This is a genomic window from Leucobacter sp. UCD-THU, assembly GCF_000349545.1.
GTDB classification, from domain to species: Bacteria; Actinomycetota; Actinomycetes; order Actinomycetales; family Microbacteriaceae; genus Leucobacter; species Leucobacter muris.
The window spans coordinates 159068-216014 of record NZ_KB714603.1; the positions used below are offsets into that span (position 1 = coordinate 159068).

A 56947-nucleotide genomic window follows, 5' to 3' on the forward strand; every position below is an offset into this window, starting at 1 on the left:
CTGGACCGTCACGGTCGGCGATCTGCAGCAGACGCTGCCCTCGAGCTGCGACGACGGCAGCGTCGACCGCGTGGTGCTCGACATGCTCGCGCCGTGGGAGTGCGTCGACGTCTCGGCTCGGGCGCTCGCGCCCGGCGGCGTGCTCATCTGCTACGTCGCCACCGTGACCCAGCTCTCGCGCACGGCCGAGGAGATCCGCCGCAGCGGCCTCTTCACGCACCCCCAGTCGTCCGAGACGATGGTGCGCGGCTGGCACGTCGAGGGGCTCGCGGTGCGCCCCGACCACCGTATGGTCGCGCACACCGGCTTCCTCATCGCAGCGCGCAGGCTCGCGCCAGGCGCGCAGCTGCCCGAACTCAAGCGCCGCGCGTCGAAGAGCGAGTTCACCGACGAGGACCTCGCCAGCTGGCTGCCCGACATGGGCGAGCAGGGCGATCCCGGCGCCTGGACTCCCGAGGTGGTGGGCGAGCGCGGCAAGAGCGACAGAGTGCTGCGCAAGAAGGTGCGCGAGGCCCAGCGCTTCGCCCGCGAGCGCGGCGCCGACGACTGAGCGGGGCGCCCCCGGGCCGGCGGGTCTCCGGCCCAGCCGAGTTTCGATAGGATAGCCGGGTTCAGTTCGGCCCGCTCTGCGGCCGAATCGGCTTCTCCGAGAGGTGCACATGCTTCGTCGACTCGTTCCCGCCACCGCAGCCGCCGCGCTGCTCCTCGCCGGCGTCACAGGCTGCAGCGCGCAGCAGGCGGCCGCGGCAGACTGCGAGCCGACGCTGCACCCCGGCGCCATGAGCGACGGCGTACAGGTGAGCGGCGGTTTCGGCGAGGCCCCAAACGTGTCGATCCCCGACGATCTGCAGGTGCTCTCCACGCAGCGCACGGTGGTCGATGAGGCCGAGGATCGCAGCCGGGTCGCCGACGAGCAGTCGCTCGTGGGCGTCAACATGGCGTTCTTCGACTCGACGAGCGGCAAGCCGCTCTACGAGAGCCCGGGCTTCGCCGCGGCGGATCAGTCGGCCGAGTTCCTGATGGTGTCCGAGGACGCCCCGAACCCGCTCAGCGAATCGCTGCGCTGCGCCGCGCCCGGCGACCGGGTCGTCATCGCGATCGCACCCGAGGAGGGCTCGCAGCTCGCGATGCAGCTGGGCGGCAGCGCCGACGCCCCGCTCGTCGGCGTGATCGACGTCGTCTCGACCGGTCCGCTCGCCGCGCAGGGCTCCGCGCGCGGTCTGCCGAACGGCTACCCGGCCGTCGTCACCGATCACGAGGGCCGTCCCGGCATCGTGCTGCCGCCCCGCGACGCGCCCGCCGGCACCTCGTCCGCCGTGCGCGTCGAGGGCGACGGCGCCGAGGTCGAGGCCGACGACAACGTCGTCGCGCAGCTGCTCGTGGTGGGCTGGGACGGCGCCGTGCAGACCAACAGCTGGGACACGGGCCTGATGGGGCTCGGCAACGAGCAGCAGGTCTCCGAGTCGGGCTACACCTTCCGCGACCAGCTGACGGGCAAGAAGGTCGGCTCGCAGGTCGTCATCATCGAGAACGAGTCGGACGCCGACGCGAAGGTCGTGGTGGTCGACATCATCGGGGTCGGCTGAGGTTCGGGTGCCCGGTCGCGTTCCGGGCGAGCAGCGCGTCTTCAGCCTGGTGCTCGCCCTGGTCGTGAGCCCCGAGGGGCTCACGAAGCAGGAGTTGCTGTCGACCGTGCACGGCTACGCCGGTCGCGCGCGATCCGCGTCGGAGCGCGCGGCCCTCGACCGGCAGTTCGAGCGCGACAAGGAGCAGCTGCGCGAGCTCGGCATCCAGATCGACACGCTCGACTCGCCGCTGCAACCGGGCAACAACCAGCTCACCCGCTACCGCATCTCGAAGGAGCAGCTCGAGTTCCCGAGCGAGCTCCGCTTCGACGAGCGCGAGCTCATGCTGCTGCGCCTCGCGGCGCTCGCCTGGAGCGAGGGGAGCCTGAGCGCCGAGTCGCGGCGGGCCACGATGAAGCTCGAGGCCCTCGGGGCTGGGCTCGACGTGCAGCACCTCGGCGTCGCCCCGAGCCTCGGCACGGCCGAGCCGGCCGCGGCCCCGCTGCAGCGCGCCATCGACGAGGGTCGGATCGCGCGTTTCGACTACACGCTGCCTGGGCGCGCCGCCCCGCTCGAGCGCCGCGTGGCGCCGCTGCGGCTGCACCGGGTCGACGGGCGCTGGCACCTCATCTCGTGGGATCTCGACCGCGAGGCGGATCGGGTGTTCCTGCTCTCCCGCATCTCCGGCGAGGTGCGCGTCGCGGCTGAGCGCTTCGATCCCGCTCTGCGGGAGCGCGGCGAGCCCGCGATCGCCGCGCTGCTCGCCCTGCGCGAGCAGCGCCGAGCCGAGGTGCTGGTGCGCTGCGGCAGCGTCGCGGAAGCGCGGCTCGCGCCGCGCGCCGCGGCCTCGACGAGCACGACGGGGGCGACGAGCACGCAGGCGAGCGCCGAGGACGCGCCGCCGCGCGAACCCGGCTCCGGTGACGGAGCGGTGCGCGGGGGTCGGGCCGCCGAGGCGTGCGGCGGCCGCTCCGAGGACCGTGTGCGTCTCACCATCGGCGTGCTCGACCCGCATCTCTTCGCCGAGGAGATCATCGGTTACGGGGCGGACGCCGTGGTGACGTCTCCCGAGAGCCTTCGGGGTCTCGTCGCCGACGGCCTGCGCCGCATCGCGGCGGCCCACGGCGCGCCGCCGATCGGCGCCGCTCCCGCGAGCCCGAGCGCCTCCGCGGTTCCGGTCGCGGCCGACGACGAGGGAGGCCCCGATGCGTAAGCGCGTGCTCGCACCCGACCGGGTGCTGCTGCTGCTCTCGCTGATCCCATACCTGCGCGAGCACGGCCCGACCCCCGTCCCGCAGCTGGCGGCGGCCTTCGACGTCGCACCCGAACTGCTGCGCGCGCTCGTGCGCTTCCTCGGCACGGCGGGCGTACCGGGGGAGACGCTGAGCTACCAGCACGAGGATCTCTTCGACATCGACTGGGACGCCCTCGAGCGCGACGACGTCGTGAGCCTCACCCACACGGTCGCGGTCGACGACGCGCCCAGGTTCGCCCCGTCGGAGACCGCCGCCATCATCGCCGGGCTGCAGGCGCTCACCCCCATGCTGGGGGAGGCCGACGCCCGGCTCGCGCAGCGGACCGCCGCGAGGCTCGGCGCCGCGCTCGGCGCCGGCGCCCCCGCGCTGTCGGTCACCGCCGATCCGCAGGACCCGCGGATCCCGCTCATCGTCTCGGCGATCGAGGCCCGCCGAGCGCTGGCGTTCGAGTACCGCGACGCGGCGGGGCGCACGAGCTCGCGCACCGCCGACCCCATCGCGCTGACGCAGCACGCCGGATCCTGGTACCTGCGCGCTCACTGCCGCGACCGTCGCGCCGAGCGCAGCTTCCGCGTCGAGCAGATGAGCGAGGCGCGCGTGCTGCAGCTGCCGGCCGAGCGGCACGAGGCCTCGGGCGAGGAGGCGCGCACGGCGTTCGACCTCGTGGCGACCCTGCCCGCGCATCTGCTGCCGAGGATCCGGGGCTTCGACCCCGAGGTGATCGAGGAGGACGCGGAGGGCCGCGTGCGCGTGCGCGTCGAGGCCTGGCACGAGGGGGCCGCGATCCGGCTCGTTCAGGCCGCTCCGGGCGACGTCGTCATCGAGTCGCCGCGGCACGCCCGCGAGGCGGTGCGGGCGTGGGCGGAGCGCGCGCTCGGCGCCGCCGGCGCCGCCACCCCTCCAGGCGCGCTGGGATAAACTGAGCGAATGGCAGATCAGGCGCGCAAGAAGCGCAATCCCGAGGGGCGGATGAGCCTCGGGGACCACCTCGTCGAACTGCGCAAGCGCCTGATGATCTCGGTGATCGCGATCGTGCTCGGCCTGGTCGTCGGCTTCCTGCTCTCCGACTTCGTCTGGGACGTGCTGCGCCAGCCGGTCTACGACATCGCCGAGGAGCAGGGTCGCACCGCGCAGATCAACTACGACGACATCACTGGCGCGTTCGACACGCGCGTGCAGATCGCCCTGTTCATCGCGGTGATCGTCTCGTGCCCGATCTGGCTCTACCAGATCTGGGCCTTCCTCGCCCCCGGCCTGACCAAGCGCGAGAAGCTCTACGGGGTGGGATTCCTCTTCACCGCGGTGCCGCTGTTCCTGCTCGGCGCCTATGCCGGGTGGCTCGTGATCCCGAACATCGTGCGCCTGCTCACGAGCTTCGCGCCGCCCGAGGACGCCGCCTTCATGAGCGCGCGCAAGTACCTCGACTTCTCCACGAAGCTGCTGCTCGCGATCGGGATCGGCTTCGTGATGCCGGCCCTGCTCGTCATGCTCAACTTCCTGGGGGTGATCCGCGGCAAGACCATTCTCAAGAGCTGGCGCGTCGCGATCCTCATCATCATCCTCTTCGCCGGCATCGCGACCCCGGCGGTCGACCTCATGAGCATGTTCATGCTCGCGATACCGCTCGTCGTGCTCTACTTCGCGGCCGCGGGCGTCGCGCTGCTGCACGACAGGCGGGTCGACAAGAAGCGCGCGGCCGAGCTCGCCGAGTACGGCATCGACGGCACCGACATCGGCGACGACGCGGGCGAGACGCCCAGACGGGCGGGGAAGCAGCAGTGAACGACCAGTTCGACGCCGCCGAGCGGGTCGGGTCGGCGCAGACCGCGCTCGACGCCTTCTCCGCGCGCATCGGCTACCCGCTCGACGCGTTCCAGCGCACGGCGTGCGAGCGCCTCGAAGAGGGGCGCAGCGTGCTCGTGGCCGCGCCCACCGGCTCGGGCAAGACCACCGTCGCCGAGTTCGCGGTGTACCTGGCCCGTCGTGAGCGCGACGCCAGGATCTTCTACACCGCCCCCATCAAGGCTCTCTCCAACCAGAAGTTCCACGAGCTCTGCGAGGAGTACGGCGAAGACGAGGTCGGCCTGCTGACCGGCGACGTGAACCTGCGCGGCGACGCCCCGATCGTGGTGATGACCACCGAGGTGCTGCGCAACATGATCTACGCGGGCTCCGACGCGCTCGACGACCTGGCCTTCGTGGTGCTCGACGAGGTGCATTACCTCGGCGACCGGTGGCGCGGCGCGGTCTGGGAGGAGATCATCCTGCACCTGCCGCCCCAGGTGCGGCTCGTGTCGCTCTCGGCGACCGTCTCGAACGCCGAGGAGTTCGGCGACTGGATGCACGCCGTGCGCGGCGACACCGACGTGATCCTCTCGGAGCACCGCCCGGTGCCGCTCTACCAGCACGTGCTCACCCCGAAGGCCCTCCTGCCGCTCTTCGTCGGTCGCGACGGCGAGACCGCCGCGACGGGCGGGGGAGGGCGCCTCAACCCCGAGGTGCGCATGCTCGAGGGCGGGCGGCGCGGCGGCGACGACGGCCGCGACGGCGAGCGAGGCGGAGGATACGGCCGCGGCGATCGGGGCCGCGGCGTGCGCGGGGATCGCGGCGGGCGCAGCCACGGCTACGCCGACCGCGGTCGCACGCGGGGGCGCCCGCCCGTGCGCCGTGCGCGGCGCGTCTCCCGCGCCGACATCGCGCGGGCGCTCGACGAGACGCGCCTGCTGCCGGCGATCGTGTTCGTGTTCAGCCGCAACGGCTGCGACCAGGCGGTGCGGCAGTGCCTCTTCGAGGGCATCGCCCTCACCTCGCGCGAGGAGCGCGAGGAGATCCGGCGCCTCGCCCTCGACGCCACCCGGGGCATGACCGATGAGGAGCGCCGGGTGCTCGGCGTGCGCGAGTGGATCGCGGGCCTCGAGCGCGGCGTCGCCGCCCACCACGCGGGCCTGCTGCCCGCGTTCAAAACGGTGGTGGAGCACCTGTTCCAGCGCCGTCTCGTGAAGATCGTGTTCGCGACTGAGACGCTCGCCCTCGGCATCAACATGCCGGCCCGGGCGGTGGTCATCGAGCGCCTCGACAAGTTCAACGGCGAGCAGCGCGTGCCGCTCACCTCCGGCGAGTACACCCAGCTCACGGGCCGAGCCGGGCGGCGGGGCATCGACACCGAGGGCCACGCGGTGGTGGTCTGGAACGACGGGGTCGACCTCGAGGCGCTCGCCCACCTCGCGGGGGCGCGGTCGTTCCCGGTGCGCTCGAGCTTCCGGCCGACGCCGAACATGGCCGTCAACCTGCTGCAGCGCATGGACATGGAGCACGTGCGCGAGACGCTCGAGCTGTCGTTCGCGCAGTTCCAGGCGGATCGCGCGGTCGTCGACCAGGCCCGCGAGCTGCGGGCCGAGCAGGAGTCGCTCGCCGGGTACGACGCCGCCGCGGCGCGGTCCCAGGGCGCGGACCGCAAGCGGTGGGAGGATCGCGCGCGCAAGCTGCGGCGCCGCCTCGAGCGCGGGCGCCGCCAGATCGCGTCGCGCACGGGCACGATCGCCCGCGTCTTCGACCGAGTGGTCGAGCTGCTGTTCGACCTCGACTACCTGAACGGGCCGTCGAACGAGCCCGAGGTCGCCCCGTGGGGCGAATTGCTGCGCCGCATCTACGGCGAGCGCGACCTGCTGGTGGCCGAGTGCCTGCGCCGAGACGCGCTGCGCGGACTCGACGCGGCCGGTCTCGCGGCGATGTGCTGCGTGCTGAGCTACGAACCGCGGCGCGACGACGAGGGTGAGCCGAGCCTGCCGGGCGGGCGCCTCTTCGCGGCCGCGCACGACCGGGTACTCGACCTGTGGGTCGAGCTCGACGACCTGGCCGAGCGACACCGGCTGCCGCGCAGCGAGATGCCGCACGCCGGCCTCGCCGCCGCGATGCACGCCTGGGCTGCGGGCACCCCCATCGAGCTCGTGCTCGAGCGCTCCGGCATCGGCGCCGGCGACTTCGTGCGCTGGGCGAAGCAGACGATCGACCTGCTCGACCAGATCGCCCAGGCGTGCGAGACGGCCGTGCTGAGCGGTCTCGATGAGGATCGCCTCGGCGAGCTGGCCCGGCTCGCTCGCGAGGCGAAGCGCGGCGTGCGCCGCGGCATCGTCGAGGCATCGAGCACCTCATGACCCCGACGCTCATCGCGCGTCTGCCGTGGTGGGTGTCGCTGATCGCGGCGGCCGCCGGCGGGTACCTGCTCGACGTGGCGAGCCCGGCGCTCGCCTGGTGGCCGGCAGCGATCGCGGGGGCCGCTCTCGTCTTCGCCTCGGTCTGGCAGCAGCCCTGGCAGATCGGGCTGCAGGCGGGTCTCGTCGCTGGTGCGGCGTTCTGGGCGCCCCACATCTCGTGGCTCACGCTCTACCTCGGGCCGGTGCCGTGGCTCGGCCTCTGCGCGGTGATGGTGCTCTGGTTCGCGCTGTTCGGCATCGCGGCCGCGGCGGCGACGCGTGGCATCGCGCGCCTGCCCTGGTTCTCGGAGCGCGTCGGAGCACTCGTGGTCGCGCAGTCGCTCGCGGCCGCCGGGCTGTGGGTGCTGCGCGAGCAGGTGCAGGGGTCGTGGCCGTACGGCGGCTTCGCGTGGGGGCGCCTCGCGCACACGCAGGCCGACGGGCCGCTCGCGCAGGCGGTGTCGTGGGTCGGCTTCGCGGGCCTCTCGGGGCTGCTCGCGCTCGCCTGCGCGCTGCCGGTCGCCGCGCTCCTCTCGCGCCGCTCGGCGGCGGTCGGCGCCTCAGGGATCGGGGTTTCCGGGATCGGCGCCTCCGGGATCGGCGGTGCCCGGCTCCGTGGTCCCGTGCTGCCGGCCGCCGCCGCCGCGCTGGTGCTCCTGCTCGTGATGGCACTCGTGCCGGCGCCGCCGTTGCCGCAGACGGGCGCCCTTCGCGTCGCCGCGGTGCAGGGCGATTCGAAGTCGGGCATCTTCGACGACCGCGAGTCGGGCGACGTGCTCCGTGATCACGTGGCCGCGACCGAGGAACTGCTCGACCGCCTCGAAGCCGATGACGAGACCGTCGACGTGATCGTCTGGCCGGAGAACAGCGCCGAGTTCGCGCTGCCCGACAACCCGCTCGCGGCGCAGCGGGTGGCACGCCTCGCGAAACGGGCCGGAGCGCCGATCGTGGTCGGCACGATCCTCGCGAACCCCGACGGCAGTTACACCAACAGCTCGCTGATCTGGGGGCCGGAGGGTGCCGAGCCCGGGCGATACGACAAGCGGTATCCGGTGCCGTTCGCGGAGTACATGCCCAACCGGGAGTTCTTCCGCGCCCTCGCGCCCGACCTCGTCGATCTCGTGCAGCTCGAGTACACGGCGGGTGTGCTGCCGGCCGTCTTCGAGGTGCCCTCGGCCGCAGGGCCCGTGCGGGCGGGGCTCGCGATCTGCTTCGACATCATCTTCGATGCGCAGGCGGTCGCAATGGTGGGCGACGGCGCCGAGGTGATCTTCGCGCAGACGAACAACGCCGACTTCGGGCGCACCGATGAGAGCGCTCAGCAGCTCGCGATCGCGCGGCTGCGCGCCGTCGAGACCGGCCGCGCGCTCGTCAACATCTCCACGGTGGGCACGAGCGCGGTGGTCGCGCCCGACGGCCGGGATCTCGCGACGCTGACGCCCTTCACCGCCGACGCGATGGTCGCAGAGGTGCCCCTGGTGGAGGGGAAGACCCCGGCCTTGATCGCCGGATCCGCGATCGCCGCCCTCTGGATGGCGATGGGCGCGCTCGGATACGCGGTGGCCGCGGCCGCTACTTGGCGCCGCGGCGTGCGCGCAGCAGCTGCAGACGCTCCTCGAGCAGTTCCTCGAGCTCCTCGCGGGTCCGGCGCTCGATGAGCATGTCCCACGGGGTGCGCTGCGAGGACTCCTTCTCCTCGAACTCGGCGCGCGCCGCACGCCCGGCCTCGTCGTCGAGGAACCCGATCTCGCCGCTCTTCTGATCCACCCACTCGGCCGGGGGCTCGGCGTCGGCGTCGAAGAGCACGCTGAAGCGCACCCCGCGATCGGTCAGGTACTCGACGGTGCGTCTGGGCGAGAGCTCGACGCCCTCTTCACCCTGCAGACTCGTCGAGCCGATACGCGTTCCTCGGAGCGTTCGATCAGCCATGCTGGACCTCCTCGCCGGTGATGTGCGGGTGGGAGCGCCCACGGACCCGCGGGCGCCCCTGCCGTTCATTGCAGCGTACTCGTTCGCGACGGGTTCGCGATACCCCTGTACATGGGCTGCTCAGGATGCAAGGTCCACTACTCTGGGAGGCACGTATTTCGAAACGACGAGGAGCACTTGTGACTCAGATTCTTGAACCGGGCACTCTCGCCGGTCGCCGCGCGCTCGTGACGGGATCCTCCCGCGGGATCGGCGCCGACACCGTCCGGTACTTCGCCGAGGCGGGCGCCGACGTGGTCGTCAACTTCCGCAACAAGGCTCCGCGCGCCGAGAAGCTCGCCGCGCAGCTGCGCGAGCTGGGCGTGCGCGCGCTCGTGCAGGGCGCCGACCTCACCGATCCCGAGTCGGTCCGGGCGATGATGGAGGTCGTGCGCGAGGAGTTCGGCGGCCTCGACATCCTCGTGCTCAACGCCTCTGGCGGCATGGAGAGCGGCATGGAAGAGGACTACGCGCTGAAGCTCAACCGAGACGCGCAGCTGTCGGTGCTCGACGCCGCGCTGCCGCTCCTCGGCGAGGGCTCGCGCGTGGTGTTCGTCACGAGCCACCAGGCCCACTTCATCCGCACCACGCCCACGATGCCCGAGTACGAGGGCGTGGCGCTCTCGAAGCGAGCCGGAGAGGACGCGCTGCGCGAGCGCATCCCGCAGCTCGAGGAGCGCGGGATCGGCTTCACCGTGGTCTCGGGCGACATGATCGAGGGCACCGTCACGGCGACTCTGCTGAACCGCCTCAACCCGGGCGCGATCGAGCAGCGCCGCGAGCAGGCCGGCAAGCTCTACAACGTCTCGGAGTTCGCGGCCGAGGTGGCGCGCGCCGCGGTCGATCCGGTGCCCGCCGACCATACGCGACTGGTGGGCGACACGAGCAGCTTCGACGGCGACGCCTGACCGGATCCGCGGTCGCGCTCTGGTGCGACCGCGGTCGCTCCGTGCTCCTCGGGAATGCCGGAGCACGAGCGGCTCGGCGCCGATCCAGCCGGTGTGCGATAGTCGAACGCTCCGATGAGCGGGGCGGCGACTATCGCACACCGGCTTTTTCGCGCCCGGTTTCGGAAGGGCGACGGCAGTGTTTCGGTTGTGTTTCGTGAAACGCGACCGTTCGGAGATTGTCAAGATGTTCCGCAGAATATTTCGAGGAGGTGTATCTGTTCGTGAATGCTGTGCATAAAGTGCGTTAGTCGATTCGTTTCGCCGAAGAAACGACTGGTAAACTGGCCCCTCCACGGCCACCATGGCGCGCTGCGACGGCGCTGTCGCAGATGATTCCCCATCGGTGGCTCCGCCCGGGCCGCCGACGTCCCGCCGAGAGAGAGGACGTCGATGAGCGACCGAGCAGCGACCCCCACCGCCAGCCCCGCCGGCTTCCCCGAGCGCGTCGGGCTCTACGACCCCGCCGATGAGCGCGACGCCTGCGGCCTCGCGTCGGTCGTGTCGCTCACGGGCGAGCCGAGCCACGAGATCGTCTCCCTCGCGCTCGAGGCGCTCGAGCACCTCGAGCATCGCGGCGCGGTCGGCTCCGACGCGGGAACGGGCGACGGCGCGGGCATCCTGAGCGATCTGCCCGACCGCTTCATCCGAGAGGCCCTCGCCGAGCACGACGCCCGTCTGCGCCTGCCTGCGGCCGGCGGCTACGCTGCGGGGCTCGCGTTCCTGCCCCAGGCGTCGACCGAACGCAAGGCGGTGCGGTATCGCATCGGCGCCATCGCGGCCGAGGAAGGCCTCTCGGTGCTCGCCTGGAGACCCGTCGCCGTGCGCCCCGAAGTGCTCGGCGAGAGCGCCCGCGCCGTCAGCCCGGTCATCGAGCAGCTCGTGCTCGTGCCCGCGAGCGGCGAGGCGGTCGACACGGATCAGCTCGAACGGCGCGCGTTCCGCACCCGCAAGCGCATCCAGCACGAGACGGGCTGCTACCTGCCGTCGCTCGGCGCCCGCACGATCGTCTACAAGGGAATGGTCACCACGCTGCAGCTGCCCGGCTTCTACCCCGAGCTGTCCGACGAGCGTTTCGAGAGCCGCTTCGCCATCGTGCACTCGCGGTACTCGACCAACACCTTCCCCTCCTGGCATCTCGCCCAACCGCTGCGCCTCGTCGCCCACAACGGCGAGATCAACACCGTGCGCGGCAATCGCAACTGGATGCGGGCCCGCGAGGCGCAGCTCGAGAGCCCGCTGCTCGGCGACGTGCGGCAGCTCTCCCCGATCTGCTCGGAGGGCGGCAGCGACTCGGCCAGCTTCGACGAGGTGCTCGAGCTGCTGGTGCGAGCGGGTCGCTCGCTGCCGCACGCACTCGCCATGATGGTGCCCGAGGCCTGGGAATCCGAGACCGGCCTGCACCCCGACCTCGTCAGCTTCCTCGAGTACCACTCGCTCGTGATGGAGCCGTGGGACGGGCCCGCCGCGATGATCGCCACCGACGGCACCGAGCTGGTCGCAACCCTCGACCGCAACGGCCTGCGCCCCGGCCGCTTCCTCGTGACGAGCGACGGCGTCATGGTGATCGCCAGCGAGACCGGTGTGCTCGACATCGCCCCCGCCCGGGTGATCCGACGCGGGCGCCTGCAGCCCGGCCGCATGCTCGCGGTCGATCTCGCGAGCGGCACCATCCGCGAGGACGAGGCCGTGAAGCGGGAGCTCGCGAACCTCGCCCCCTGGGGCGAGTGGCTCGAGGAGGGGCGGATCCGGCTCTCCGAACAGCCCGAGCGCGAGCACCTCGTGCACCCCCCGGCCTCGATCAGCCGGCGCCAGCGCACCTTCGGCTACACCGAGGAGGAGCTGCGGCTGCTGCTCACTCCCATGGCTCGCGACGGCATCGAGCCGATCGCGGCGATGGGCACCGATACGCCGATCGCGGCGCTCTCGGAGCGACCGCGCCACATCTACGACTACTTCGTGCAGCAGTTCGCGCAGGTCACCAACCCGCCGCTCGACGCGCTGCGGGAAGAGCTGGTCACGAGCCTCGTCACGAGCATCGGGCCGCAGCAGAACCTGCTCACGCAGTCGGTCGACCATGCCCGTCAGGTGATCCTCGACTTCCCGGTCATCGACAACGACGCACTCGCGCGCATCCAGCACTTCGGCGACGACCCCGAGCGCGAGCGCGCGGTCACGATCCGCGGTCTGTACCCCGTCGACTACGACGCGAAGGGCCTCGCCGACCGGCTCGAGGCGATGTGCTGGGAGGCGAGCGCCGCGATCGAGGCGGGGGCCGAGTTCATCATCCTGTCCGATCGCGACTCCAACAAGGACCTCGCCCCCGTGCCGTCGCTGCTCGCCGTCTCGGCGGTGCACCACCACCTCATCCGCGAGGGGCAGCGCATGAGCGTCGCGCTCATCGCCGAGGCGGGCGACGTGCGCGAGGTGCACCACGTCGCGGCCCTCATCGGCTACGGCGCCGCCGCCGTCAACCCCTACCTCGCCATGGAGACCGTCGGGCTGCTCGTGCGCGACGGGTCGATCGCGGGCGTCACCGAGGAGCAGGCGATCGCGAAGCTCATCAAGTCGCTCGGCAAGGGCATGCTCAAGGTGATGAGCAAGATGGGCATCTCGACCGTCGCCTCGTACTGCGGCGCGCAGACCTTCGAGGCGATCGGCCTCTCGCAGCAGCTCGTCGACCGCTACTTCACCGGTACCGCCTCGCGGCTCGGCGGCGTCGGCCTCGACGTGATCGCCGCCGAGGTCGCCGCCCGCCACCGCGCGGCCTACCCCGACGACCCCGCCCCGCTCGCGCACAAGAAGCTCGAGACCGGCGGCGAGTACCGGTGGCGGCGCGGCGAGGAGCCCCATCTCTTCGACCCCGAGACCATCTACAAGCTGCAGCACGCCACCCGCACGGGCCGCCGCGAGATCTTCGCCGAGTACACCCGCCGCGTCAACGACCAGCAGCGGCGGCTCATGACCCTGCGCGGCCTCTTCAGGCTCTCGCCCCAGCGGCCGCCCGTGCCGCTCGGCGACGTCGAGCCGGTGAGCGAGATCGTCAAGCGCTTCGCGACCGGCGCCATGAGCTACGGGTCGATCTCGCCCGAGGCGCACCAGACCCTCGCGATCGCCATGAACATGCTCGGCGGCAGATCGAACACGGGCGAGGGCGGAGAGGCCGAGGATCGGCTGCTCGATCCCGAGCGGCGCAGTGCGATCAAGCAGGTCGCATCGGGCCGCTTCGGCGTCACCTCGATGTACCTGACGCACGCCGACGAGATCCAGATCAAGCTCGCCCAGGGGGCGAAGCCTGGCGAGGGCGGTCAGCTGCCGCCGCAGAAGATGTACCCGTGGATCGCCCGCACCCGCCACGCCACCCCGGGCGTCGGGCTCATCTCGCCGCCCCCGCACCACGACATCTACTCGATCGAAGACCTCAAGCAGCTCATCTTCGACCTCAAACGGGCCAACCCCGCCGCGCGCATCTCGACCAAGCTCGTCGCCCAGAGCGGCATCGGCCCGGTCGCCGCGGGCGTCGCGAAAGCCCTCTCCGACGTGATCCTCGTCTCCGGCCATGACGGAGGCACGGGCGCGAGCCCCATGAACTCGCTCAAGCACGCCGGCTCCCCGTGGGAGCTGGGCCTCGCCGAGGCCCAGCAGACCCTCATGCTCAACGGCCTGCGCGAACGCGTCGTGCTGCAGGCCGACGGCCAGCTGAAGACCGGCCGCGACGTGGTCGTCGCCGCCCTGCTCGGCGCCGAGGAGTTCGGCTTCGCGACCGCCCCCCTCGTCGTCTCGGGCTGCATCATGATGCGCGTCTGCCACCTCGACACCTGCCCGGTGGGCGTCGCCACGCAGAACCCCGAGCTGCGCGAGCGCTTCACCGGCCGCGCCGAGCACGTGGTCAACTTCTTCCGCTTCATCGCCGAGGAGGTGCGCGAGCTGCTCGCCTCCCTCGGCTACCGCACCCTCGGCGAAGCCGTCGGCGACAGCTCGGCGCTCGACGTCGACGACGCGATCCGGCACTGGAAGGCCGAGGGGCTCGACCTCACGCCGATCCTGCGCGGCCCGTCGTTCCCCGAGAGCGAGCCCCGGCGGCACGGCCGCGAGCAGGATCACGAGCTCGACGAGCACTTCGACCGGGGCCTCATCGAGATGGCGGCCGACGCGCTCGACCGCCGCGAGCCGGTGGTGATCGACCTGCCGATCCGCAACATCGACCGCGCCGTCGGCACGATGCTCGGCCACGAGGTCACGAAGCGACACGGCGCCGCGGGCCTTGCCCCCGAGACCGTCGACGTCACCCTCACCGGCTCGGCCGGGCAGTCGCTCGGCGCCTTCATCCCGGCCGGCATCACGCTGCGCCTCATCGGAGACGCCAACGACTACGTCGGCAAAGGGCTCTCGGGCGGCGAGATCGCGATCCGCCCGCACCCCGATGCCGGGCACGCGGCGTCGGGCAACGTGATCGCGGGCAACACCATCGGGTACGGCGCGACGAGCGGCAGCCTGTGGATCGCGGGCACGGTGGGTGAGCGCTTCCTCGTGCGCGGATCCGGCGCCACCGCGGTCGTCGAGGGCACGGGCGACCACGCCCTCGAGTACTTCACGGGCGGCTTCGCCCTGATCCTCGGCCCCACCGGGCGTAACATCGGCGCCGGCATGTCGGGCGGCGAGGCGGCGATCCTCGATCTCGACCCCGCGAACGTGAACTCGGCCGAGCTCGGATCGGGGGCGCTCACCCTCACCCCGCTCGACGATGCACTGCGCGAGCGAATCGCAGCGCTGCTGAAGCGGCACGTCGAGCAGACCGGTTCCGAGCTCGGCACCGCGCTGCTCGACGAGATCGACAGCGACCCCGAGCGCGTCTTCTCGCGCTTCACCCGACTGATCCCGCGCGGCTACTCGCGCGTGCTCGAGATCCGCGAGCGCGCCAACGAACAGGGCATCGACCCCGACGGAGAGCGGGTCTGGTCCGAGATCCTGGAGGCGACCCATGGCTGATCCCCGCGGATTCCTGAAGGTGCGCGAGCGCGAACTCGCCCCCAAGCGACCCGTCGCGCTGCGACTGAAAGACTGGCGCGAGGTCGTCGACCCCGCCGACCCCACCGTCGTCGCGCGGCAGGCGTCGCGCTGCATGGACTGCGGCGTCGCCTTCTGCCACCAGGGCTGCCCGCTCGGCAACCTCATCCCCGAGTGGAACGACCTCGTCACCCGCGACCGCTGGCAGGACGCCATCGAGCGGCTGCACGAGACGAACAACTTCCCCGAGTTCACCGGCCGCGCCTGCCCGGCCCCCTGCGAGTCGGCGTGCGTGCTCGGCATCAACCAGCCGGCCGTCACGATCAAGCAGACCGAGAACGGCATCATCGACCAGGCCTTCGCGAACGGCTGGGTGACCCCGCAGCCGCCCGCGCGCCTCACCGGCAAGACCGTCGCCGTCGTCGGATCCGGGCCCGCGGGCCTCGCCGCCGCGCAGCAGCTCACGCGCGCCGGCCACACCGTCGCCGTGTACGAGCGCGACGAGCAGCCCGGCGGCCTGCTGCGATTCGGCATCCCCGAGTTCAAACTCGAGAAACAGCTCGTGACCCGCCGCGTGGAACAGCTCAAGGCCGAGGGCACGCGCTTCCGCTGCGGCATCGAGATCGGCCGCGACATGTCGTGGAGCGAGCTGCGCCGTCGCTTCGACGCGGTGGTCATCGCGACGGGCGCCACCGTGCCGCGCGAACTGCCGCTGCCCGGACGCGAGTTCGCGGGCGTGCACTACGCGATGGACTACCTCACCGCGCAGAACCGCGCGCTCGCGGAAGCGGGGGAGCCGCGGGGCGACGCGCCCGCCGCAGGCTTGCCCGCCGAGTTCGATGCCGCGGGCAAGCACGTGATCGTCATCGGAGGTGGCGACACCGGCGCCGACTGCGTCGGCACCGCCCACCGCCAGGGCGCGAGATCGGTCACCAACCTCGCCATCGGCCGCAAGCCCTCGCCGACGCGCACCGACACCCAGCCCTGGCCCGTGCACCCGACGCTGTTCGAGGTGTCGAGCTCGCACGAGGAAGGCGGGGAGCGCCGCTACCTCGCCTCGACCGTGGAGTTCGTGGGCGACGCCGAGGGCCGGGTGCGCGCCCTGCGCGTCGCCGAGACGGGCTTCACCGACCGCGGCCGCGAGCCGATCCCGGGCACCGAGCGGCTCATCGACGCCGACCTCGTGCTCATCGCGATGGGCTTCACCGGCCCCGAGGCGATCGAGGATCAGGGTCTGCGGCTGGGCCGCGGATCGCGCGGCGCGTTCGAGCGCGCCGACGACTACGCGACCGACGTGCCCGGCGTCTTCGTGGCGGGCGACGCGGGCCGGGGCCAGTCGCTCATCGTGTGGGCGATCGCCGAGGGGCGGGCCGCCGCGGCCTCGGTCGACGCGTACCTCACGGGCGAGACGGTGCTGCCGAGCCCGGTCCGGGCCTTCGACCGCGCGTTCGCCTGAGCGGTGCGGCGGGCGCCGCAGCGCTTCGCCGACGGGATCGCGCGGCGTCGGGCGGAATAGCGGCGGGTCGCGGTCGGTTGCACCGAGGGGTCCGTCGTGTCGGCGGGCCGGGACTTCGAGGAGGCAGAGATGACCAAGGTGACGGTAATCGGCGGCAGCGGCTACGCGGGATCGCACATCGTCGAGGCTGCGGAGGTGCGCGGGCTCGAGGCGACGAGCGTGAGCCGCGGCGAGAGCGCGCAGCAGATCGCGGGAGCGCGGTACGTGCGGGGTTCCATCACCGAGGCGGCCGACCGCGCCCGGGCGCTCGACGGGGCCGACGTCGTGGTCGTCGCGGTCTCGCCGCGCGGCGACATGGCAGGCCGCGTCCGCCCGGCGATCGCGGAGCTCGCGGCAGAGGCGGCAGCCGCGGGGGTGCGTCTCGGCGTGATCGGCGGCGCCGGCTCCCTGCTGCAGAGCGAGGGCGGAGACCTCGTCATGAACGGCCCCGACTTCGCCGACGAGGTGAAGCCCGAAGCCGCCGAGATGGGCGGCGTGCTCGACGACCTGCGCTCCGCGCCCGAGGAGCTCGACTGGTTCCTCGTGAGCCCGGCCGCCACCTTCGGAGCGTGGGCGGCGGGGGAGTACCGCGGCGAGTACCGAACGGGCGGAGACGTGCTGCTCACCGACGCCGAGGGCCGCTCCGAGATCTCGGGCGCCGACTTCGGCGTCGCGGTGGTCGACGAGATCGAGAATCCGAAGCACCGCCGCGCCCGCTTCACCGTCGCCTACTAGGGGCGCACCGCCGGGGCGTACGCGCCCGCGCGACCGCCGCTCGGGGAGCGAATACCCTGGTGGGGTGGATCCCGAACTCATCGATCGCCTGCACGCCGACCTCGCCGCCGCCGACTACCGCGTCGACGCGGTCGCGAGCCTGCTCGGGGCCGCAGCCGACGGCGCCCGCCAGCGCGGGGTGTTCGCTCCTGCGCTGCGGGCGCTCGACGAGCGCGACGAGGGCCCGCTCGCCGCGCTCGTGCGGCTCTTCCTGCTCGCCCAGGGGGTCGACGGCGCAGCGCTCGACGCCGCCCTGCCCGAGCTCGGCGCAGCGGGCGCGATCGGGCTCGGCCTCGTGGAGGCAGACGGGGACGGCCGCCTGCGCGCCGCGCTCTCGCTGAACCCCGTCGCGGTGACCGACGCGCGGTCGGACCGGCCGCTGCACTGGTGGATCATCTCCGACCTCGACGATCAGCTGCGGCGCCGGCCGGCGCGCCCCGACCACGTCATGGGCGTCGGGGGAGCGACGCGATCCCTCATCTCGCAGGCGCCGCCCGCGGATGCGGCGAGGTGCCTCGACCTCGGCACCGGCTGCGGGATCGTGGCGATGCACCTGGCGCTGCGCGGCGAGGTCGTCGCGACCGACATCTCCGAGCGGGCGCTGACGATGGCCAGGGCGAACGCCCGGCTGGGCGGGGTGGAGCACCGGATCGACTTCCGTCTCGGCGACCTCTTCGCGCCGGTCGCGGGCGAGCGATTCGACCTCGTGCTCTCGAACCCGCCGTTCGTGATCACCCCGCGAGGCGACGGCGACGCGCCCGTCTACGAGTACCGCGACGGCGGCATGGCGGGCGACGGCCTCGCCGAGCGGGTCGTGAGCGAGGCGCCCGCGCACCTCGCCGAGAACGGCACGCTGCTCTGCCTCGCCAACTGGGAGTCGCCGTGGGGGTCGAACGGCCTCGAACGGGTGCGCGAGTGGATCGAGGCGGCCGCCGGCTCGGCCGGCGCGCTCGACGCCTGGGTGATCGAGCGCGACCGGGTGGACCCCGCGCAGTACGCCGAGACCTGGGCCCGCGACGGGGGAGCCCGGCCGGGCACCGACGAGTTCGAGCGGCTCATGGGCTCCTGGCTCGACGACTTCGCGGCGCGCCGGATCACGGCGATCGGGCTCGGGGCGATCCGCGCCCGAAGGCGCGCATCGACGGGTGCTGCCGAACGCGCGCTCGTGGAGGTCGATCGAGCGGCCGGCGCGTACGCGGCCCAGGATCTCGGAGGCGGGCTCGCCGCCGCGTTCGACGCGGGCGTGCGCGCGGCTCGCATGAGCGACGCCGAGGTGCTCGCGACCCGTTGGCTGCGCGCCGAAGCGGTCGTCGAGGAGCGCGAGCACACGCCCGGCGAGGAGGCGCCGCGCGCGATCCGGCTCACCACCGATCGACCCATCGCCCGCAGGGTCGCGGCCGACCCGCTCATCGCCGCGGCCGTGGGAGTGTGCGACGGCGAGCTCTCGCTCGGCCGCATCGCCGACGCCCTCGCCACGCTGCTCGAGGTCGACGCCGACGCGGCGGCAGAGGCACTGGTCGCCGGGTTCCGCGAACTCGCGTGGCTCGGTATGCTCGCACCGCTCGAGTGACGCGACGACCCGCGCCCCGTCACCCGAACAGCTCGAAGAGCCCCTGCGACAGCGAGGCCGCCGCCCCCACGAACGCCAGCACGATGACCAGCCGCCGCACCTGCCCCGCGGTGACGACCCTCAGCAGTCGCTCGCCGAGGGCGATGCCGGCCAGCAGCACGACCACCACGAGGCCCCAGAACCACCAGCCGGTCGCGGGCAGCGATCCCGGATCGAGCACCAGCTTCATCGCCGCCGACGTCACCCCGATCATGAGGAAGTAGGGCTGCAGCGTCGCGGCGAACGTCGTCTGCGGCCAGCGGGTGAGCACGGCGTAGGCGCTCACCGCGGGGCCGCCGACACCGGCGAGGGAGTTCGTGAGCCCCGAGAGCAGCCCCGCGACCGCTCTCGGCCCGCGCTGCTCCGTCGAGAAGCGGTTTCCTCGCACGGCGAGCGAACCGCCGAGCCCGACGATCACGATGCCGCCCACCGTCACGGCCATCACCGCGGGCGAGAACAGCTGCGCCACCCAGGCCCCGGCGAGGGAGCCGACCACGGCGAAGGCGCCGAGCCACCGGAACATCGACCAGTCGACCGACCGCCACACGCGCGGAAGGATCAGGCCGCTCGACAGGATCGAGAGCACGTTGACGAGCACCACGCCCGAGTGAGCGCCGATCACGAGCGCCATGAAAGGGGAGACGAGCATCGCGAAGCCGAGCCCCGCCACCCGCTGCGCCACGGAGCCCAGCAGGATGAGGCCGAGGATCAGCGCACCGGTCGCCAGGCTCATGCTCCGGCTCCCCGGGCGTCGCGTCGAGCGATCGAGTGCTGCATCCGTGCCATGGTCATCTGCACTCCATCCTGTCAGACCCGGTTCGCACCCGGCGCCGAGGCGAGCCCGCGGCGCTGCCGGTAAACTGGGCGGGTGATGCGAACGATTGACCTGCGGGGGCAGCAGCTCTCTCGCGCCGACCTGCTGCGGCTCGTGCCGCGCGCCGCACTCGACATGGGCACCGCGGTCGACCGCGTGCGCCCCCTCGTCGAGGCGGTGCGAGATCGAGGAGAGGATGCTCTGCGCGAGCAGGCGCGCGAGTTCGACGGCGTCGAGGGGCACATGCTGCGCGTGCCTGCCGAGCGCATCGCCGCGTCCCTCGAGACCTGCCCGCCCGAGATCCGCGCCGCACTCGAACTGCTGATCGAGAAGCTGCGCCGCGCATCCGCCGCCCAGGTGCCCGCCGAGCAGCTCACCCGCTTCGGCGACGGGGCCGTCATCCGGCAGCGCTGGCAGCCGATCGGCCGCGTCGGGCTCTACGCGCCCGGCGGCAAGGCCGCCTACCCATCGTCGGTCATCATGAACGCCGTCGCCGCGCAGGCCGCCGGCGTGCCCGAACTCGCGCTCGCCTCGCCCGCGCAGATCGACAACGACGGCCTGCCGCACGAGGTCGTGCTCTGGGCCGCCGCGCTCGCCGGCGTCGACGAGGTCTACGCGATCGGCGGCGCCGGGGCCATCGCCGCCTTCGCGCACGGCGTCGAGAGCATCGGGCTCGCGCCCGTCGACAAGATCTCGGGGCCGGGCAACGTCTTCGTCGCCGCCGCGAAGCGCGTGGTGAACGGCGTCGTCGGCATCGACTCCGAGGCCGGCACCACCGAGATCCTCGTGATCGCCGATGAGACCGCCGATCCGCGATTCGTCGCCGCCGACCTCATCAGCCAGGCCGAGCACGACGAGGCCGCGGCCTCGGTGCTCGTCACCGACTCCGCCGAGCTCGCCGAGCGGGTGCGCTCAGAGATCGAACGCCGCGCGGCTGGCACGCGCCACGCCGAGCGCGTCGCCACGGCGCTCGCCGGCCCGCAGTCCGCGGTGATCCTCGTCGACGACCTCGCCACGGCCGCCCGCGTCAGCGACGCCTACGGCCCCGAGCACCTCGAGATCCAGACCCGCGACGACGAGGCGGTGCTCGCCCGCATCAGCGACGCCGGCGCGATCTTCGTGGGCGGCTACACGCCCGTGAGCCTCGGCGACTACCTGGCGGGCTCCAACCACGTGCTGCCCACCGGCGGCACCGCGCGCTTCGCCTCGGGCCTCGGCGCCCACACCTTCCTGCGACCGCAGCAGGTGATCGGCTACGACCGCGCCGCGCTCGCTGAGGTCGAGCAGCCCCTGCTCGTCCTCGCCGACGCGGAGGGCCTGCCCGCGCACGGCGAGGCCGTCAGCGCCCGATTCGAGGCCGAGCGCGCGGGGGAGGGCGCCTGATGCACTGCCCGTTCTGCCGCCACCCCGACAGCCGCGTCATCGACTCGCGCACCGCCGACGACGGCCTCTCGATCCGCCGTCGCCGGCAGTGCCCCGAGTGCGGCCGCCGCTTCACCACCACCGAGACCGCGAGCCTCACCGTGATTAAACGATCCGGCGTGGTCGAGCCGTTCAGCCGCGAGAAGGTCATGAGCGGCGTGCGCAAGGCCTGCCAGGGCCGGCCCGTCACCGAGGCCGACCTCGCCGTGCTCGCGCAGCAGGTCGAGGAGTCCGTGCGCTCCAGCGGCATCGCGCAGTTCGACGCCAATGAGATCGGCCTCGCGATTCTGCCCCACCTGCGCGAACTCGACGAGGTGGCCTACCTGCGCTTCGCCAGCGTGTACCAGGCGTTCGAGTCGCTCGCCGACTTCGACGCCGCGATCGCCGAGCTGCGCGCCCACCCCGCGGGCGAGGCATCCGCATCGACCCCCACGGAGGAATGACCATGCGTCTCTACCCGCTGCTCTTCGGCACCGTGCTGCGACGCATGGACCCCGAGACCGCCCACCACCTCGCGTTCAAGGTGATCCAGGCCGCGCCCTTCACGGCGGGCGTGGTGCGCCGGCTCTGCGCCCCGCACCCATCGCTGCGCACCCGAGCGCTCGGCATCGACTTCCCGAGCCCCTTCGGGCTGGCCGCAGGCTTCGACAAGAACGCGCAGGGGATCCTCGGTCTCGGCGAGTTCGGCTTCGGGCACGTCGAGGTCGGCACGCTTACCCGCCATCCCCAGCCCGGCAACCCGAAGCCGCGCATGTTCCGGCTGGTCGGCGACCGCGGTCTCATCAACCGTATGGGCTTCAACAACGGCGGATCGGCCGCCGCGGTTCCCCGCATCGAGCGCGCCCGTCTGTCGCGCCGGCGCCCCGTGATCGGAGCGAACATCGGCAAGAGCCGTGTCACCGAGGTCGACGACGCTGTGCAGGACTACGTCTGGAGCGCCCAGCGCCTCGCGCCGATCGCCGACTACCTCGCGGTGAACGTCAGCTCGCCCAACACGCCCGGCCTGCGAGGCCTGCAGGAGCTCGAGATGCTCGAGCCGCTGCTCGCGGCCGTGCGCGACGCAGCCGGCACCACCCCGCTGCTCGTCAAGATCGCCCCCGACATGGGAGACGAGCAGATCGACGGCATCGTCGCCCTCGCCAGGCGCCTCGGGCTCGACGGCGTCATCGCCACCAACACCACGGTCTCGAGAGAGGGCCTCACCGCTCCCGCCGCCGAGATCGAGCGCATGGGCGCCGGCGGGCTCTCGGGCGAACCGCTGCGAGAGCGCTCGCTCGAAGTGCTGCGCCGCATCCGGGCAGCCGAGCCGGACCCGGGCTTCTGCGTGATCTCGGTCGGCGGCGTCGCCACCGCCGAAGACGTAATCGAGCGGCTGCGGGCGGGCGCGACGCTCGTGCAGGGGTTCACCGCCTACATCTACGAGGGGCCCCTCTGGGCGCGCGCCGTCAACCGGGGCCTGCGCCGAGCCGGCTGGACGCAGCAGCGGTAGCCGCGGCCTCCTCGGCCTCGGGTGGGCGGGATCGGTCTCGCGCGGGCGGATCGGTCTCGCGCGGGCGGATCGGCCTCGGTTTCCGGCTCAGGCTCGCTGATCGGTGCGCCCCAGCCGAGGACAGCGCGCCGGCAACGCAGAACCCCCGGTCGATGCGAGACGACATCGCATCGACCGGGGGTTCTGTGTGAGGATCCCGGATGCGGGATCAGCTCGGGAAGCTGCCCCGCTTCACCTGGGGCTTGGGCACGCGCAGCGGGCGGAACTGGAAGGCGCGCATCGCGGCGTACCAGCGGAAGCCCGGCTGCACGCGATCCTCGCCGAACTTCTCGCCGAGGCGCTTCTTCAGACGCATGCCGAGGAAGACCGCGTCGATGATCGCGAGGCCTACGAACGCCCAGATCACGATGAGGCTGATCACCTGCATGATGCCCGGAATGAACGTCATCACCAGCACCACGAGCATCATGGGGATGAGCAGTTCGCCGACGCTCCAGCGGGCGTCGACGTAGTCGCGCACGTAGCGGCGCTGCGGCCCCTTGTCGCGAGGGGTGAGAAAGCGCTCGTCGCCCTGCATCATGCCGAGGCGGGCGCGCTCGCGCGCCTCCGTCTGCTGGCGCCGCTGCTCCTTCATGAGGGTCTTGTCCCTCGATCCGACGATGGGCCGCGCGTTCGCGGCCTGCGCCTGCTTGCGCGAGGGCGTCGGCCGGCCCTTGCCGGCCCTGGCCTCGTTCTGAGCGTCGTGCTCGTCGGCGGCGGTCGCGCTGTCAGCGCCCTTCTTTGCCACGCCTGTCCTCTCGATCGATGCGCTCTGCGCGCGTTGCGTACACCGGATGTCGACGAAACGCGTCGACTGCTGCCCCAAGACTACCGTGCGCTGCTGGCGACTTCCCCGGCGGAGCGGCGTAGAATCGGGGGAGACGGGTTCAACACGCGAGCGAGGAGTTTACGCATGAGCACTGAGACGATCGCTGCAGAGACCGCGGCTGCCCAGCACGCCCACGGAGTCGCGCTCAGCGGGGCCGCACAGGAGAAGGTGCGCAGTCTGCTGGCGCAAGAGGGGCGCGACGATCTGCGACTGCGCATCGCCGTGCAGCCCGGCGGTTGCTCGGGCCTCATCTACCAGCTGTTCTTCGACGAGCGAGAGCTCGAGAACGACGCCGTCGTCGACTTCGACGGGGTCGAGGTCGTGGTCGACGCCATGAGCATTCCGTACCTCAGCGGCGCCACGATCGACTTCGAGGACACCATCCAGAAGCAGGGCTTCACCATCGACAATCCCAACGCCCAGGGCAGCTGCGCCTGCGGCGACAGTTTCAGCTGAACCGGGTCGGGCATCGAGAGTTCGCGACACCCGGTGTCGGTTCGGGGAATGCTCAGGTTCGCGCTAAGCTAACAGGGAGTCATCAGCTTCGCCTGCCATCCGAGCCGGCGAGAAAACAGTTCGAAAGGTATGCGGTGCGTTCCAATCGTCGAATGAAATGGGTCGCGGCCCCGGTGGCGCTCTCGGCAGCGCTGCTCCTCGCCGGCTGCACCCCCGAGCAGCAGCGGGGCTTCCTGCCCGAGGGTTCCGAGGGAGCCACCAGCCACACGGACGGCATCACCGGCCTGTGGGTCACCTCCTGGATCGTGCTGCTCGCGGTCGGCGTCATCACGTGGGGCCTCATCATCTGGGCCACCATCGCCTACCGCCGCCGCAAGGGCCAGACCGGCCTGCCGGTGCAGCTCCGCTACAACATGCCGATCGAGACCTTCTTCACGGTCGTCCCGGTCATCCTGGTGCTCGGCTTCTTCGCCTTCACCGCTCAGGAGCAGAGCAAGATCGAGGCCCGCATCGACAACCCCGACAACACCGTCGAGGTCATCGGCAAGCGCTGGGCCTGGGACTTCAACTACGTTGATGACGACGTCTACTTCCAGGGTGTGCAGGTGCAGACCGACGCCGAGGGCAACGCCGAGGAAGACACCATGCCGGTGCTCTACCTCCCGGTCGACAAGACCACCGAGATCCGCCTCGAGACCCGCGACGTCATCCACTCCTTCTGGGTGGTCGAGTTCCTCTACAAGAAGGACATGATCCCCGGTCAGACCAACTACATGAGCTTCACGCCGACCAAGACCGGCACCTTCATGGGCAAGTGCGCCGAGCTCTGCGGCGAGTACCACTCGATGATGCTCTTCGAGGTGCGGGTCGTCGAGCAAGACGAGTACGACGCGTACATCGACTCGCTGCGCGACGCCGGCAACACCGGTCAGGTGACCGTCGAGTTCAACCCGAACCAGGAGCGCCTCGCGATCGACAACGACAGCGCGAAGTCGCAGAACGACTAACGAGGGAAACAGAAACATGAAGAAGGGCAACGTCATTGTCTCGTGGCTGACGTCCACGGACCACAAGGTGATCGGGTACATGTACCTGATCAGCTCCTTCGTGTGGTTCCTGATCGGCGGCCTGATGGCGCTCCTGATCCGCGCGCAGTTGTTCGCGCCGGGTCTCGAGATCATCGCCACAAAAGAGCAGTACAACCAGCTGTTCACCATGCACGGCACCATCATGCTGCTGATGTTCGCCACCCCGCTCTTCGCGGGCTTCGCGAATGTCATGATGCCGCTGCAGATCGGCGCTCCCGATGTCGCCTTCCCGCGACTCAACGCCTTCGCCTTCTGGCTCTACACTTTCGGCTCGCTGATCGCCGTCGGCGGCTTCCTCACGCCGCAGGGCGCGGCCTCGTTCGGCTGGTTCGCGTACGCGCCGCTCTCCGAGATGACCTACTCGCCCGGCGTCGGCGGCAACCTTTGGGTGCTCGGCCTCGGTGTGAGCGGTTTCGGCACGATCATGGGCGGCGTGAACTTCATCACCACCATCATCACGATGCGCGCACCGGGCATGACCATGTGGCGCATGTCGGTGTTCACCTGGAACACGCTCATCACCTCGATCCTCGTGCTGCTCGTCTTCCCGGTGCTCGCCGCGGCGATGTTCGGCCTCGCCGCCGACCGCATCTTCGGAGCGCAAATCTACAACGGCGAGGGCGGAGCCATTCTGTGGCAGCACCTCTTCTGGTTCTTCGGCCATCCCGAGGTGTACGTCATCGCGCTGCCGTTCTTCGGCATCGTCTCCGAGGTCTTCCCGGTGTTCAGCCGCAAGCCGATCTTCGGCTACAAGACGCTGATCTACGCGACCATCGCCATCGCCGCGCTGTCGATGACGGTGTGGGCGCACCACATGTACGTCACCGGCTCGGTGCTGCTGCCGTTCTTCGCGCTCATGACGATGATGATCGCGGTGCCCACCGGTGTGAAGATCTTCAACTGGCTCGGCACGCTGTGGCGTGGATCGATCACCTTCGAGACGCCCATGCTCTGGTCGCTCGGCTTCCTGGTGTCGTTCGTCTTCGGCGGCCTGACCGGCGTCATCCTGGCGTCGCCGGCGCTCGACTTCCACCTCTCGGACACCTACTTCGTGGTCGCGCACTTCCACTATGTGATCTTCGGCACGGTCGTGTTCGCGATGTTCGCCGGCTTCTACTTCTGGTGGCCGAAGTGGACCGGTCGCATGCTCGACGAGCGCCTCGGCAAGATCCACTTTTGGGTGCTGTTCATCGGCTTCCACATGACCTTCCTCGTGCAGCACTGGCTCGGCGTCATGGCCATGCCTCGTCGCTACGCGACCTACCTTCCCGCCGACGGCATCACCTGGGGTAACCAGCTGTCGACCGTGGGTGCGATGGTGCTCGGCGTCTCGATGATCCCGTTCCTGCTGAACGTGTACATCACCGCGCGTCGCGCCCCGAAGGTCACCGTCAACGACCCGTGGGGCTACGGCCGCTCGCTCGAGTGGGCGACCTCATGCCCGCCGCCCCGCCACAACTTCACCTCGATCCCGCGCATCCGCACGGAGTCGCCGGCGTTCGATCTCAACCACCCCGAGATCAGCGGCGTGGAGCAGCCGGTTCGCGAGCCCGCGCTCGCCGAGAAGAAGTGATCTCGAGGAGATACTGAAGCAATGAAATCCAACATCGTCATCTTCTGGATCCTCACCGCGTACTTCGTGCTGCTGGCCTCCGTCTACACGATCTGGAACATGTCCGTGCACGGCTACCCCGAGTGGGCCGGCTCCACGGCGATCCTGCTCTCGGGCGGTCTCACCGGCTTCATCGCCTTCTACCTGGGGCTCGTGAAGAAGAAGCAGGGCGGCGTGCTGCATGAGGACCGCCTCGACGCCGACATCGACGACGGGGATCCCGAGCTCGGCGAGTTCAGCCCCTGGAGCTGGTGGCCGCTGTTCCTCGCCTTCGGCGCCTCGATGGTGGTGCTGGGCCTGTGCGTGGGCTTCAACTTCTGGCTCTCGTTCCTGACCCTGCCGCTCGTCATCGTCGGCATCGTCGGCTGGGTGTACGAGTACTACCGCGGCAACTTCGCACGATAGAGGCCTTCGCTTGAGCATCATCATCCGCCGCGGGCGCAGCGAGGACGGCGCTGACGTCCTCGCTCTCGCCCGCCAGTTCACCACGGGGCGCGAGCCCATCGGCCGCGACGAGTTCCTCATCGCGTTCGACAACGTGCTGCGGCACCGCGACCAGGAGACCAACGTGCTCTTCGTCGCGGAGCTCGACGATCGACTGGTCGGCTACTCGCTGATGACGGTCTCGCGTCTGCTGCACGCGCCCGGCCTCACCGCCCACCTACAGGAGATCGTCGTCGACGAGGCCTCGCGGGGCCACGGCGTGGGCGATCGGCTGATGCAGGCCAACGAGCACTACTGCATGGGCCGCGGGGTGCGCCAGCTCTCGGCGTCCACCGCTCGCATCGGCTCGTTCTACAACCACCGGGGCTTCGAGCCCGTCGGTGAGCACTACCGCAAGGTCCTCGACCTGGGGTGAGCACCACGCATCGTCGCACTCGGCGACGTCCCGGTGAGAACCGGGAGCGCCTGCTGGAGGCCGGACTCGTGGAGTTCGGCCTCTTCGGCTATCACGGCGCCTCCACGAGTTCCATCGCCGCACGCGCCGACGTGCCGCAGCCCCACGTCTACGCCAACTTCGAGACGAAGCAGCAGCTCTTCCTGGCGTGCTTCGAGCGGCTCGGCGAGCAGCTGACGGCATACCCCTCCGAACGGCCGTCAGAGAGCCTCCTGCGCTTCCTCTACCAGTCGGTGGCCTCCTCGGCGGCACCCGGGCTGCAGAGGTCGATGCGAGGGCCGTTGCTCGAGCTCAGCGCGTCGCTGGGGGAGTCGCGTTTCGACTCCCTGCTCGCCGCGGGGGCCCGGGCTCTTCTCGAGGTGCAGCCCGATCCGCGGCCCGGAGCCCGTGCCTGAGCCCCGCCCCTAAGCTCCGCAGAGCGGCGTCGGTCAGGCTCGCGTCACTCGCTTGCATCGCCCGCGCGCGTCGCTCCACTCCGAGTTCCGCAGAGGCGCGACCTTCACCGCCTAGACTCTGATCGCGGAGACCGACGCGTGAGGGCGGGCCGGAGGGCTCTGTCGGCGTTCGACGTCGATCACCTCGAATCCCGCAGCTTCGAGCATCTCGCGGAACTGATCCGGAGAGTGGGTGAACGCCGTCGTCACTGCGTGCTCGAACGGCTCATCCGCCGGACCGTCGAAGAAGCCGACGAGCAACCGGCCACCGGGGGAGAGCACCCGAGCGATCTCGCGAAGCTGCGCGTCGAGATCCCGAGGCTCGGCGTGGATCAGCGAGTACCAGGCCAGCACGCCGCCGAGCGATCCGTCCCGGGCCTCGAGCGAGCGAGCGTCGCCCAACGCGAACGCGAGTTCCGGGAAGCGCTGCTGTGCGACGCGCACGAACTCCGGAGTCAGATCGATACCGTGCGCGTCGACGCCGTGGAGAGCGAGATGTGCGGTCCAGTGCCCCGGGCCGCACCCGAGATCCAGCAGCCGCCCGTCCACGCTCATGGCCCACTCGGTGATGCGGGAGCGGTCGAGGGGATGCATGTCGTCGACCGATCCGAGCAGCTGCGTGTACTCGGCCGCTCGCGCGCCGTATGCGGCGCTGACCGGGTTCTCGAAGGCATGCGGGTCGCTCACGCACCGAGGCTAGCAGCGCGTCGTGGCGGCGCAGGGGAATGAGCGCGCCGCGGTGCGGAAACGCGTGAGGCCCCGCAGGAACGAACCTGCGGGGCCTCACGCGCGGGGAGAGGATCAGTGACCCTCGTGGTGGCCCTTCTCGATCTCGCCCTGGGAGGGCGGGACGATGCGATCTTCGAAGAACCAGCGGCTGAATCCTGCGCGCAGGCGCTTCGAGAACGGAATGCGGCCGTCGTCGTTGGGACGCAGCATGAGGGGTGCGTAGTCGTGGTAGCTGACCAGCTCCCAGCGCTCGTACTCGTCGAGCGGCTTGTGCACCTCGATGTACTCGCCACCGGGCAGGCGCACGATGCGACCCGACTCGTAGCCGTGCAGGGCGATCGCGCGATCCTTCTTCTGCAGACCGAGGCAGATGCGCTTCGTCACGAAGTAAGTGAAGATCGGGCCGAGGATCAGCAGGGCCTGGAGCGCGTGGATCACACCCTCCATCGAGAGCTGGAAGTGCGTCGCCATGAGGTCCGAGCTCGCGCCGGCCCACATGACCGCGTAGAACACGACACCGGCGGCGCCGATGGCGGTGCGGGTGGGGGCGTTGCGCGGGCGATCGAGGATGTGGTGCTCGCGCTTGTCACCGGTCACCCACGCCTCGACGAACGGGTAGATGGCCACGAGCACCAGGAAGATGCCGATGACGATGAGGGGCAGCAGCATGTTCCACGACCAGGTGAAGCCGAACCACTCGGTTTCGAGCCCGGGCGGCACGAGGCGCAGCATGCCGTCGGCGAAGCCGATGTACCAGTCGGGCTGGGTACCGGCCGAGACCGGCGAGGGGTCGTAGGCGCCGTAGTTCCAGATCGGGTTGATGCCCACGAACGAGGCGATCAGCACGATCATGCCGAACACGATGAAGAAGAAGCCACCGGCCTTCGCCGCGTACACGGGGAGCACGGGGTAGCCGACCACGTTCTGCTGGGTCTTGCCCGGGCCGGGGTACTGGGTGTGCTTGTGGATGACCACGAAGGCGAGGTGCAGGGCCACGAAGAGGATCACGAGCGCCGGCAGCACCATGATGTGCAGCATGTACAGGCGGCCGATGATGTCGGTACCGGGGAACTCGCCTCCGAAGAAGAAGTACGAGAGGTAGGTGCCGATCACCGGGATCGCCTTGATGATGCCGTCGATGATGCGGAGACCGTTGCCGGAGAGCACGTCATCGGGGAGCGAGTAGCCGGTGAAGCCCTCGGCCATCGCGAGCACGAAGAGCACGAAGCCGATGAGCCAGTTGAGCTCGCGCGGCTTGCGGAACGCACCCGTGAAGAAGATGCGGAGCATGTGCAGGCCGATCGAGGCGACGAACAGCAGCGCGGCCCAGTGGTGCACGTGACGCATGAGCAGGCCGCCGCGCACCGAGAAGGAGATGTCGAGCGTCGACGCCATGGCGACCGACATTTCGAGGCCCTTCATGGGCACGTAGGGACCGGTGTAGTGCACCTCGGCCATGGAGGCCTGGAAGAACAGCGTGAGGAAGGTGCCCGACAGCAGGATCACGATGAAGCTGTAGAGGGCGACCTCGCCGAGCAGGAACGACCAGTGGTCGGGGAAGACCTTGCGGCCGAACTCCTTGACGGCGACGCCGATCTTGGTGCGCTCGTCGATGTAGTTCGCTGCGGCGGCGGTGAAGCGGCTCGAACCGCTCTGCGCGGGGGATTCAGTTACGGTGCTGCTCACTTGAGGCGCTCCCAGAAGCTCGGGCCGACAGGTTCATGGAAATCGCTCTGCGCGATGAGGTAGCCCTCGTCGTCGACGGTGATGGGCAGCTGGGGCAGCGGGCGCTTGGCCGGACCGAAGACGACCTTCGCGTGCTCCGAGACGTCGAACTGCGACTGGTGGCAGGGGCAGAGCAGGTGGTGGGTGTGCTGCTCGTAGAGCGCCACGGGGCAGCCCACGTGCGTGCAGACCTTCGAGTAGGCGACGATTCCGTCGTACGACCAGTTCTCGCGCTCGGGGAGCTCCTTGAGCTCGGCCTGGTCGAGACGCATCAGCAGCACGATGGCCTTCGCCTTGGCGTCGAGCAGCGTCTCGCTGCCGCCGCGCTCGTCGAGGCTGAGGTTGTGGAAGTCGTCGTGGTTCAGCGTCTCGGGGATCACGTGGAACGCGGAGCCGATGGTGACCTCGCTGGCCTTGATCGGAACGCCGGAGGGGTCGCGGGCCAGGCGCACGCCCTTGTCCCACATGGTGTGCTTGAGCAGCTGCACGGGGTCGCGGTCCTGCGGAGCGAGGCTGCGGAGGAGCGTGATGCCGGGGAGGGGGAACGCGATGAGCGCGCCGATGAGGCTGTTGCGCACGAGCGAGCGGCGCGAGAAGCCCGACTCCTCGTCGGCGAGCTTGAAGACCTCGGCCGAGGCCTCGCGCGTGGGCGTGTCGCTCGGCACGGGGTGGCGCTCGTCGATCGACTCGTGGTCGGCCATGAGGGCCTTGCCCCAGTGCACGGCGCCGACGCCGATGGCGAGCAGCGCGAGCGCCATGCCGAGACCGACGAACATGGTGTGCAGCCGGATCGCCATCATGTCGCCCGTTTCGATCGGGAAGAACATGTAGGCGAGGACGGCGCCGAGGCTGCCCGCGATCGAGATGTAGAAGAGCGTGTAGACGATGCGCTCGGCGCGCTTCTCCCGCTTCGGATCGAGATCCGTGACGCGCTTCCGGTGCGGGGGAAGGCCCGGATTCTGCACAGCGTCGGCCACGACGACCGCGGTGCCTGCCGCAGCTTCGACCGAGCTGTGGCCCTGGGCTGCGACAACGGCGTCACTGCCGCCGTTGTTCTTCGCTTCCTCTGCCATGTTGCTCCTTGACTCCTGACTCATGAACTCTGTGTGCGCCGTCGGATCAGTTCGACTTCGCGGTGACCCAGACGGTGAGGCCGACGATGGCGCCGAGACCGATCACCCAGATGAAGAGGCCCTCGGCCACGGGACCGATCGACCCGAGGGTCAGACCGCCGACGGCGGGCTCGTTCTCGATGTACTTGAGGTACGAGATGATGTCGGCCTTCTCCTGCGGCGTGATGTTCGCGTCGCTGAAGACGGGCATGTTCTGGGGGCCGGTGACCATGGCCTCGTAGATGTGGGTGGCCGGGACGCCCGTCAGCTTCGGGGCGAACTTGCCCTGGGTGAGCGCACCGCCGGCTGCGGCGACGTTGTGGCACATCGCGCAGTTGATGCGGAACAGTTGACCGCCGCGGGCGATGCCCTCGTCGTCGCTGTCGGCCTGGATGTAGCGGCTCTCGGGGAGCGCGGGCCCGGGGGCGAGGGAGGCCACATAGGCCGCCATCTGCAGGGTCTGCTCCTCGGTGAACTGCTGCGGCTTGACCATGCCCTGCGGGCCCTGGAAGGCGAGCGGCATGCGGCCGGTGCCGACCTGGAAGTTGACGGAGGCCGCACCGGCGCCGATGAGCGACGGGCCGTCATCGGTGCCCTGCGCGTTGGCGCCGTGGCAGGTGGCGCAGTTGGCGCCGAACAGCTTCTCGCCGGCCTCGATGGTGGCGGGGGACTCGAGGTCGATCTCGGCGGTGGCGGAGGTCTGGCTGAATCCGGTGTACGCGGCGCCGGTCACGAGCAGGCCGACCGCGACGAGAGCGGCGGTGGCAAGCGGGTGCCGTCGGCCGGACTTGCGAACGTTTTTCTTGGCGCGAGCCATGTTCTCGATTACTCCTGACCCCTACTTGAGGACGTAGATGACGATGAAGAGGATGATCCACACGATGTCGACGAAGTGCCAGTAGTAGGACACGACGACCGCGGTGGTCTCCTCCTTGTGCGTGAAGTTCTTGACGGCGTAGATGCGTCCGATGACGAGCAGGAACGCGACGAGGCCGAGGGCGACGTGGATGCCGTGGAAGCCCGTGGTCATGTAGAAGGCCGAGCCGTAGGGATCCGAGCTGAGCGTGATGCCCTCGGAGACGAACGTGGCGTACTCCCAGACCTGGCCGGACACGAAGATGGCGCCCATGAAGAAGGTGAGGTAGAACCACTCGACCGTGCCCCACTTCTTCGGGCTCGCGCCGGTGGCGCGCGGCTGCATGCGCTCGGCGGCGAACACGCCCGCCTGGGCGGTGAAGGAGGAGGCGACCAGGATCAAGGTGTTGACCAGCGCGAAGGGGAAGTTGTGCAGCGCGGTCTGCTCGGCCCACAGCTCAGGGTTCATCGCGCGCAGCGTGAAGTAGATGGCGAAGAGGCCCGCGAAGAACATGACCTCGCTGCCGAGCCACACGATCGTGCCGACGGCGACGATATTGGGTCGCTTCACCGAGGGCACGGCTGACTTGGTATTCATAGTGGTCGTTGTCACCCCTCCATTATGGCTGAAAGTTTGGTGTGCGTTTTCACTCGGACCCGGCGCGCCGAACTTTCTGCGAGTTTCCTGCTCAGCCTACCGTGCTGGAGGGGTGCGAAAGTCCATTCTGGGCCACCTCATTCATCAGATGAACTCTGGAATCTCTGGTACCATCGTTCGCCGTCCTCGAAGAAATGGGGACCCCGCGGCGGCTCGATAGGATTGGCCCATGATCGACGAACGCAGCTGGCCGACCGTGCTCACGACGCTCCTCGAGGGCGACGATCTCAGCGTCTCCCAGGCGGAGTGGGCGATGTCCCGCTTCATGACGGGAGACGCCAGCGGCGCCCAGATGGGCGCCTTCCTGGTGGCGCTGCGATCGAAGGGCGTGACCGTCGACGAGATCGTGGGCTTCCGCGACGCTATCCTCGCCGAGGCCGCCCCCATCGCCCTGCCGTCGATGTCGCTCGACATCGTGGGCACCGGGGGAGACCGCTTCGGCACCGTGAACGTCTCGACCATGGCGTCGATCACCGCGGCGGCCGCGGGCGCTCCCATCGTGAAGCACGGCAACAAGGCGGCGAGCAGCAAATCGGGCTCCTCCGACGTGCTGACGGCGCTCGGCATCGGGCTCTCGCTCGACGCGGATCAGCTCGCCGCGGTCTTCGACCGCGCGGGCATCGCCTTCGTGCACGCCGCCCGCTTCCTGCCGGGGTTCCGGCACGTCGCCCCCGTGCGCTCCGACCTCGGCATCCCCACGGTCTTCAACTTCCTCGGCCCCCTCTGCAACCCCGTGCGCCCCGAGGCCTCCGCCGTCGGCGTCGCCGATCCGGTTGCCGCTCCGCTCATCGCAGGCGTGTTCCGCATCCGGGGGGCCTCGGCCCTGGTCTTCCGAGGCGACGACGGGCTCGACGAGCTCACCACGACGGGGCACTCCCGGCTCTGGGAGGTCACCCGCGGCGGCCTCACGGAGCACGACATCGATCCGCGCGATCTCGGGATCGCACGCGCGTCGATCGAGGATCTGCTCGGCGGCACTCCCGATGAGAACGCGCGGATCGTGCACCGCGTGCTGGCGGGGGAGCCGGGGCCGGTGCGCGACATCGTGCTGCTCAACGCGGCGGCGGGCCTCGTCGCCTTCGACCTGGCGAAGCTGCCCGAGTCGTCCGAGCGCCCCCTGCTCGAGCGCCTCGACGAGAAGCTGCGGGTCGCCGCCGAGACCATCGACTCGGGCCGGGCGGCCGAGAAGCTCGACGAGTGGGTGCGCGCGACCTCCGAGGCGGGCGGCGCGGCCTGAGCGGCGCGGCCGCTCGGGCGCTCCCGGTATGCCGCGAGAGTGCCGCTGAGGCTCGCCGCGTGCCGGGCTGGGGCGGAGCGGCGTCAGGGTCTCGCCGGCGCCGTCTCCGCGCGATCCATGCGCGTGTACTTCGCGAAGAACGGCATCGGATCCACGGGCTCGTCGTCGACGCGGATCGCGAGGTGCAGGTGCGGGCCGAACGACATGCCCGTGTTGCCGACGGTGCCGGCCTGGTCGCCCATCGCGACCGTGTCGCCGACCTGGTAGGCGTGGGAGCCCATCTCCATGTGGCAGTAGCGGCTGGTGACGTTCTTGCCGTCGAGCTCGTGCTCGACCTTGAGGCCGAAGCCGCAGCCGTCGCTCGCGAAGCCCGCCTCGAGCACCTCGCCGTCGGCGATGACCTGGATCGGGGTGCCGGCGGGTGCCGCGAAGTCCTGCGCGTCGTGGAACTGCTCGACGGGCGCCGTGCGGTAGCCGAACCCGTCGGTGAGCATGACGTTCGAGACGAAGGGGTAGTTGACGAGCGCCTGCGGTCGGAACGTGTAGCTGGCGGGGGTTTCGGAGTCCGAGACCGACGCGCTGATCTCGCTGAACGACGTCGGGAGCTCGTCGAGCGAGACCTCGGAGAAGAGCTCTTGCGCCGCGACGACGCCGCCCGCCGAGGAGTCGGCGTCGGTAGGCGTGATGAGGGGGAGCGATGCCGTGAGCACGAGACCGCAGACGCTCGCGGACGCGGCCACGGCGGCGATGCGGCGGCGAAGCGGCACCGGCGCCGCTGGTGCACTCGCGAGGGCCGGTTCGGCTGCGGGCACGTGCTCGACGAAGGGCAGCCGGAGCGACCCGGTGGCGGTCGACGGTACCGCCGTCTTCGGCGTCGGCCGACGCTCGGGCCCCGTTCGAGGCCTGTCCGACGCAACGGTATCGGCCGCCGCCTGCGGTGCCGCGGCTGCGCGCGTCGGCTCAGGTGCCGTCTGCGGGGTCTCGAGCGGGACCTCTCGAGCTGCCGACTGCGGCGCGGCCTGCGAGTCGGCCCGCTGCTGTTCCCTCAGCGACCTGCGCGACGGGTAGCCGGAGCCGGCCGAGCCGCGGGGCTCGCTGAGAATCGGGGCGTCTGTCATTCGGGCTTTCGAGAGTCGGGGGCGCGGCGCCGGGGGCCGCGGCAAAAGATAACGCTCAGGTTACAACGTCCGACGCCGGAATGCCAGAACGTGCGGCTCGGGGACGGTGCTACCGCTCTCGAGCGATCCCCATCCAGTCGAGCACGTGGTGGGCGACGGGCTGTCCGGAGCTGATGAGCGCCTCGTGCCCGCGATCCCGGATCTGCAGCATCTCGCCGCGGGGGAGCAGCCCCGTGATCCGCACGGCCCAGCCTCGCGGGCAGACGCGGTCCATGGTTCCCCTGATCACGAGGCTGGGCTGCGCAACGCGGGGCAAACAGCTCTCGAGGCGGTGATCGAGCATCTGCCTCAGCTTGCGCATGAACCAGATCGGACCGGCCTGCAGGTAGGTCTTCGTGGCCCGGGTGAGCACCGAGAGAGGCTCGCCCTCGGCGAGATCCTGGATCATGCGCGCGCCCTGCATGAGCAGGGAGCGCTCGGCGGGGTTCACCGAGGGGGCGATCAGCACGACCCGCTCCACGAGGTCGGGGTGCCGGGCTGCGAGCTCGGCGACGACCTGGGCGCCCATCGAGTGGCCCACGGCGACCAGCGGGCCCGCGTGCTGCTCGCGCAGCGCGGCGGCGATCAGGTCGGCGGTGTCGGGCATGCTGAGCGGGTCGGCCGGTTCGGGGCAGTCGGCGAAGCCGGGCAGATCGATGGCGATCGCCTCGCACTCGGTGTGGATCTCGGCGAGGAAGCGATCGTAGACGCTGTGGCCCATGCCGATGCCGTGGATCAGGAGCACCCGCGGCGCGCCGGGGCGACGCCACCGGAAGATGTGCAGCTCTCGGGAGTCGAGCTCGAAGCTCGCGCGTTCGGGCTCGGGGAGCGGAGCGCGCTCGTCAGCCGCGTCGTCATCGGGGTCGGTGCGGGTCGCCGCATCCGCTGACACCGGGGGTGCGGGATCCGCGCTCGCGGCGCGAGGGCCCGTCTGCGGGCGGCTCATGCGCGTGCCGCCCCGATGAACCGGGTGATCAACCCGGGATCCTTCTCGCCGGGCGCGCGCTCGACACCGCTCGAGACGTCGAGGCCCGACGGCCGGGCCGCGGCGATCGCGTCGGCGACGTTGTCGGGGTCGAGGCCACCCGCGAGCAGCCAGCCGCGGCCGAGCCTCTCGCCGTCGATGAGCGAGAGATCCCAGGCTTCACCCGAGCCGGGGGAGGCGCCGTCGACGAGCAGGCGCTCCTCGCCGAACTCGCCGGAGCGCAGCCCGGGGTGCTGCGCGAGCGACGTCGCCCGCCAGACGCGCGGCAGGATCTCGCGCGCCGCCGCGAAATCGGCGGCTGTGTAGGAGCCGTGCAGCTGCAGCACGTCGAACCCCAGATCGCGGGCGGTTTCGGCGGCCTCGAGTGCGGGCATGCGGTTCACCACGAGCGCCACGTCGATCTCGCGATCCGAGGCGCGCGCCGCCGCGATGACCTCGGCGGCCTGCGCAGGCGTGGCGTGGCGCGGGCTGCGCGGGCTCATGACGACCCCCAGGGCGTCGGCGCCGGCGGCGATCGAGTGGGCGGCCATCGCAGTGTCGCGCAGACCGCAGATCTTCACGTACATCGCTTCGTCTTTCCCGAGGTGTGCAACTCCCGCCAGCGTACCGGAGGCGGGCTCAGCGGGTGCTGGGCGTGTCGCCCGCGGTCCGTGCCGCGGACGGGGCCGGGGGAGCGGCGGGGAGGGGAGCGGCGGGCTCGTCGAGCCTCGCGTAGGTGAGCCGGCGCAGCAGCACCTCGGCGGGACCGCGCGCTCCGCGGCGCTCCAGGATCACGGCGAGGATCAGCGAGAGCAGCCAGGCGCCGAGCGCGATCCCGAACGCGGCCGCGGTGTTGACGCGCGAGCCCAGGCCGAAGCCCCACGCCGCGAGCAGGGGAGCGAACACCACCGACTGCAGCAGGTAGATGCTCAGCGAGCGCTTGCCCACCGCGGCCACGGCCCGCGACACCGCGCCGGCGCGATACTGCAGACGCAGACCGATCACGCCGAAGAGCGCGGCGTAGCCGACGCCTCCCGCGGCGCCCGCCAACTGGTTGAGCAGCATCGTCGCCCAGGCGACGGGCTCCAGCGCGGGCAGCAGGCCGAGGTAGAGCAGGGCGGTCGGCGCGGCCGCGACCGTGCTGACGAGAATGCCCCAGCCGGCGACGGCCCCGAGGCCGATGCGGGCGCCCGCGGCCTCGAGCCAGCGATGGCGGCCGGCGAGCCAGCCCAGCAGGATGCACAGGGGCACCACCAGCGACAGGACCGTCGCGGGCGTCGACACGAGCCACATGCCGATGCGGGCGAGCATCGCCCAGCCGTACCCCTGCACGCCGTTCAGCATGTCCGCGGTGCTGCCGAAGTCGGCCCCGGTCATCAACGCCGGCGAGTCGGCGGGCACGAGCGCGTTCAGCAGCAGCCCGAGCCCCAGCAACGAGACCGCGCCGAACGCGATGAGCGCGAACATCGTCCACGTCGCGAACTTCAGCACGCGATCCGAGCGCCAGAACAGCGCCGCCGTGAGCGCGAGACCCGCGAGCCCGTAGGCCCCGAGGATGTCGCCCGCGAACAGCAGAGCCGCGTGCACGAACCCGAACGCCAGCAGCCACCAGTGCCTGCGCCAGAACATGCCGCGCACCGCCGCCAAAGGCACGCCCCTCGTCTCCCGAGAGCGAGCGAACTGCACCATGCCGTAGCCGAAGAGGAACGCGAACATCGGGTAGACGCGCGCGTCGACGAACAGGATCGTCAAGGCCGAGAGCGCCCGATCGAGCGCAGAGCCGTCGGGGGGATGGGTCGTGTACAGGGGAGTGTCGTGCCCCCACAGATACGCCGAGACGTTCGCGATCGCGATGAGCAGCAGCATCCAGCCGCGCGCGAGATCCGGGGCGAGTGCGCGCCGCGCCGGAGCCGGCGGTGCGGCGTTCGTCGACGCGTTCGTCGAAGTGTTCGTCGACGCGGAATCGGTGTGCGGCACGGTACCCCCTGAACAAACCCTGACGTCGCGTATGCGACACGGGTGTCATCTATTTTATGCAGATCGCATTCGGCGCGGTCGGCTCGGGACCGAGGCGCCAGCCCCAACGGCTCGGATTCAATCGGAGCCCGACGATGTCACGCGACCTCGGCGCTCGAGGGACCGGCGGGGAGTCGGGGCGCCGGACGGAGCGGTGCGGGACGGTGGGAGGGAGGAGCGGGTCATCTCTATAAACTGACATAATATCGATTATCATGCACTGGGCGCGGAGCGCCCTCGTGCGTGATAATCGAGCGGTGAAAGCGCCGGTAGGTCTTTTCGCTGTGGACCGGGCTGGACGGGAATGAGCGAGCTGTGGGAGCGTCCGAAGGCGTTTCGCTGTGGAGCAGGCGGGCCAGGAGTGAGCGACCGGCTGGAGCGCCGTGGTCCTTCTCACTGTGGAGCAGCCGGGCCGGCGTGAGCGAATCGTGAGAGCGTCCGAAGGCGTTTCGCTGTGGAGCGTGCGGCCCGGGAGCGAACGCGCGACGGTGAACGCGCCCGCGGGAGTTTCCTCTGGAACACCGGCGGCTCTGTGCGGCAGCGGCTGGAGCGCTTTGTCGGGCAACATCGGTCGAAGCCGGTCGACGAACTCGACGATGCGGACTGGGCCGAAGCTCGCCGGTGCGCGACGCGATCCGCTCCTGGCCTCGTCCGACTCACGGAGCGCGGTCGGGGCTCGAAGCGCGCTCGCCCGCTCCGCCGTCTCTCTCCCCGGGTGCGGATTATGTCAGGTGCGGCCCACGCTGAGCAACAGCAGTGTGCGCGACGCGAGCGTCGCCGCGCCGATGCAGCCGAACTGGCCCGCGCTCAGGAGCGTCGCCGCGTTGCCGTTCCACGCGGCGACGGCCGCCAGCACGAGCGCGGCGGCGACCATGATCCACCCGACCAGCGCAAGGCCCACCGCGAGCGTGCGGCCGAGCACGATGCTCCCCCGCGACGTCGCCGGCCGGATCAGGCACGCCAGCGCGAACGCCGTGGTGCCGAGCGCGAGCCCGCCCAGCACGTCGCTCGGGCGATGCCAGCCGTACGCGAGCAGCTGCCACCCCACCGCCGAGAGCAGCACGGCACCCGCCACCGCGACGAAGCCCCGCGCCCGTGTCGGCACCGCCCAGACGAGCGCGGCCGTCACCACGGCGAACACCGTCATGTGGCCGCTCGGGAACGTGTTCGGCACATCGAGGTCGAACAGCTGGGGTCGTGTCAGCCAGACCTGCTTGAGCAGCTGCGAGGCGACGATGGCGAGCGCCGGTACCACGGTGACGACCAGCGCCCGCTTGACGCCGTGCGCGAGCAGGGCGACGACCGCGACGACGCCGAGCGCGATCGCCACCGACGGGATCGAGACCAGGTTCAACGGCGGCGGCGGGCTGGTGGTGAACTCCGCGGCGTCCAGCACGCTGTCCTCGGCGCGCTGCCCCACCTCGAGCTGCACGCCGAGCACGTACGATCCGACACCCACGGCGATCCAGAAGATCGCGAACCAGAGCGCCCGCCTGCGGCCGCCCCCGCCGATCACGGGCGGCTCCCCCGGCCCTCGGCGCGATCCGGAGCACCGCCCCGGCCCGCGCTGAGGTCCCCGGCGCGATCCGCGGTGCGCACCGCCCAGAGCGCGAGTGCGGCCGCGGTCGCGACGTTGAGCGAGTCGACGCCGTGCTCCATCGGGATCACCACGGAACGCGCCGCCGAGGCGAGCGCCCGCCGCGACAGCCCGACGCCCTCGGTGCCGAACAGCAGCGCCAGACGTTCGGGCAGCTCCCCAGCGTAGTCGGCGAGATCTTCGGCGTCGTCGCGCAGGGCGAACGCCGTGAGCTCGTAACCCTCGTCGCGGAACATGGGGCCGGCGACCGGCCACTCCGGCAGTCGGGCCCACGGCACCTGCAGCACGGCGCCCATGCTGACGCGCACGGCGCGGCGGTAGAGCGGGTCGGCGCACGCCGGCGAGAGCAGCACGGCGTCGGCCCCGAGGGCCGCGACCGAGCGGAAGATGGCTCCCACGTTCGTGTGGTCGGTGAGGTCCTCGAGCACGACGACGCGCTTCGAGGCGCGCAGCAGTTCGACGGGGTCGCGCGGCGAGGGGCGGTGCATCGACGCGAGCGCGCCGCGGTGCATGTGGAAGCCGGTGAGCGCCTCGAGCTGCTTCGACTCCCCCACGTACACGGGCACGTCGGGGTGGTCGGCGAGCAGCGGTTCGACGCGCGGCAGCCACTCCTCGAGCAGCAGCACGGAGCGCGGGCGATGGCCGGCGTTGAGGGCGCGCTCGATCACCTTCGGCGACTCGGCGAGGTAGAGCCCCTCCTCCGGTTCGCGCACGCGCCGCAGCGCGACATCGGTCAGCTGGGTGTAATCGGCGAGCTCCGGTGCGGAGAGGTCGCCGATGCGAGCGAGCCTCACGCGGCGGCCTCGCGCTCGTCGGCCCGCGCCCCGGCGAGGAACTCCGAGACGAAGGCGACCGCGTCGTCAACGGCTTCGTAGTGCACGAGGTGCCCCGTGCCCGGGATGATGCGCAGGCGCGAGCCAGGCACGCGGTGGCGCAGGTCAAGCTGCTTCGGCAGCGGGGTGATGTCGTCGCGCTCTCCGGCGATCAGCAGCGTCGGCATCGTGAACGCGCGCGCGAACTCGGGCACGGTGTGCGACACCGATGCGCGGAACGCCTGCAGCAGGGTGGTCGGATCCGAGAAGGTGCTGAAGTAGGCGTCGTGCTGGCCGTGGATCCAGGAGCGCAGCTCGGGGTCGCCGGTCTTCGCCATGACCTCGCTCATCACGCGCACGATGACGGGGTTGCCGAGCAGGCGGCGCGCGGCCGGGCGCGGCAGCAGCTCGGCGGCGCGGTAGTAGCCGATCGCGAGCTGGGTGAGCGCGGCCTGCGGCCCCTCGAGGGCCGGCGCCGAGATCGGGTTGACGAGGATCAGCCGGCTCGGCTCGAGGCCCCCGGCGATCGCCGCGGCGACCACGAGGGAGCCGAACGAGTGCCCGAGCACGGCGAGGCCGGCGGGCGCGACGGCGTCGGCGAACGCGCGCAGCCACTCGCCGTAGAGCTCGATGTCGTGCTCCCGCCCCGGGATGGCGGGGCTCTCGCCGAAGCCGGGCAGATCGGGCACGATGGCGCGCACACCGGGGAGCGCGGAGACGATCCCCTGCGCGACGCCCTCGAGACCGTGGTGGTCGCCGCGGAAGCCGTGCACGAGCAGCAGCGGGGCGGCCTCGGGGTCGCCGTACTGCCAGGCTCGGGTGTCGATGCCGAGCGCCGGCACACGCAGGAGGGTGGGTGAAACGGTCACTCCCCAATGGTACCCGCGAACCCCTGGCAGCGCCCTGCGGGCGGGCTCCGGCGGCGGTCGGTAGCATCGTTGAGAACGAAAGGATCCCCGTGACCCAAGAACTCCCGCTCTGGGCGGCGAATCTCGCCGTGTTCGACACCGAGACCACCGGCGTCGACACCTCCTACGCGCGCATCGTGAGCGCGACGATTGCCCTGCTCGGCCCGTCCGGTGAGGTGCAGGAGCGCTACGACTGGCTGCTCGATCCCGGCGTGGAGATCCCCGAGCCCGCGGTGCGGGTGCACGGCATCACGACCGAGATCGCCCGCGCGAGCGGCATCGACGCGGCGGTCGGAGTGCAGCAGATCGTCACCCGGCTGTTCGAGATGATCGAGCGGGGCTTCCCGCTGGTCGCCTACAACGCGCCGTTCGATCTGAACCTGCTCGCCGCCGAGGCCGCCCGCCACGGCGTCGCGTGGCCGAGCGAGCTCTCTCCCGTCGTCGATCCGCTGATCCTCGACAAGCAGCTCGACCGGTACCGCAAGGGCAAGCGCACGCTCGAGGCGGTCGCGGCGCACCACGGCGTCGAGATCGGCAACGCGCACGACGCGGGCGACGACGCGATCGCGGCCGGCCGCGTGCTGCAGCGCATCGCCCGCAAGTACGCCGACGTGATCCCGGTCGAGCTCGATGAGCTGCATCGCGCCCAGGTCGCATGGGCGGCCGCGCAGGCCGCGAGTTTCCAGGACTACATGCGGCGGGTGCGCGACCCCTCGTTCATCGCCGATGGGCGCTGGCCGATGCGCTGACGCCCGCGCGGCCCTCCCGGCCGCGTGCGGATTCTCCCCCGCTTTGCCCGCCTCCCTACGACTTCTCCCCCTGCGTCTGCAGGCTTCCCCGCCGCACCGATCGAGCTTCGCGCACCGGAATCGGTGCGAACGGGGTGCGCGAGCGTCGATCGGTGCTGCAAGCGTCCTTCCCGGCCCAGCGAGCCGGCCCGGCGGCGCGCCGGCACACGACAAAGGGCGGTCGATCCGGTTCGGATCGACCGCCCTTTCGCCTGGGAGGCTATCGGCTCAGGCGCCGAAGCCCTTGAAGCGCTGGTTGAACTTCTCGACGCGGCCGGCCGAGTCCATGATGCGCTGCTTGCCGGTGTAGAACGGGTGCGAGGCGCTGGAGATCTCGACGTCGATGACGGGGTAGGTCGCGCCGTCGAGCTCGATGGTCTTGTCGCTGCTGAGCGTGGAGCGGGTGAGGAACGTCTCCCCCGAGGCGAGGTCGCGGAAAACGATTGCGTTGTACTCGGGGTGGATATCGGTCTTCATGAGTGTTCCTTAATGTGCCTGGATGAGGGTGTGTAACAGCACACCCTGAGGTCTTGGGATCTGCGGCGTGGCCGCGCCAAGGATCGAGTTTACCAGAACAGCCGCGTTCTGGGGTTCGAATCCCGGGGCGCGGCGGCTACGGCTTGGCGACCGCGGCGTATCGGCCGTTCGACACGGTGAGCTCGAACGGCATGCCGAAGGTGGCTTCGAGGTTCTCGGCGGTGAGCGCCTCGGCGATGGGGCCCGAGGCCTGCACCTGCCCGTCGCGCAGCAGCAGGGCGTGGGTGAAGCCCGGCGGTACCTCTTCGACGTGGTGCGTCACCATGATCATCGCGGGCGAGTGCGGCGACCGCGCGAAGCCCGACAGCATCTGCAGCAGCCGCTCGCGCGCGCCGAGGTCGAGGCTCGCGCTCGGCTCGTCGAGCAGCAGCATCTCGGGATCGGTCATCACCGCGCGGGCGATGAGGGCCCGCTTGCGCTCCCCGTCGCTGAGAGTGCCGTAGGCGCGGTCGACGTAGTCGCCGAGGTCCCACTCGGCGAGGATGCGCTCGGCCTGCCGAACGTCGACGTCGTCGTAGTGCTCGTTCCAGCGGCCCTCGACGCCGTATGCGGCGGTGAGCACCAGGTCGCGCACCTTCTCGGACGCCGGGATGCGGCGGCCCGTGGCCGACGAGACGAAGCCGATGCGGTTGCGCAGCTCGAAGATGTCGACGCGCCCGAGGCGCTTGTCGAGCACCTCGACCGAGCCCGTGGTCGGGTAGTCGTTCGCCGTGGCGAGCGTCATGAGCGTGGTCTTGCCCGCGCCGTTCGGCCCGAGGATGACCCATCGCTCCGAGTCCTCAACCGCCCAGTCGATCCCGTCGAGGATCGGACGGCGGTCGCGTACGTAGGTGACATCGGTGAAGCGCAGCACGTTGACCATGGGCTCAAGCCTAGACTGGATCGCATGACCGTTTCACCGCTTGTTGTGCTCGACTGCGACTCCACCACGATTCAGGACGAGGTGATCGAGCTGCTCGCCGATGCCGCGGGCAGCCGGGAGCGGGTGGCCGAGGTGACCGAGCGGGCCATGCGCGGGGAGCTCGATTTCGCCGAGAGCCTCGCCGAGCGCGTCGCGACGCTGGCGGGCACGCCCGACACGGTGTTCGCGGAGGCCTACGGTCGGGTGCGTCTCTCCCCCGGCATCCGCGAGCTCGTCGCCGCGGTGCACGAGCGCGGCGGCAAGGTGGGCGTCGTCTCCGGCGGGTTCCACGAGGTGCTCGATCCGATCGCCGAGGATCTGGGGCTCGACTTCTGGCGGGCGAACCGGCTCGAGGTCGCCGACGGTCGTCTGACGGGTCGCACCGTCGGCCCCGTCGTCGACGGCTCGGTGAAGGCGCAGTCGCTGCGCGAGTGGGCTGAGGCGAGCGGGATCCCGCTCTCCGCCACGGTGGCGATCGGAGACGGCGCGAACGATCTCGAGATGATGGGGGTCGCAGCGGTAGGAGTCGGGTACAACGCGAAGCCGATCGTGCAGCAGCGCGCCGACGTCTCGATCACCGACGACCTGGCGCGCGCGATCCCGTTGCTCGACCGCCTGGCCTGAGGCCTCGCGCCTCGTCCGTTGCGCGGGCGAGGCCGGCGTCACACGTCCGACGCCCTCGCGAGCACCATCGCTCCCGAGGGCGTCTACCGGGCCGTCAGCGCGCCAGCGCTCAGTGGCCCATGCCGAGGCCGCCGTCGACGGGGATCACGGCGCCCGAGATGTAGGCGGCGTCGTCGCCCGCGAGGAACGAGGCGGCGCCCGCGATCTCGGCGACCCGGCCGAAGCGGCCCGCGGGGATCGACGAGAGGTACTGCTGCTGCTGCTCGTCGGGAAGCGCGGCCGTCATGTCGGTCTCGATGAAGCCGGGGGCGATGACGTTGGCGGTGATGTTGCGGGATCCGAGTTCGCGGGTGAGCGAGCGGGCGAAGCCCACGAGCGCGGCCTTCGACGACGAGTAGTTGATCTGACCGGGCGAGCCGTAGAGGCCGACGACCGAGGAGATGAGGATCACGCGGCCGAACCGCCCCTTGAGCAGACCCTTCGCGGCGCGCTTCACGACGCGGAAGGTGCCCGTGAGGTTGGTGTCGATGACGCTCGTGAACTCCTCCTCGGTCATGCGCAGCAGCAGGGTGTCGCGCGTGATGCCCGCGTTGGCGACGACCACCTCGACGGGGCCGAGCCGGGCTTCGATCTCGGTGAAGGCCGCGTCGATGGAGGCCGCATCGGTCATCTCGGCGCGCACCGTGAGCGATCCCTCGGGCCCCTCGCCGGAGCGGGCGGTGACGGCGACGCGGTGGCCGTCGGCGATCATGCGTTCGGCGATCGCGTAGCCGATGCCGCGGTTGCCGCCGGTGACGAGTACGGTGCGCGAGGTGCTCATGGAGGTCCTTCCGTCAAAACTGTCCCCCAGCCTATTGCATGTGTGCGCGGTCCCAGCGGGACGGCGTAGGCTGGTCTGGTACTGAGGAAAGGGCGCATGGCGAAGAGCTACAGTGTGACATCGGCGGGGGTGAATCCGGCCGAGGATCGCGCGCACCGGATGCGCATGTACTTCATCGCGATGAGCCTGCGCGTGGCCTGCGTGACCTCGCTGTTCTGGGTGCGCGGCTGGTGGGTGCTGCTCGCGGCGGCCGGGGCGGTCTTCCTGCCGTGGTTCGCGGTGATGGTGGGCAACGCGGTCGCGCACGACGGCGGTCAGGCCCCTGACGCTCCCGAGCTGCTGAAGCTCGAAGGCGGCGCGCCCGTCGGGCCCGAGGAGGTGTCGGCCGACACCCTCATCGTGATCGATGTCGAGCCTGAGCGCCGTTCGTCCGCGGCAGAGGGCGCCGGCCCCGCCGGAGCTGCGCAGGGCCCCGCTGGCGGCACCTCCTCCTCCGACGGCGCCTCGGCTGAGAGCACCTCCGCCGACGGGCCCCGCGCCGAGGGCGCCCCCTCCCCCGGCCCCGAGACGCACGACGCGCGCGGCGGCGCCGCGTGAGCGCCGCAGTGCTGGGCGGCGTGACCCTCGGCGGCGCCCCGTCGCACCGCTTCGAGTGCTCCCGGGCGGGGTGCCGCGACGAGGCGGGCTGGGCGATCCTCTGGCGCAATCCGAAGATCCACGACGAGCACCGCCGGAAGACGTGGCTCGCGTGCGAGGCGCACCTCGAGACGCTGCGCGAGTTCCTCGCGGCGCGCGACTTCCCCCTCGAGACGCGGGCGGTGGGTGAGCTCGATGGCTGACGCGACGCCGGTGGGCTGGCGCTTCCTGTACTCGGGTCGATGGATCGGCTACTTCACGATGCTCGCGATCTTCTCGATCGCGTGCGTGTTCCTGGGCAACTGGCAGTTCGACCGCCGAGCGGAGGCGCGCGCCGAGATCGCCCGCATCGACGCGAACTACGACGCTCCCGCCGCGCCCCTCGCCGATGAGCTGTCCGATCCGTCGGCCTTCGACGAGGACGCGCAGAAGTGGCGCACGGTCGAGGTCGTCGGCGAGTACGTCGGCGATCCCTACCTCGCCCGCAACAGGCCGGGGCGAGACGGCGTCGGCTCGAACCTCATCCAGGCGCTGCGCACCGATGACGGACGGGTCTTCTTCGTGGATCGGGGCTGGGTGCCGATCGACGGCCATGAGGCCGAGACCGGCGGGATCGCCGCCGACGAGCTGCCCGAGCCGCCGAGCGGCGAGGTGCGCGTCGAGGCGAGGCTGCGTGCCTCCGAGCCCACGATCCCGGGTCGCACCTCCGTGGGGCGAACGGTCGCGAGCATCGAGCTGCCCGAGCTGGCGCGTCTCACGGGCACCGAGGGCGAGGCGTACACGGGTGCGTACGGCATGCTCATCTCGGAGACGCCGGCCGGCGAGCACGGCGTGCTGCCCGAGAAGCCCGAGCGCGACGAGGGCCCCCACCTCTCGTACGCGCTGCAGTGGTACGTGTTCATCGGCATCGCCTGCATCGGCGTCGGCTATGCGGCTCGGCGCGAGTACCGGGGGCTGAACCCCGACAGCAGCGTCGTGCGGGAGCAGGATCGCCGCAGCGCCGAGCGCAAGCGCCGTCGCGGGCTCAGCGACGCCGAGGAGGAGGACGCGCTCATCGGCGGCTGAGGCCCCTCCGGTCGGTCTGATCGGCCGTTGAAGCCGTCGAGAGCGCGCAAGGCCGGTGCCGGGATCGGGCGCGCCCGAGATTCGCAGTTCGCCCGAGTTAGTCTGGAGTGTGGTTTCCCTGACGTTCATCCGGCCCCTTTCGATCGTCGCGGCGCTGTGCGCCGCGGTCGTGCTCGCGGGCTGCGCCTCCCAGGTCGATCCGTCGGCGACGCGCGACTCCCTCGCCGAGGTCACCGAGAACCCCGATCCGCCGCAGGCCGCCGAGCTGTACGACGCCGAGCTGCACCCCGACCCGATCGTGGAGCCGCGCGACTGCTCGCCGTATCTCGTGATCACCGTGCGCGGCACGGGCGAGCCGTCGAAGGGGCAGCTGCTCTCCCCCGTCGCGCGCTCGATCTCGCAGGCGAGGCCCGATCAGGTCGACGTGCTCGACCTCGACTACCCCGCCGACGGCGAGATGAGCGAGGGCGGCACGCTCGGGGCGCGCACGCTCGTCGACACGCTCAACGTGCAGGCCGAGGCGTGCGACGAGCAGCGCTTCGTGCTGCTCGGCTACTCGCAGGGCGCGCTCGTGATCGGCGACGCGCTGGCGGCGCCGGACGCACGGATCGTGGGCGGCACCGTCGGCGTGGTCTCCGAGAGCGCGGTCGAGCGGGTGCTCGCGGTGGTGTTCTACGGGGATCCCCGCTTCGTCGGCGGCGAGCCCTTCAACGCGGGCAGTTACGATCCCGAGGTCAACGGGCTCCTCCCCCGCGCTCAGGGCAGCCTCGACGCATTCGCCGACCGGGTGCGCGACTACTGCGTGGCGCGCGACTTCATCTGTCAGAGCAGCAGCCTCGACCTCGACGAGTCGGGCCACGTCGCCTACTTCGACAACGGCATGCAGCAGGACGGCGCCGCCTTCGTCATCAACAGGCTCGACCCGCACGACGACGATGAGACCGGCGACTCGAGCGATCGGCGGGGACCCGACGCGCCCGATGCCGACCCGGCGCGCTGAGACGCCCCCGATTGCGCCTGGGCGCAGGGGCGTTGACCCGAGGCGCTCCGTTGCGCGGGGCGCGTTGCCGCTCGCGGGGCCGCCGACCTAGCCTCGAGGCGTGCGCCCGCAACGCGGCGGGCGCCGTGAGGAGGCGACCATGTCGGGCAGCGGCAACCAGTACGATCACCTGTTCGTGAAGCACATGCCGGTCTGCGGGCCGGATGACTTCAACAACGAGGGCGAGGCCGCCGATCTCGAACAGCCGAAGAACCTCGGCGAACCCAACTGGCTGCTGCACGCCGGGCTCGTGCCCGATGCGAAGGTCAACATGACCCACATCTGGATCCACGAGACCGAGGTGCCCGAGCTCTGGGTCGTGCCGCACGTGCACGACTACGACGAGATTCTGATCTGGACGGGCGGAGACCCCGACAACCCGCATGATCTCGGGGCCGAGATCTACATGGACATCGACGGTGAGCGGCATACGATCACCACGTCGGGCTGCGTGTACATCCCCGCCGGCGTCGAGCACTGCCCGCTGGGCTTCACCCGCGTCGACCGTCCGTTCCGCTTCAGCGCGCTCTCGCTCGCGCCGCACTACGTGTCGGACCGCGAGGAGCGCGCGGCCGAGCGGGCCCGCGCCCGCGAGGCCGACTGACCCGGGCCTGCGCGTCCGCACGCGCGACGACGATCGCGGCGTGCGTGCGGGCGCGCAGGCGCGCGGGTTCGATCAGGCCAGCTCGATGAGGTCGAGGTACTCCTTCGACCAGTGGTCTTCGGTGGCCTCGGGCATGATGAGCACGCGCTCGGGGTTCAGCGCCTCGACGGCGCCCGGGTCGTGCGAGACCAGGATGACCGCGCCCTTGAAGTGCGCGAGCGCGTCGAGGATCTCCTCGCGGCTGGCGGGGTCGAGGTTGTTGGTGGGCTCGTCGAGCAGCAGCACGTTGGCGCTCGAGACCACGAGCATCGCGAGCGCGAGACGGGTCTTCTCGCCGCCGGAGAGCACACCCGCGGGCTTGTGCACGTCGTCGCCGGTGAACAGGAACGAGCCGAGCACCTTGCGGGCCTCGGTCTCGGTGAGGTGCTGCGAGACCGACACCATGTTCTGCAGCACGCTCGCCCGCACGTCGAGCGTCTCGTGCTCCTGCGCGTAGTAGCCGACCTTGAGGCCGTGACCCGCGATGATCTCGCCGGTGTCGGGCTCGTCGACCTGCGCGAGCAGGCGCAGCAGTGTCGTCTTGCCGGCGCCGTTCAGGCCGAGCACCACCACTTTCGAGCCGCGGTCGACCGCGAGGTCGACGCCGGCGAAGATCTCGAGCGATCCGAACGATTTCGAGAGCCCCTGCGCCATGATCGGGGTCTTGCCGCAGGGCGCGGGGTCGGGAAACCGCAGCTTCGCCACGCGATCCACCTGGCGCTCGTCCTCGAGGCCCGAGAGCATCTTCTCGGCGCGCGCCACCATCTGGTGCGCGGCTGCGGCCTTCGACGCCTTCGCACCGAACTTCGCGGCCTGATCCTTGAGCGCCGAGGCCTTCTTCTCGACGTTCGCGCGCTCCTTGCGGCGACGCTCCTCGTCGGCGGCGCGCTGCCGCAGATACAGCTTCCAGTTCATGTTGTAGACGTCGATGACCTGGCGGTTCGCATCGAGGTAGAAGACCCGGTTGACCGTCTCTCCCACGAGGTCGATGTCGTGGGAGATGATGATGCAGCCGCCCTTGTAGCCCTTGAGGAACTCGCGCAGCCACACGATGGAGTCGGCGTCGAGGTGGTTGGTCGGCTCGTCGAGGATCATCGTGTCGGCGTCGCTGAACAGGATGCGCGCGAGCTCGATGCGACGGCGTTGCCCGCCGGAGAGCGTCTTGAGCGGCTGGTCGAGCACCCGGTCGGGCAGGCCGAGGTTGTGCGAGATCGACGCGGCCTCCGACTCGGCGGCGTACCCGCCGAGGGCGTGGAAGCGGTCGGTGAGGTTGCCGAAGCGCTTCATGGCCTTCTCGGCGACGGCCGGGTCGTCGGACCCCATCTCCTCGGTGGCCTTCGCGATGTTCTTGGTGAGCGTGCCGAGGCCGCGGGCGTCGAGGATGCGGTGCCGCGCGATCTGCTCGGGATCCCCGGTGCGGGGATCCTGCGGCAGGAAGCCGAGTTCGCCGGATACCGTGATGCTGCCCTCGGCGGGTTGCAGCTCGCCGGACAGTGTGCGCGTGAGCGTCGTCTTGCCTGCGCCGTTGCGTCCGACGAGGCCAATCTTGTCGCCCGGGTTCACCCGGAAGGTGACGCCCTCCATGAGGCGTCGGGCGCCGACGTCGATCGCGAGGTCTTCGACGGTGATCATGTGGGAAGGCTCCTTGGACACGCCGGCGGGGCCGGCTTGCGAGTGGACAACCTCGCTAGTCTACTCGTCCTCGTCGGGGCGCGAGCTGTCGGGTGCGCGGAGGGCGAACGACCGGGTGAGGAGTGCTGCGCGGTACGGCGGCTGCGGGCCGTGACCTGCGAGGGATGTACGCGGATCCGGAACCCGAACCGCGGTGCGCCGGGCGGGCCCGGTCCCGACGGCTACGCCGACAGGTGCAGTGCGGCGTCGTCGGCCCACAGCACCGTGTCGACGCGGCCTGCGAGGCGCGCTGCGGGCAGCAGCGGCTCGGTGCGCCCGAGCACCGCGCGCAGTGCCTCGGCCTTGCCCTCCCCCACCGCGAGCAGCCAGGAGTGGTCGGCTCGGTTCAGCACGGGCAGCGTGAGCGTGACCCGCTCGGGCGGCGGCTTCGGCGAGTCGCGCACCGGCAGCGCGGCCGCCTCGTCGTCGCCCTGCAGCAGCTCAGAGCGCCCCGGGAAGAGCGAGGCGATGTGGCCGTCCTCCCCCACGCCGCTGAGCACCACGTCGATGCGGTCGACCCGTGCGGCGACGTCCGCGTACTCCGCGGCGGCCTCCTCGAGCGTGAGCCCCGAATCGGAGGCGGTGACGCGGTGCACGAGCGTCGCATCCGTCTCGACGGCGGCGAACAGCGACTCGTCGGCCAGCAGATCGTTGCGATCCGCGTGCCCGGCCGGCACCCAGCGCTCGTCGCCCCAGAGGAAGCGCACCCGCCCCCAGTCGACCGTGTCGCGGTCGCGGTGGTCGCGCACGGCGAGCAGGGCCTGCGCGCCGGCGCGACCGCCGGTCAGCACCACGCAGGGCACCGCTCCGGCCAGCTGCCGCTCCCGGCACACCCCGATGAGCGCGGTCGCGACCGACTCGCCCAGCGAGCGCCGGTCGACGACGCGCTCGACGCGCATCAGAGCCGCACCTCGCTGCGATCGGCCGACCAGAGCGTGTGGAACGTGCCGGGGCGGTCGACGCGGCGGTACGTGTGCGCACCGAAGAAGTCGCGCTGCCCCTGGATGAGCGCGGCCGGCAGCCGTTCGGCGCGCAGACCGTCGTAGTACGACAGCGACGACGAGAACGCGGGTGCGGGAATGCCTGCGGCGGTCGCAGCGATCACCACGCGCCGCCAGGCGGCCTGCCCGCGGCTCAGCGCGTCGGCGAAGTAGGGCGCCGACATCAGCAGCGGCAGCTCGGGCTGCTCGGCGTAGGCCTCGGCGATGCGCCCGAGGAACTGGGCGCGGATGATGCAGCCGGCGCGCCAGATGCGCGAGACGGCGCCGAGGTCGATGCTCCAGTCGTACTCGGCGGCGCCGGCGCGGATCTCGTCGAAGCCCTGCGAGTAGGCGACGATCTTCGACGCGTAGAGCGCCTGGCGCACGTCCTCGATGAAGGCGGTCTCGTCGAGGGGCGCGAAGGTCTCCGCCGGTCCCGGCAGCTCGGCCGCCGCGGCACGCTGCTCGGGGTGCGACGAGAGCGAGCGGGCGAACGTCGCCTCGGCGATCCCGGAGACGGGCACGCCGAGCGACAGCGCGGTCTGCACGGTCCAGGCGCCGGTGCCCTTCGCGCCGGCCTGGTCGAGGATCACGTCGACGAGCGGCCGACCGGTCTCGGCGTCGACTTGCCGAAGCACCTCGGCGGTGATCTCGATGAGGTACGATTCGAGCTCGCCGCGGTTCCACTCGGCGAAGACGTCGGCGATCTCGGCGGGGCTCTTGCCCGTGCCGCGGCGGATCAGATCGTAGGCCTCGGCGATCAGCTGCATGTCGGCGTACTCGATGCCGTTGTGCACCATCTTCACGAAGTGACCGGCGCCGTCGTGGCCGATGTGGGCCACGCAGGGCTCGCCGTCGGCGACGGCCGCGATGGAGGTGAGGATCGGGCCGAGCGTGGCCCAGGCCTCGTCCGACCCGCCCGGCATGATGCTGGGTCCGTTGAGCGCGCCCTCCTCGCCGCCCGAGATGCCGGCGCCGACGAAGTTGATGCCCGTCTCGCGCACCGCCCGCTCCCGGCGGATCGTGTCGGGGAAGAATGCGTTGCCGCCGTCGACGATGATGTCGCCCGGCTCGAACACCTCGACGAGCGCGTCGATCGTGGCGTCGGTCGCGGCGCCGGCCTGCACCATGATGATGGCGGTGCGCGGGCGGGTGAGGCTGGCGGCGAACTCTTCGTAGGAGTAGGCGGGGACGAAGCCGGCCTCGGGATGCTCGGCGATGAGCGCGTCGGTGCGCTCGGGGCTGCGGTTCAGCACCGCCACGGTGTTGCCCTCGCGGCTCGCCAGGTTGCGGGCGAGGTTCGCCCCCATGACGGCGAGGCCGACGACCCCGATGTTCGCGGCCGCTGCGGTCGCATCTGCTGCTCCGGTCAAGACTGTGACTCCGTTCGATCGTTGGCTTCGAGCTGCTTCACCACGCCGCCGTACATCGCGTCCTCGTCGAGGATCCTCAGCTCCTCGGCCAGGCACTCGCGCAGCGTGCGTCGCGGCAGCGAGATCTCGTGCTGCGGCTGGCCGGGCTGGCGCAGCACCGCCCGGGCGGGCGACACCCGCTCGAGCACGGCGTCGCCCGACGCGCGCCGCAGCGTCACCGAGCGCACGCCCCCGACCACCGGCGCCTCGTTCTGCAGCCGGCACTCGGTCGGCACCTGCAGCATGAGCTCGAGCCAGGTGGCGAGCAGGCGCGTCGACGGCGAATCGGCCCCGCCGACCACCTCGACCGCGGTCACGGGGTCGAAGGGCGGCTGGTCGAGGATCGCGGCGAGATACTCGCGCCAGCGCGTGAGGCGCGTCCAGGCCAGGTCGGTGTCGCCGGGCGCGTACCCGGCGGCGCGCGCCGCGAACGTCTCCGCCGAGGAGTCGGCGCTGTCGGTGATGCGGCGCTGCGCGATGCGACCGAGCGGGTGCGATCCGGGGCGCTCGGGAGACTCCTGCGGCCACCACACCACCACCGGCGCGTCGGGCAGCAGCAGGCCGGTGACGAGACTCTCGATGCCGCTGCACACCTCGCCGTATGCGCGCAGCACGACGACGTCGCTGGCGCCGGCGTCGGCCCCGACGCGGATCTCGGCGTCGAGGCGCGGGGCGGGCTCGTGCGGGTTCGCGACCAGCACGATCACGCGCATCGGGTGCTCGCTCGAGGCGTGGTTGGCGGCCTCGACCACCGTCTCGTCGATCGGCTCGGAGGTCGCGATGATGAGGGTCAGCACGCGGCCCAGCGCGGAGACGCCGCCCTCGAGCCGCATCGCGACGAGGCGGCGCGCCACCGCGCTCACGGTCGTGTTGGGGAGGTGCTCGATCACGGGCGTCTCCATCCGCGGCCGTCGCGGGCCAGCAGGTCGTTCGCCGAGTCGGGCCCCCACGACCCGGGGGCGTACTGCTCGGGGGCCTCGTCGAGCGACGCCCAGAATTCCTCGATGGGGTCGAGGATGCGCCACGACAGCTCCACCTCGGCCTGCCGCGGGAAGAGGGGCGCGTCGCCGAGCAGCACGTCGAGGATCAGCCGCTCGTACGCCTCGGGGCTCGCCTCGGTGAACGCGTGGCCGTAGCCGAAGTCCATCGTGACGTCGCGCACGCGCGTGCCCGTGCCGGGCACCTTCGCGTCGAAGCGCATCGTGATGCCCTCGTCGGGCTGCACCCGGATCACGAGGGCGTTCGATCCCTGATCGCTGCCGTGCGCCTTAGCGAACAGCTCCCCGGCCTCGCGCCGGAAGACCACGGCGATCTCGGTCACTCGCCTCCCCAGTCGTTTGCCGGTGCGCAGGTAGAACGGCACATCGGACCAGCGGCGCGTGTTCACGAACAGCTTCATCGCCGCGTACGTCTCGGTGCGCGAGGCGGGATCCATGCCCTCCTCCTCGAGGAAGCCGCGCACCAGCTCCCCGCCCTGCCAGCCGCCCGCGTACTGGCCGCGCGCCGTCGCCGTGGCCAGGTCGTCGGGCAGCCGCACCGCTTCGAGCACCTTCTCCTTCTCGGCCCGCAGGTGGTCTGCGCTGAGCGAGATCGGCTCCTCCATCGCGGTGAGGGCGAGCAGCTGCAGCAGGTGGTTCTGGATCACGTCGCGGGCGGCGCCGACGCCGTCGTAGTAGCCCGCGCGGCCGCCCACGCCGATGTCCTCGGCCATGGTGATCTGCACGTGGTCGACGTAGTTGCGATTCCAGATCGGCTCGTACATGGAGTTCGCGAACCGCAGCGAGAGGATGTTCTGCACCGTCTCCTTGCCGAGGTAGTGGTCGATGCGGAAGATCGAGTCGGCGGGGAACGCCGACTCGAGCGTGTCGTTGAGCTCGCGCGCCGACTGCAGATCCTCGCCGAACGGCTTCTCGATGATCACGCGCCGCCAGCGCTGGTCGTCGACGGTGCGGTCGACGAGGCCCGAGCTGCTGAGGTGGTGGGCCACCTCGGGGAACGATCTCGGCGGGATCGACAGGTAGAAGGCGTGGTTGCCCATGGTGCCGCGCTCCCGATCGAGGGCGTCCACGGTGCTGCGCAGGCGCGCGTACGCGTCAGGGTCGTCGAATCTTCCCTGTACGAAGCGGATGCCCTGGACGAGCTGCTTCCAGGTCGACTCGCGGAAGGGGGTGCGCGCGTACTTGCGCACGGCGTCGTGCACGATCTCGGCGAAGTCGCGGTCGGCCCAGTCGCGGCGGCTGAAGCCGACGAGCGCGAAGCCGGGGGGCAGCAGGCCGCGGTTCGCGAGATCGTAGACCGCCGGCATGAGCTTCTTGCGCGACAGATCCCCGGTCACCCCGAAAATGACGAGCGCGCTCGGACCGGCGATCCTGTTGAGGCGAGGATCGCCGGGCGAGCGCAGCGGGTTGTGAGGCACGGATGTCGGGATCTTAGATCGCGAATCCCAGCGCGCGCATCATGTCGCGACCGTCGTCGGTGATGCGCTCGGGCGTCCACGGCGGCATCCACACCCAGTTGATGCGGAAGGCCGCCACCAGGCCGTCGAGCGCCTCGGCGATGTCGTTCTCGATCACGTCGGTCAGCGGGCAGCCGGCGCTCGTGAGCGTCATGCTGATCACCAGCGCGTCGTGCTCCTCGTCGTAGGCCAGATCGTAGATCAGGCCGAGGTCGACGATGTTGACCCCGAGCTCGGGGTCGGAGACGTTCTTGAGCGCCTCCGTCGCCTGCTCGCGGAACTCGGGATCGATCGACTGCGGGACCGTGGTGGTTTCGTCGCTCATACGACCAGCCTACGCGCCTAGACCGACGCGAGGAAGCGGTCGTAGCCCTCTTCCTCGAGGCGTTCGGCGAGCTCGGGGCCGCCCTCTTCGGCCACGCGGCCGTTCACGAAGACGTGCACGAAGTCGGGCTTGATGTATCGCAGGATGCGCGTGTAGTGCGTGATGAGCAGCACGCCGAGGCCGGTGTGCTCCTTGGCGCGGTTCACCCCCTCGGACACGATCTTCAGCGCGTCGACGTCGAGGCCGGAGTCGGTCTCGTCGAGCACCGCGAACTTCGGCTTGAGCAACTCGAGCTGCAGGATCTCGTTGCGCTTCTTCTCGCCGCCCGAGAAGCCCTCGTTGACGTTGCGCGAGGCGAAGGACTCGTCCATGCGCAGGTTCTGCATGGCCTCCTTGACCTCGCCCATCCAGGTGCGGATCGCCGGCGCCTCGCCGTCGATCGCGGTCTTCGCGGTGCGCAGGAAGTTGGCGTTGGTCACGCCCGGGATCTCGACCGGGTACTGCATGGCCAGGAAGAGGCCCGCCTGAGCGCGCTCGTCGGGCTCGAACTCGGTGATGTCCTCGCCGTCGAGCAGCAGCTGGCCGCTCGTGATCTCGTAGCGGGGGTGGCCGGCGACGGCGTAGGCGAGGGTCGACTTGCCCGAGCCGTTGGGGCCCATGATGGCGTGGGTCTCACCCTGCTTGATGGTGAGGTTGACGCCCTTCAGGATCTCCTTCGGGCCCTGCTCGGTTTCGACGCTGACATGCAGGTCCTTGATTTCAAGAACTGAGCTCATTGTTCAATCTCTTTCGTAACGTTGGGGTCGATGTACACGTCGCCGTCTTCGATCTCGACAACGTAGACGGGGACCGGCTCGTAAGCCGGAAGGTTCTGCGGGTAGCCGGTGCGCAACGAGAACGCCGAGCCGTGCGCCCAGCACTCGAGGGTGTCGTCCTCGACGAAACCCTCGGAGAGGCTGATCTGTCCGTGGGTGCAGGTGTCGCCGATCGCGTGCACCTCTCCCTGGCCGTCGAGCACGAGAGCGATCGGCGCATCCTCGACGACCACGCGGGTCGCCTGATCCTGCACCAGGTCGCTCAGCGCGACTACCTTGTGGCGGGCCATTATGCGAGCACGCTCTGCTGCAGCTCTGCCTCGATCGCCTCCTGGAGCCGCGCCTCGACCTGCTCGTTGCCGATGCGCTGGATGACCTCGAAGAGGAAGCCACGCACCACCAGCTTGCGGGCGTCGTCCTCGGAGATGCCGCGGCTCTGCAGGTAGAAGATGTGCTCCTCGTCGAAGCGGCCCGTCGTGGAGGCGTGACCGGCTCCCTCGATGTCGCCGGTCTCGATCTCGAGGTTCGGGATCGAGTCGGCGCGCGTGCCCTCGGTGAGCGTGAGGTTGCG

The 56947-nt window shown here is 70.9% G+C and carries 56 protein-coding genes (2 of these 56 cut by a window edge); 29 read left to right on the forward strand and 27 right to left on the reverse strand.

The genetic code is table 11. The annotated features are described in order from the left end of the window. The 7 genes from H490_RS27020 to lnt all read left to right on the forward strand — a co-directional run. On the forward strand, positions 1-550 hold the 3' portion of the coding sequence (locus H490_RS27020) for a tRNA (adenine-N1)-methyltransferase (RefSeq protein ID WP_017884625.1). It extends 542 nt beyond the left edge of the window; 550 of the gene's 1092 nt are visible here — the last part of the coding sequence; its start codon lies off the left edge, out of view; its stop codon occupies positions 548-550. A 109-nt stretch (positions 551-659) separates the two neighbouring features. Then, positions 660-1586: a hypothetical protein gene (locus H490_RS27025; protein WP_017884626.1), complete on the forward strand. Its 927-nt coding sequence runs from the start codon at positions 660-662 to the stop codon at positions 1584-1586. Between the two features lie 7 nt (positions 1587-1593). Then, positions 1594-2778, forward strand: a complete 1185-nt coding sequence (locus H490_RS27030) for a helix-turn-helix transcriptional regulator (protein ID WP_017884627.1) — start codon at positions 1594-1596, stop codon at positions 2776-2778. Then, positions 2771-3739, forward strand: a complete 969-nt coding sequence (locus tag H490_RS27035; protein ID WP_017884628.1) for a helix-turn-helix transcriptional regulator — start codon at positions 2771-2773, stop codon at positions 3737-3739. The genes H490_RS27030 and H490_RS27035 overlap by 8 nt, the downstream gene beginning before the upstream one ends. A gap of 9 nt (positions 3740-3748) precedes the next feature. Further along, positions 3749-4603 (forward strand): twin-arginine translocase subunit TatC, encoded by an 855-nt coding sequence (gene tatC, locus H490_RS27040; RefSeq protein ID WP_017884629.1) that lies wholly within the window; start codon positions 3749-3751, stop codon positions 4601-4603. Then, positions 4600-6975: a DEAD/DEAH box helicase gene (locus H490_RS27045; RefSeq protein ID WP_017884630.1), complete on the forward strand. Its 2376-nt coding sequence runs from the start codon at positions 4600-4602 to the stop codon at positions 6973-6975. Before tatC ends, H490_RS27045 begins: the two co-directional genes overlap by 4 nt. After that, on the forward strand, positions 6972-8672 hold the full coding sequence (gene lnt, locus H490_RS27050) for an apolipoprotein N-acyltransferase (RefSeq protein ID WP_017884631.1): 1701 nt from the start codon (positions 6972-6974) through the stop codon (positions 8670-8672). The genes H490_RS27045 and lnt overlap by 4 nt, the downstream gene beginning before the upstream one ends. Here the strand turns inward: lnt and H490_RS27055 are convergent. Beyond that, positions 8587-8943, reverse strand: coding sequence for an RNA polymerase-binding protein RbpA (locus H490_RS27055; RefSeq protein WP_017884632.1), 357 nt, complete (start codon positions 8941-8943; stop codon positions 8587-8589). The genes lnt and H490_RS27055 overlap by 86 nt on opposite strands. A 179-nt stretch (positions 8944-9122) precedes the next feature. On the opposite strand from H490_RS27055, the gene H490_RS27060 reads away from it, so the two are divergent. The 5 genes from H490_RS27060 to H490_RS27080 all read left to right on the forward strand — a co-directional run bounded on the left by H490_RS27060 (position 9123) and on the right by H490_RS27080 (position 18775). Further along, positions 9123-9890, forward strand: a complete 768-nt coding sequence (locus H490_RS27060; protein WP_017884633.1) for an SDR family oxidoreductase — start codon at positions 9123-9125, stop codon at positions 9888-9890. Between the two features lie 432 nt (positions 9891-10322). Continuing rightward, on the forward strand, positions 10323-14918 hold the full coding sequence (gltB, locus tag H490_RS27065) for a glutamate synthase large subunit (protein ID WP_017884634.1): 4596 nt from the start codon (positions 10323-10325) through the stop codon (positions 14916-14918). Then, positions 14911-16392 (forward strand): glutamate synthase subunit beta, encoded by a 1482-nt coding sequence (locus H490_RS27070; RefSeq protein WP_017884635.1) that lies wholly within the window; start codon positions 14911-14913, stop codon positions 16390-16392. The genes gltB and H490_RS27070 overlap by 8 nt, the downstream gene beginning before the upstream one ends. Before the next feature lie 129 nt (positions 16393-16521). Further along, complete coding sequence (locus tag H490_RS27075; protein WP_031290152.1) at positions 16522-17166, forward strand: NAD(P)-dependent oxidoreductase; 645 nt, start codon at positions 16522-16524, stop codon at positions 17164-17166. Positions 17167-17230: 64 nt separating this feature from the next. Beyond that, positions 17231-18775 (forward strand): N5-glutamine methyltransferase family protein, encoded by a 1545-nt coding sequence (locus H490_RS27080; RefSeq protein ID WP_017884637.1) that lies wholly within the window; start codon positions 17231-17233, stop codon positions 18773-18775. A 19-nt stretch (positions 18776-18794) separates the two neighbouring features. On the opposite strand, the gene H490_RS27085 is transcribed toward H490_RS27080, so the two are convergent. Further along, a complete protein-coding gene (locus H490_RS27085; protein ID WP_017884638.1) occupies positions 18795-19547 on the reverse strand; it encodes a sulfite exporter TauE/SafE family protein in 753 nt (250 codons plus the stop codon). Between the two features lie 138 nt (positions 19548-19685). On the opposite strand from H490_RS27085, the gene hisD reads away from it, so the two are divergent. From hisD to H490_RS27100, 3 genes are read left to right on the forward strand one after another with little or no spacing between them, the layout of a single operon-like run. Further along, positions 19686-21011: a histidinol dehydrogenase gene (hisD, locus tag H490_RS27090; RefSeq protein ID WP_017884639.1), complete on the forward strand. Its 1326-nt coding sequence runs from the start codon at positions 19686-19688 to the stop codon at positions 21009-21011. Then, positions 21011-21493, forward strand: coding sequence for a transcriptional regulator NrdR (gene nrdR, locus H490_RS27095; RefSeq protein WP_017884640.1), 483 nt, complete (start codon positions 21011-21013; stop codon positions 21491-21493). Before hisD ends, nrdR begins: the two co-directional genes overlap by 1 nt. Positions 21494-21495: 2 nt before the next feature. Continuing rightward, positions 21496-22539 carry a quinone-dependent dihydroorotate dehydrogenase gene (locus tag H490_RS27100; protein ID WP_041205643.1) on the forward strand — a complete coding sequence of 348 codons (1044 nt, stop codon included), beginning with the start codon at positions 21496-21498 and terminating at the stop codon, positions 22537-22539. 208 nt (positions 22540-22747) lie between these two features. Here the strand turns inward: H490_RS27100 and H490_RS27105 are convergent, their stop codons facing one another. Further along, a complete protein-coding gene (locus tag H490_RS27105; RefSeq protein WP_017884642.1) occupies positions 22748-23326 on the reverse strand; it encodes a DUF3043 domain-containing protein in 579 nt (192 codons plus the stop codon). 165 nt (positions 23327-23491) lie between these two features. Between H490_RS27105 and erpA the strand changes: the two genes are divergently transcribed. The 6 genes from erpA (at position 23492) to H490_RS31190 (ending at position 27856) form a co-directional block, all read left to right on the forward strand. Next, on the forward strand, positions 23492-23863 hold the full coding sequence (erpA, locus tag H490_RS27110) for an iron-sulfur cluster insertion protein ErpA (protein ID WP_017884643.1): 372 nt from the start codon (positions 23492-23494) through the stop codon (positions 23861-23863). A 152-nt stretch (positions 23864-24015) separates the two neighbouring features. Next, positions 24016-24870, forward strand: coding sequence for a cytochrome c oxidase subunit II (coxB, locus tag H490_RS27115; protein ID WP_051066206.1), 855 nt, complete (start codon positions 24016-24018; stop codon positions 24868-24870). A gap of 16 nt (positions 24871-24886) precedes the next feature. After that, complete coding sequence (gene ctaD / locus H490_RS27120) at positions 24887-26524, forward strand: cytochrome c oxidase subunit I (protein WP_017884645.1); 1638 nt, start codon at positions 24887-24889, stop codon at positions 26522-26524. A 21-nt stretch (positions 26525-26545) separates the two neighbouring features. Next, positions 26546-26968, forward strand: coding sequence for a cytochrome c oxidase subunit 4 (locus tag H490_RS27125; protein ID WP_017884646.1), 423 nt, complete (start codon positions 26546-26548; stop codon positions 26966-26968). 10 nt (positions 26969-26978) lie between these two features. Further along, entirely contained in the window at positions 26979-27422 is a 444-nt protein-coding gene (locus H490_RS27130; RefSeq protein WP_017884647.1) for a GNAT family N-acetyltransferase, read from the forward strand. Then, entirely contained in the window at positions 27419-27856 is a 438-nt protein-coding gene (locus tag H490_RS31190) for a TetR/AcrR family transcriptional regulator (RefSeq protein ID WP_081611664.1), read from the forward strand. The genes H490_RS27130 and H490_RS31190 overlap by 4 nt, the downstream gene beginning before the upstream one ends. Positions 27857-27967: 111 nt before the next feature. Here H490_RS31190 and H490_RS27140 read toward each other — a convergent pair whose 3' ends face one another. From H490_RS27140 to H490_RS27160, 5 genes are all read right to left on the reverse strand, one after another. Further along, positions 27968-28582 carry a class I SAM-dependent methyltransferase gene (locus tag H490_RS27140; RefSeq protein ID WP_017884649.1) on the reverse strand — a complete coding sequence of 205 codons (615 nt, stop codon included), beginning with the start codon at positions 28580-28582 and terminating at the stop codon, positions 27968-27970. 114 nt (positions 28583-28696) lie between these two features. Continuing rightward, the gene (locus H490_RS27145; RefSeq protein WP_017884650.1) at positions 28697-30310 is read right to left on the reverse strand and encodes a cytochrome b; all 1614 of its coding nucleotides are present in this window, start codon (positions 30308-30310) and stop codon (positions 28697-28699) included. Then, the gene (locus tag H490_RS27150) at positions 30307-31422 is read right to left on the reverse strand and encodes a ubiquinol-cytochrome c reductase iron-sulfur subunit (RefSeq protein ID WP_017884651.1); all 1116 of its coding nucleotides are present in this window, start codon (positions 31420-31422) and stop codon (positions 30307-30309) included. Before H490_RS27150 ends, H490_RS27145 begins: the two co-directional genes overlap by 4 nt. A gap of 46 nt (positions 31423-31468) precedes the next feature. Beyond that, positions 31469-32278, reverse strand: coding sequence for a c-type cytochrome (locus tag H490_RS27155; RefSeq protein WP_017884652.1), 810 nt, complete (start codon positions 32276-32278; stop codon positions 31469-31471). Between the two features lie 21 nt (positions 32279-32299). Beyond that, entirely contained in the window at positions 32300-32914 is a 615-nt protein-coding gene (locus H490_RS27160; protein WP_017884653.1) for a cytochrome c oxidase subunit 3, read from the reverse strand. A gap of 229 nt (positions 32915-33143) precedes the next feature. Between H490_RS27160 and trpD the strand changes: the two genes are divergently transcribed. Next, positions 33144-34211, forward strand: a complete 1068-nt coding sequence (trpD, locus tag H490_RS27165; protein WP_017884654.1) for an anthranilate phosphoribosyltransferase — start codon at positions 33144-33146, stop codon at positions 34209-34211. Positions 34212-34294: 83 nt separating this feature from the next. Here trpD and H490_RS31770 read toward each other — a convergent pair whose 3' ends face one another. From H490_RS31770 to H490_RS27195, 7 genes are all read right to left on the reverse strand, one after another. Further along, a complete protein-coding gene (locus H490_RS31770) occupies positions 34295-35329 on the reverse strand; it encodes a M23 family metallopeptidase (RefSeq protein ID WP_017884655.1) in 1035 nt (344 codons plus the stop codon). Positions 35330-35438: 109 nt separating this feature from the next. Then, complete coding sequence (locus H490_RS27170; RefSeq protein ID WP_051066207.1) at positions 35439-36314, reverse strand: alpha/beta fold hydrolase; 876 nt, start codon at positions 36312-36314, stop codon at positions 35439-35441. Next, positions 36311-36919, reverse strand: coding sequence for a phosphoribosylanthranilate isomerase (locus H490_RS27175; RefSeq protein WP_017884656.1), 609 nt, complete (start codon positions 36917-36919; stop codon positions 36311-36313). Before H490_RS27175 ends, H490_RS27170 begins: the two co-directional genes overlap by 4 nt. 52 nt (positions 36920-36971) lie before the next feature. Continuing rightward, positions 36972-38309, reverse strand: coding sequence for a DUF418 domain-containing protein (locus tag H490_RS27180; RefSeq protein WP_017884657.1), 1338 nt, complete (start codon positions 38307-38309; stop codon positions 36972-36974). Between the two features lie 766 nt (positions 38310-39075). Further along, entirely contained in the window at positions 39076-39864 is a 789-nt protein-coding gene (locus H490_RS27185) for a phosphatase PAP2 family protein (protein WP_017884658.1), read from the reverse strand. Continuing rightward, positions 39861-40739 carry a TrmH family RNA methyltransferase gene (locus H490_RS27190; RefSeq protein WP_017884659.1) on the reverse strand — a complete coding sequence of 293 codons (879 nt, stop codon included), beginning with the start codon at positions 40737-40739 and terminating at the stop codon, positions 39861-39863. The genes H490_RS27185 and H490_RS27190 overlap by 4 nt, the downstream gene beginning before the upstream one ends. Next, positions 40736-41626, reverse strand: a complete 891-nt coding sequence (locus tag H490_RS27195; protein ID WP_081611665.1) for an alpha/beta fold hydrolase — start codon at positions 41624-41626, stop codon at positions 40736-40738. The genes H490_RS27190 and H490_RS27195 overlap by 4 nt, the downstream gene beginning before the upstream one ends. 89 nt (positions 41627-41715) lie before the next feature. Between H490_RS27195 and H490_RS27200 the strand changes: the two genes are divergently transcribed. Then, positions 41716-42414, forward strand: coding sequence for an exonuclease domain-containing protein (locus tag H490_RS27200; protein ID WP_017884661.1), 699 nt, complete (start codon positions 41716-41718; stop codon positions 42412-42414). A 267-nt stretch (positions 42415-42681) separates the two neighbouring features. On the opposite strand, the gene H490_RS27205 is transcribed toward H490_RS27200, so the two are convergent. Both H490_RS27205 and H490_RS27210 read right to left on the reverse strand, forming a co-directional pair. After that, positions 42682-42930, reverse strand: coding sequence for a type B 50S ribosomal protein L31 (locus H490_RS27205; RefSeq protein ID WP_017884662.1), 249 nt, complete (start codon positions 42928-42930; stop codon positions 42682-42684). 136 nt (positions 42931-43066) lie between these two features. Next, complete coding sequence (locus H490_RS27210) at positions 43067-43852, reverse strand: ABC transporter ATP-binding protein (protein WP_017884663.1); 786 nt, start codon at positions 43850-43852, stop codon at positions 43067-43069. Between the two features lie 24 nt (positions 43853-43876). Here H490_RS27210 and serB point away from each other — a divergent pair, with 24 nt between their 5' ends. After that, positions 43877-44515, forward strand: a complete 639-nt coding sequence (serB, locus tag H490_RS27215; protein ID WP_031290156.1) for a phosphoserine phosphatase SerB — start codon at positions 43877-43879, stop codon at positions 44513-44515. Between the two features lie 109 nt (positions 44516-44624). Here serB and fabG read toward each other — a convergent pair whose 3' ends face one another. After that, a complete protein-coding gene (gene fabG, locus H490_RS27220) occupies positions 44625-45335 on the reverse strand; it encodes a 3-oxoacyl-ACP reductase FabG (RefSeq protein WP_017884665.1) in 711 nt (236 codons plus the stop codon). A 96-nt stretch (positions 45336-45431) separates the two neighbouring features. On the opposite strand from fabG, the gene H490_RS0116235 reads away from it, so the two are divergent. The 5 genes from H490_RS0116235 to H490_RS27240 all read left to right on the forward strand — a co-directional run bounded on the left by H490_RS0116235 (position 45432) and on the right by H490_RS27240 (position 48679). Next, on the forward strand, positions 45432-45932 hold the full coding sequence (locus H490_RS0116235) for a DUF3099 domain-containing protein (RefSeq protein WP_017884666.1): 501 nt from the start codon (positions 45432-45434) through the stop codon (positions 45930-45932). Continuing rightward, entirely contained in the window at positions 45929-46174 is a 246-nt protein-coding gene (locus H490_RS27225; RefSeq protein WP_017884667.1) for a hypothetical protein, read from the forward strand. Before H490_RS0116235 ends, H490_RS27225 begins: the two co-directional genes overlap by 4 nt. Further along, positions 46167-47036 carry an SURF1 family protein gene (locus H490_RS27230; protein ID WP_017884668.1) on the forward strand — a complete coding sequence of 290 codons (870 nt, stop codon included), beginning with the start codon at positions 46167-46169 and terminating at the stop codon, positions 47034-47036. The genes H490_RS27225 and H490_RS27230 overlap by 8 nt, the downstream gene beginning before the upstream one ends. 109 nt (positions 47037-47145) lie before the next feature. Further along, a complete protein-coding gene (locus H490_RS27235) occupies positions 47146-48036 on the forward strand; it encodes a cutinase family protein (protein ID WP_017884669.1) in 891 nt (296 codons plus the stop codon). Between the two features lie 100 nt (positions 48037-48136). Further along, positions 48137-48679 carry a hypothetical protein gene (locus H490_RS27240; RefSeq protein ID WP_238560345.1) on the forward strand — a complete coding sequence of 181 codons (543 nt, stop codon included), beginning with the start codon at positions 48137-48139 and terminating at the stop codon, positions 48677-48679. Between the two features lie 72 nt (positions 48680-48751). Here H490_RS27240 and H490_RS27245 read toward each other — a convergent pair whose 3' ends face one another. The 9 genes from H490_RS27245 to sufD all read right to left on the reverse strand — a co-directional run. Continuing rightward, entirely contained in the window at positions 48752-50350 is a 1599-nt protein-coding gene (locus H490_RS27245; RefSeq protein ID WP_017884671.1) for an ABC-F family ATP-binding cassette domain-containing protein, read from the reverse strand. 221 nt (positions 50351-50571) lie between these two features. After that, positions 50572-51288: a 6-phosphogluconolactonase gene (gene pgl / locus H490_RS27250; RefSeq protein ID WP_017884672.1), complete on the reverse strand. Its 717-nt coding sequence runs from the start codon at positions 51286-51288 to the stop codon at positions 50572-50574. Continuing rightward, positions 51288-52742, reverse strand: a complete 1455-nt coding sequence (gndA, locus tag H490_RS27255) for an NADP-dependent phosphogluconate dehydrogenase (RefSeq protein ID WP_017884673.1) — start codon at positions 52740-52742, stop codon at positions 51288-51290. The genes pgl and gndA overlap by 1 nt, the downstream gene beginning before the upstream one ends. Then, a complete protein-coding gene (locus H490_RS27260; protein WP_017884674.1) occupies positions 52739-53671 on the reverse strand; it encodes a glucose-6-phosphate dehydrogenase assembly protein OpcA in 933 nt (310 codons plus the stop codon). Before H490_RS27260 ends, gndA begins: the two co-directional genes overlap by 4 nt. Next, positions 53668-55197 carry a glucose-6-phosphate dehydrogenase gene (gene zwf / locus H490_RS27265; protein ID WP_017884675.1) on the reverse strand — a complete coding sequence of 510 codons (1530 nt, stop codon included), beginning with the start codon at positions 55195-55197 and terminating at the stop codon, positions 53668-53670. The genes H490_RS27260 and zwf overlap by 4 nt, the downstream gene beginning before the upstream one ends. A 13-nt stretch (positions 55198-55210) precedes the next feature. Further along, entirely contained in the window at positions 55211-55561 is a 351-nt protein-coding gene (locus H490_RS27270) for a metal-sulfur cluster assembly factor (RefSeq protein ID WP_017884676.1), read from the reverse strand. Positions 55562-55578: 17 nt separating this feature from the next. Continuing rightward, positions 55579-56337 carry a Fe-S cluster assembly ATPase SufC gene (gene sufC / locus H490_RS27275; RefSeq protein WP_017884677.1) on the reverse strand — a complete coding sequence of 253 codons (759 nt, stop codon included), beginning with the start codon at positions 56335-56337 and terminating at the stop codon, positions 55579-55581. Beyond that, the gene (locus tag H490_RS27280; RefSeq protein WP_017884678.1) at positions 56334-56666 is read right to left on the reverse strand and encodes a non-heme iron oxygenase ferredoxin subunit; all 333 of its coding nucleotides are present in this window, start codon (positions 56664-56666) and stop codon (positions 56334-56336) included. The genes sufC and H490_RS27280 overlap by 4 nt, the downstream gene beginning before the upstream one ends. Then, a protein-coding gene (sufD, locus tag H490_RS27285) for a Fe-S cluster assembly protein SufD (protein WP_017884679.1) crosses the window boundary here: on the reverse strand, positions 56666-56947 show its 3' portion. 897 nt of this gene lie beyond the right edge of the window; only the last 282 of its 1179 coding nucleotides appear in the window; the start codon falls outside the window, past its right edge — the gene reads right to left on this strand; it ends in the stop codon at positions 56666-56668. Before sufD ends, H490_RS27280 begins: the two co-directional genes overlap by 1 nt.

Coding starts and splice junctions, on each gene's coding strand:
- pgl (WP_017884672.1), bottom strand. CDS start 51,288: ATGCGCGTCGAGCGCGTCGTCGACCGGCGCTCGCTGGGCGAGTCGGTC.
- coxB (WP_051066206.1), top strand. CDS start 24,016: ATGAAATGGGTCGCGGCCCCGGTGGCGCTCTCGGCAGCGCTGCTCCTC.
- tatC (WP_017884629.1), top strand. CDS start 3,749: ATGGCAGATCAGGCGCGCAAGAAGCGCAATCCCGAGGGGCGGATGAGC.
- H490_RS31770 (WP_017884655.1), bottom strand. CDS start 35,329: ATGACAGACGCCCCGATTCTCAGCGAGCCCCGCGGCTCGGCCGGCTCC.
- H490_RS27270 (WP_017884676.1), bottom strand. CDS start 55,561: ATGAGCGACGAAACCACCACGGTCCCGCAGTCGATCGATCCCGAGTTC.
- gltB (WP_017884634.1), top strand. CDS start 10,323: ATGAGCGACCGAGCAGCGACCCCCACCGCCAGCCCCGCCGGCTTCCCC.
- H490_RS27055 (WP_017884632.1), bottom strand. CDS start 8,943: ATGGCTGATCGAACGCTCCGAGGAACGCGTATCGGCTCGACGAGTCTG.
- sufC (WP_017884677.1), bottom strand. CDS start 56,337: ATGAGCTCAGTTCTTGAAATCAAGGACCTGCATGTCAGCGTCGAAACC.
- H490_RS27150 (WP_017884651.1), bottom strand. CDS start 31,422: ATGGCAGAGGAAGCGAAGAACAACGGCGGCAGTGACGCCGTTGTCGCA.
- H490_RS27035 (WP_017884628.1), top strand. CDS start 2,771: ATGCGTAAGCGCGTGCTCGCACCCGACCGGGTGCTGCTGCTGCTCTCG.
- H490_RS27205 (WP_017884662.1), bottom strand. CDS start 42,930: ATGAAGACCGATATCCACCCCGAGTACAACGCAATCGTTTTCCGCGAC.
- H490_RS27160 (WP_017884653.1), bottom strand. CDS start 32,914: ATGAATACCAAGTCAGCCGTGCCCTCGGTGAAGCGACCCAATATCGTC.
- H490_RS27125 (WP_017884646.1), top strand. CDS start 26,546: ATGAAATCCAACATCGTCATCTTCTGGATCCTCACCGCGTACTTCGTG.
- H490_RS27025 (WP_017884626.1), top strand. CDS start 660: ATGCTTCGTCGACTCGTTCCCGCCACCGCAGCCGCCGCGCTGCTCCTC.
- H490_RS27075 (WP_031290152.1), top strand. CDS start 16,522: ATGACCAAGGTGACGGTAATCGGCGGCAGCGGCTACGCGGGATCGCAC.
- nrdR (WP_017884640.1), top strand. CDS start 21,011: ATGCACTGCCCGTTCTGCCGCCACCCCGACAGCCGCGTCATCGACTCG.
- H490_RS27280 (WP_017884678.1), bottom strand. CDS start 56,666: ATGGCCCGCCACAAGGTAGTCGCGCTGAGCGACCTGGTGCAGGATCAG.
- erpA (WP_017884643.1), top strand. CDS start 23,492: ATGAGCACTGAGACGATCGCTGCAGAGACCGCGGCTGCCCAGCACGCC.
- fabG (WP_017884665.1), bottom strand. CDS start 45,335: ATGAGCACCTCGCGCACCGTACTCGTCACCGGCGGCAACCGCGGCATC.
- serB (WP_031290156.1), top strand. CDS start 43,877: ATGACCGTTTCACCGCTTGTTGTGCTCGACTGCGACTCCACCACGATT.
- trpD (WP_017884654.1), top strand. CDS start 33,144: ATGATCGACGAACGCAGCTGGCCGACCGTGCTCACGACGCTCCTCGAG.
- H490_RS27085 (WP_017884638.1), bottom strand. CDS start 19,547: ATGAGCCTGGCGACCGGTGCGCTGATCCTCGGCCTCATCCTGCTGGGC.
- H490_RS27245 (WP_017884671.1), bottom strand. CDS start 50,350: ATGATCACCGTCGAAGACCTCGCGATCGACGTCGGCGCCCGACGCCTC.
- hisD (WP_017884639.1), top strand. CDS start 19,686: ATGCGAACGATTGACCTGCGGGGGCAGCAGCTCTCTCGCGCCGACCTG.
- H490_RS27210 (WP_017884663.1), bottom strand. CDS start 43,852: ATGGTCAACGTGCTGCGCTTCACCGATGTCACCTACGTACGCGACCGC.
- lnt (WP_017884631.1), top strand. CDS start 6,972: ATGACCCCGACGCTCATCGCGCGTCTGCCGTGGTGGGTGTCGCTGATC.
- H490_RS27100 (WP_041205643.1), top strand. CDS start 21,496: ATGCGTCTCTACCCGCTGCTCTTCGGCACCGTGCTGCGACGCATGGAC.
- H490_RS27230 (WP_017884668.1), top strand. CDS start 46,167: ATGGCTGACGCGACGCCGGTGGGCTGGCGCTTCCTGTACTCGGGTCGA.
- H490_RS27070 (WP_017884635.1), top strand. CDS start 14,911: ATGGCTGATCCCCGCGGATTCCTGAAGGTGCGCGAGCGCGAACTCGCC.
- ctaD (WP_017884645.1), top strand. CDS start 24,887: ATGAAGAAGGGCAACGTCATTGTCTCGTGGCTGACGTCCACGGACCAC.
- H490_RS27155 (WP_017884652.1), bottom strand. CDS start 32,278: ATGGCTCGCGCCAAGAAAAACGTTCGCAAGTCCGGCCGACGGCACCCG.
- H490_RS27175 (WP_017884656.1), bottom strand. CDS start 36,919: ATGTACGTGAAGATCTGCGGTCTGCGCGACACTGCGATGGCCGCCCAC.
- H490_RS27170 (WP_051066207.1), bottom strand. CDS start 36,314: ATGAGCCGCCCGCAGACGGGCCCTCGCGCCGCGAGCGCGGATCCCGCA.
- H490_RS0116235 (WP_017884666.1), top strand. CDS start 45,432: ATGGCGAAGAGCTACAGTGTGACATCGGCGGGGGTGAATCCGGCCGAG.